The 48,279-nt window shown below is 63.0% G+C and carries 45 protein-coding genes and 5 pseudogenes; 18 read left to right on the forward strand and 32 right to left on the reverse strand.

The window, feature by feature from the left end; genetic code table 11:
- Nucleotides 1-430: 430 nt before the first annotated feature.
- Complete coding sequence (locus tag ACGGKE_RS18265; RefSeq protein ID WP_394443275.1) at nt 431-565, reverse strand: poly-beta-hydroxybutyrate polymerase N-terminal domain-containing protein; 135 nt, start codon at nt 563-565, stop codon at nt 431-433.
- 83 nt (nt 566-648) lie between these two features.
- Nucleotides 649-1,224 carry an NAD(P)H-dependent oxidoreductase gene (locus tag ACGGKE_RS18270; RefSeq protein ID WP_394443277.1) on the reverse strand — a complete coding sequence of 192 codons (576 nt, stop codon included), beginning with the start codon at nt 1,222-1,224 and terminating at the stop codon, nt 649-651.
- A gap of 213 nt (nt 1,225-1,437) precedes the next feature.
- On the opposite strand from ACGGKE_RS18270, the gene ACGGKE_RS18275 reads away from it, so the two are divergent.
- Nucleotides 1,438-2,262, forward strand: coding sequence for a universal stress protein (locus tag ACGGKE_RS18275; RefSeq protein WP_394443279.1), 825 nt, complete (start codon nt 1,438-1,440; stop codon nt 2,260-2,262).
- Between the two features lie 24 nt (nt 2,263-2,286).
- Here ACGGKE_RS18275 and ACGGKE_RS18280 read toward each other — a convergent pair whose 3' ends face one another.
- Entirely contained in the window at nt 2,287-2,586 is a 300-nt protein-coding gene (locus ACGGKE_RS18280; RefSeq protein ID WP_394443281.1) for a hypothetical protein, read from the reverse strand.
- 21 nt (nt 2,587-2,607) lie between these two features.
- On the opposite strand from ACGGKE_RS18280, the gene ACGGKE_RS18285 reads away from it, so the two are divergent.
- The 3 genes from ACGGKE_RS18285 to ACGGKE_RS18295 all read left to right on the forward strand — a co-directional run bounded on the left by ACGGKE_RS18285 (nt 2,608) and on the right by ACGGKE_RS18295 (nt 6,627).
- A protein-coding gene (locus tag ACGGKE_RS18285; protein WP_394443283.1) for an IS5 family transposase occupies nt 2,608-3,389 on the forward strand; the annotation gives its coding sequence in 2 pieces (ribosomal slippage) (nt 2,608-2,932 and nt 2,932-3,389; 783 coding nt in all).
- Nucleotides 3,390-3,580: 191 nt separating this feature from the next.
- Nucleotides 3,581-5,389 (forward strand): hypothetical protein, encoded by a 1,809-nt coding sequence (locus ACGGKE_RS18290; protein ID WP_394443285.1) that lies wholly within the window; start codon nt 3,581-3,583, stop codon nt 5,387-5,389.
- Between the two features lie 575 nt (nt 5,390-5,964).
- Complete coding sequence (locus tag ACGGKE_RS18295) at nt 5,965-6,627, forward strand: hypothetical protein (RefSeq protein WP_394443287.1); 663 nt, start codon at nt 5,965-5,967, stop codon at nt 6,625-6,627.
- A gap of 110 nt (nt 6,628-6,737) precedes the next feature.
- Here the strand turns inward: ACGGKE_RS18295 and istB (ACGGKE_RS18300) are convergent, their stop codons facing one another.
- From istB (ACGGKE_RS18300) to ACGGKE_RS18315, 4 genes and pseudogenes are all read right to left on the reverse strand, one after another.
- Nucleotides 6,738-7,466 carry an IS21-like element helper ATPase IstB gene (gene istB / locus ACGGKE_RS18300; protein ID WP_031304487.1) on the reverse strand — a complete coding sequence of 243 codons (729 nt, stop codon included), beginning with the start codon at nt 7,464-7,466 and terminating at the stop codon, nt 6,738-6,740.
- Nucleotides 7,453-8,715 (reverse strand): annotated as a pseudogene (istA, locus tag ACGGKE_RS18305) (IS21 family transposase); the annotation flags it as partial. The pseudogene istA (ACGGKE_RS18305) and the gene istB (ACGGKE_RS18300), both read right to left, overlap by 14 nt.
- Before the next feature lie 20 nt (nt 8,716-8,735).
- Nucleotides 8,736-9,901 (reverse strand): IS3 family transposase gene (locus ACGGKE_RS18310; RefSeq protein ID WP_394443184.1). Its coding sequence is split into 2 segments (ribosomal slippage): nt 8,736-9,640 and nt 9,640-9,901, totalling 1,167 coding nucleotides; the frame shifts between segments, so codons are not numbered across the junction.
- Nucleotides 9,902-9,965: 64 nt separating this feature from the next.
- Nucleotides 9,966-10,220 (reverse strand): annotated as a pseudogene (locus ACGGKE_RS18315) (IS21 family transposase); the annotation flags it as partial.
- Between the two features lie 234 nt (nt 10,221-10,454).
- Here ACGGKE_RS18315 and ACGGKE_RS18320 point away from each other — a divergent pair.
- Nucleotides 10,455-10,688, forward strand: coding sequence for a hypothetical protein (locus ACGGKE_RS18320; RefSeq protein WP_394443289.1), 234 nt, complete (start codon nt 10,455-10,457; stop codon nt 10,686-10,688).
- A gap of 28 nt (nt 10,689-10,716) precedes the next feature.
- Here ACGGKE_RS18320 and ACGGKE_RS18325 read toward each other — a convergent pair whose 3' ends face one another.
- Genes ACGGKE_RS18325 through ACGGKE_RS18340 form a run of 4 tightly spaced genes read right to left on the reverse strand, consistent with a single transcriptional unit; the run spans nt 10,717 to nt 12,328 of the window.
- Nucleotides 10,717-10,911, reverse strand: a complete 195-nt coding sequence (locus tag ACGGKE_RS18325; protein ID WP_394443291.1) for a DUF6961 family protein — start codon at nt 10,909-10,911, stop codon at nt 10,717-10,719.
- Nucleotides 10,908-11,279: a DUF2513 domain-containing protein gene (locus ACGGKE_RS18330; RefSeq protein ID WP_394443293.1), complete on the reverse strand. Its 372-nt coding sequence runs from the start codon at nt 11,277-11,279 to the stop codon at nt 10,908-10,910. Before ACGGKE_RS18330 ends, ACGGKE_RS18325 begins: the two co-directional genes overlap by 4 nt.
- A gap of 41 nt (nt 11,280-11,320) precedes the next feature.
- On the reverse strand, nt 11,321-11,521 hold the full coding sequence (locus tag ACGGKE_RS18335; RefSeq protein ID WP_394443295.1) for a DUF5818 domain-containing protein: 201 nt from the start codon (nt 11,519-11,521) through the stop codon (nt 11,321-11,323).
- A 3-nt stretch (nt 11,522-11,524) separates the two neighbouring features.
- Nucleotides 11,525-12,328 carry a S1/P1 nuclease gene (locus ACGGKE_RS18340; protein WP_394443297.1) on the reverse strand — a complete coding sequence of 268 codons (804 nt, stop codon included), beginning with the start codon at nt 12,326-12,328 and terminating at the stop codon, nt 11,525-11,527.
- 178 nt (nt 12,329-12,506) lie between these two features.
- On the opposite strand from ACGGKE_RS18340, the gene htpG reads away from it, so the two are divergent.
- Nucleotides 12,507-14,393, forward strand: a complete 1,887-nt coding sequence (gene htpG / locus ACGGKE_RS18345; protein WP_394443299.1) for a molecular chaperone HtpG — start codon at nt 12,507-12,509, stop codon at nt 14,391-14,393.
- A gap of 340 nt (nt 14,394-14,733) precedes the next feature.
- Here the strand turns inward: htpG and ACGGKE_RS18350 are convergent, their stop codons facing one another.
- Nucleotides 14,734-15,807 carry an alkene reductase gene (locus ACGGKE_RS18350; protein ID WP_394443301.1) on the reverse strand — a complete coding sequence of 358 codons (1,074 nt, stop codon included), beginning with the start codon at nt 15,805-15,807 and terminating at the stop codon, nt 14,734-14,736.
- A gap of 32 nt (nt 15,808-15,839) precedes the next feature.
- Nucleotides 15,840-16,312: pseudogene (locus ACGGKE_RS18355) on the reverse strand (SRPBCC family protein).
- Nucleotides 16,313-16,418: 106 nt separating this feature from the next.
- Here ACGGKE_RS18355 and ACGGKE_RS18360 point away from each other — a divergent pair.
- Both ACGGKE_RS18360 and ACGGKE_RS18365 read left to right on the forward strand, forming a co-directional pair.
- Complete coding sequence (locus ACGGKE_RS18360) at nt 16,419-17,312, forward strand: LysR substrate-binding domain-containing protein (protein WP_394443303.1); 894 nt, start codon at nt 16,419-16,421, stop codon at nt 17,310-17,312.
- Between the two features lie 301 nt (nt 17,313-17,613).
- Complete coding sequence (locus ACGGKE_RS18365; RefSeq protein WP_394443305.1) at nt 17,614-17,793, forward strand: hypothetical protein; 180 nt, start codon at nt 17,614-17,616, stop codon at nt 17,791-17,793.
- Between the two features lie 56 nt (nt 17,794-17,849).
- On the opposite strand, the gene ACGGKE_RS18370 is transcribed toward ACGGKE_RS18365, so the two are convergent.
- Nucleotides 17,850-18,401 (reverse strand): opacity protein, encoded by a 552-nt coding sequence (locus tag ACGGKE_RS18370; RefSeq protein WP_394443307.1) that lies wholly within the window; start codon nt 18,399-18,401, stop codon nt 17,850-17,852.
- 695 nt (nt 18,402-19,096) lie between these two features.
- Here ACGGKE_RS18370 and ACGGKE_RS18375 point away from each other — a divergent pair.
- From ACGGKE_RS18375 to ACGGKE_RS18410, 8 genes and pseudogenes are all read left to right on the forward strand, one after another.
- Nucleotides 19,097-19,887, forward strand: a pseudogene (locus tag ACGGKE_RS18375) (IS5 family transposase).
- A 633-nt stretch (nt 19,888-20,520) separates the two neighbouring features.
- Nucleotides 20,521-21,462, forward strand: a complete 942-nt coding sequence (locus tag ACGGKE_RS18380) for a DUF2493 domain-containing protein (RefSeq protein ID WP_394443400.1) — start codon at nt 20,521-20,523, stop codon at nt 21,460-21,462.
- Between the two features lie 111 nt (nt 21,463-21,573).
- A complete protein-coding gene (locus tag ACGGKE_RS18385; RefSeq protein WP_394443309.1) occupies nt 21,574-22,185 on the forward strand; it encodes a hypothetical protein in 612 nt (203 codons plus the stop codon).
- A gap of 115 nt (nt 22,186-22,300) precedes the next feature.
- A protein-coding gene (locus ACGGKE_RS18390) for an IS3 family transposase (RefSeq protein ID WP_394443311.1) occupies nt 22,301-23,478 on the forward strand; the annotation gives its coding sequence in 2 pieces (ribosomal slippage) (nt 22,301-22,565 and nt 22,565-23,478; 1,179 coding nt in all).
- Nucleotides 23,479-23,511: 33 nt separating this feature from the next.
- Nucleotides 23,512-23,832 carry a DUF3768 domain-containing protein gene (locus tag ACGGKE_RS18395; protein ID WP_394443313.1) on the forward strand — a complete coding sequence of 107 codons (321 nt, stop codon included), beginning with the start codon at nt 23,512-23,514 and terminating at the stop codon, nt 23,830-23,832.
- Nucleotides 23,833-24,018: 186 nt separating this feature from the next.
- Nucleotides 24,019-24,195, forward strand: coding sequence for a hypothetical protein (locus ACGGKE_RS18400; RefSeq protein ID WP_020820482.1), 177 nt, complete (start codon nt 24,019-24,021; stop codon nt 24,193-24,195).
- A 12-nt stretch (nt 24,196-24,207) separates the two neighbouring features.
- Entirely contained in the window at nt 24,208-24,972 is a 765-nt protein-coding gene (locus ACGGKE_RS18405) for a ParA family protein (protein ID WP_394443316.1), read from the forward strand.
- Nucleotides 24,972-25,904, forward strand: coding sequence for a ParB/RepB/Spo0J family partition protein (locus ACGGKE_RS18410; protein ID WP_394443318.1), 933 nt, complete (start codon nt 24,972-24,974; stop codon nt 25,902-25,904). The genes ACGGKE_RS18405 and ACGGKE_RS18410 overlap by 1 nt, the downstream gene beginning before the upstream one ends.
- A gap of 157 nt (nt 25,905-26,061) precedes the next feature.
- Here ACGGKE_RS18410 and istB (ACGGKE_RS18415) read toward each other — a convergent pair whose 3' ends face one another.
- Nucleotides 26,062-26,841, reverse strand: a complete 780-nt coding sequence (istB, locus tag ACGGKE_RS18415; protein ID WP_228222948.1) for an IS21-like element helper ATPase IstB — start codon at nt 26,839-26,841, stop codon at nt 26,062-26,064.
- Entirely contained in the window at nt 26,831-28,351 is a 1,521-nt protein-coding gene (gene istA, locus ACGGKE_RS18420; RefSeq protein WP_394443260.1) for an IS21 family transposase, read from the reverse strand. Before istA (ACGGKE_RS18420) ends, istB (ACGGKE_RS18415) begins: the two co-directional genes overlap by 11 nt.
- Before the next feature lie 106 nt (nt 28,352-28,457).
- On the opposite strand from istA (ACGGKE_RS18420), the pseudogene ACGGKE_RS18425 reads away from it, so the two are divergent.
- Nucleotides 28,458-29,393: pseudogene (locus ACGGKE_RS18425) on the forward strand (Tn3 family transposase); the annotation flags it as partial.
- 196 nt (nt 29,394-29,589) lie between these two features.
- Here ACGGKE_RS18425 and ACGGKE_RS18430 read toward each other — a convergent pair.
- The 14 genes from ACGGKE_RS18430 to ACGGKE_RS18495 form a co-directional block, all read right to left on the reverse strand.
- On the reverse strand, nt 29,590-30,339 hold the full coding sequence (locus ACGGKE_RS18430; RefSeq protein WP_004212890.1) for an HAD-IIB family hydrolase: 750 nt from the start codon (nt 30,337-30,339) through the stop codon (nt 29,590-29,592).
- Nucleotides 30,336-32,837, reverse strand: coding sequence for a heavy metal translocating P-type ATPase (locus ACGGKE_RS18435; protein ID WP_004212886.1), 2,502 nt, complete (start codon nt 32,835-32,837; stop codon nt 30,336-30,338). The genes ACGGKE_RS18430 and ACGGKE_RS18435 overlap by 4 nt, the downstream gene beginning before the upstream one ends.
- Nucleotides 32,834-33,442, reverse strand: a complete 609-nt coding sequence (locus ACGGKE_RS18440) for a cation transporter (protein ID WP_004212885.1) — start codon at nt 33,440-33,442, stop codon at nt 32,834-32,836. The genes ACGGKE_RS18435 and ACGGKE_RS18440 overlap by 4 nt, the downstream gene beginning before the upstream one ends.
- Nucleotides 33,439-34,125: a ZIP family metal transporter gene (locus tag ACGGKE_RS18445; RefSeq protein ID WP_004212882.1), complete on the reverse strand. Its 687-nt coding sequence runs from the start codon at nt 34,123-34,125 to the stop codon at nt 33,439-33,441. Before ACGGKE_RS18445 ends, ACGGKE_RS18440 begins: the two co-directional genes overlap by 4 nt.
- A gap of 3 nt (nt 34,126-34,128) precedes the next feature.
- Nucleotides 34,129-34,542 carry a hypothetical protein gene (locus ACGGKE_RS18450; RefSeq protein ID WP_004212881.1) on the reverse strand — a complete coding sequence of 138 codons (414 nt, stop codon included), beginning with the start codon at nt 34,540-34,542 and terminating at the stop codon, nt 34,129-34,131.
- 47 nt (nt 34,543-34,589) lie between these two features.
- Nucleotides 34,590-34,967 carry a hypothetical protein gene (locus tag ACGGKE_RS18455; RefSeq protein WP_009824022.1) on the reverse strand — a complete coding sequence of 126 codons (378 nt, stop codon included), beginning with the start codon at nt 34,965-34,967 and terminating at the stop codon, nt 34,590-34,592.
- Complete coding sequence (locus ACGGKE_RS18460) at nt 34,964-35,452, reverse strand: SRPBCC domain-containing protein (RefSeq protein ID WP_004212879.1); 489 nt, start codon at nt 35,450-35,452, stop codon at nt 34,964-34,966. Before ACGGKE_RS18460 ends, ACGGKE_RS18455 begins: the two co-directional genes overlap by 4 nt.
- A gap of 53 nt (nt 35,453-35,505) precedes the next feature.
- Nucleotides 35,506-38,751, reverse strand: coding sequence for an efflux RND transporter permease subunit (locus ACGGKE_RS18465; RefSeq protein ID WP_394443324.1), 3,246 nt, complete (start codon nt 38,749-38,751; stop codon nt 35,506-35,508).
- 3 nt (nt 38,752-38,754) lie between these two features.
- Nucleotides 38,755-39,933 carry an efflux RND transporter periplasmic adaptor subunit gene (locus ACGGKE_RS18470; protein ID WP_004212877.1) on the reverse strand — a complete coding sequence of 393 codons (1,179 nt, stop codon included), beginning with the start codon at nt 39,931-39,933 and terminating at the stop codon, nt 38,755-38,757.
- Entirely contained in the window at nt 39,933-41,210 is a 1,278-nt protein-coding gene (locus ACGGKE_RS18475; RefSeq protein ID WP_394443326.1) for a TolC family protein, read from the reverse strand. Before ACGGKE_RS18475 ends, ACGGKE_RS18470 begins: the two co-directional genes overlap by 1 nt.
- Before the next feature lie 60 nt (nt 41,211-41,270).
- Nucleotides 41,271-41,567: a hypothetical protein gene (locus ACGGKE_RS18480; RefSeq protein ID WP_007406840.1), complete on the reverse strand. Its 297-nt coding sequence runs from the start codon at nt 41,565-41,567 to the stop codon at nt 41,271-41,273.
- Nucleotides 41,568-41,640: 73 nt separating this feature from the next.
- The gene (locus tag ACGGKE_RS18485; RefSeq protein WP_004212871.1) at nt 41,641-43,608 is read right to left on the reverse strand and encodes a cytochrome c/FTR1 family iron permease; all 1,968 of its coding nucleotides are present in this window, start codon (nt 43,606-43,608) and stop codon (nt 41,641-41,643) included.
- Nucleotides 43,608-44,177, reverse strand: coding sequence for a cation transporter (locus tag ACGGKE_RS18490; protein WP_394443402.1), 570 nt, complete (start codon nt 44,175-44,177; stop codon nt 43,608-43,610). The genes ACGGKE_RS18485 and ACGGKE_RS18490 overlap by 1 nt, the downstream gene beginning before the upstream one ends.
- Before the next feature lie 35 nt (nt 44,178-44,212).
- Nucleotides 44,213-45,384, reverse strand: a protein-coding gene (locus tag ACGGKE_RS18495) for an IS3 family transposase (protein ID WP_394438958.1) whose coding sequence is annotated in 2 segments (ribosomal slippage) — nt 44,213-45,120 and nt 45,120-45,384 — 1,173 coding nt in all. Because the reading frame shifts where the segments join, the coding sequence is not laid out codon by codon here.
- A gap of 226 nt (nt 45,385-45,610) precedes the next feature.
- On the opposite strand from ACGGKE_RS18495, the gene ACGGKE_RS18500 reads away from it, so the two are divergent.
- Nucleotides 45,611-46,030, forward strand: a complete 420-nt coding sequence (locus ACGGKE_RS18500) for a helix-turn-helix domain-containing protein (protein ID WP_007406847.1) — start codon at nt 45,611-45,613, stop codon at nt 46,028-46,030.
- On the opposite strand, the gene ACGGKE_RS18505 is transcribed toward ACGGKE_RS18500, so the two are convergent.
- Nucleotides 46,024-47,226, reverse strand: a complete 1,203-nt coding sequence (locus ACGGKE_RS18505; protein ID WP_013039112.1) for an aspartyl protease family protein — start codon at nt 47,224-47,226, stop codon at nt 46,024-46,026. The genes ACGGKE_RS18500 and ACGGKE_RS18505 overlap by 7 nt on opposite strands.
- 289 nt (nt 47,227-47,515) lie before the next feature.
- Nucleotides 47,516-48,088 (reverse strand): recombinase family protein, encoded by a 573-nt coding sequence (locus tag ACGGKE_RS18510; protein ID WP_009824027.1) that lies wholly within the window; start codon nt 48,086-48,088, stop codon nt 47,516-47,518.
- Nucleotides 48,089-48,279: the final 191 nt, after the last annotated feature.

Consider the following 48,279-nt stretch of genomic DNA (forward strand, 5'->3'; position numbering starts at 1 on the left):
CATAGGCGGGGCGCCCATTGGCGGCGGGTTTACCGCGTCTTCGCGCGCGAGCCAGTCGTCAGGATCGAGCGCCTGGCGGTCCTGCGCCCGTTCGTTGGATGCGGTAGGAACGGTGCGGATGTCCGGGTGCGGTGAGAATCCGGCATTGTGCCCGCCCTGCGTCAGCACGATGACCACGTTCGCGCCGGAGAGCATATAGATCTTGTAGACCGATCGCTATGGCGCGACATGGTCGCGCTCAGTCCCGACCACGATAAGCGGCATGCGCTGATCCTGGGGCAGGGGCTCGATCGAGCGGTCGCAGCCCTCATCGAGCATACGGCGCAGGCCATAGTCGAGCGAAGGGGGCCTGCTTGCGAACAGCCTTCGCGGCGAGATGCATCCTCTTCCCCTGGGAAAGGCCAAGATGTGCGGCCCAGTCGGTGAACGCCTAGACGAGGATGACCGGGGACAAGCCGCCGGTCAGCTGCGCCACGGCGGCGACGGCGGCCCGGTCCATCGTCTCGGCGAGGTCATCGAGCGGATCCGTTACCCCTATATCATCCTCGTAAGCTGATTTGCGCACGCGGCCACCCCTGGAGAGGCGGCGTCATCTGCCCGTGGCCACAAGCGCTGATCGGCGTTCCCCACTGCGCGACCATGTCAACCTCATGCCCCCTGCCGCCCCAGCGCCGCCACGCGCGCGAGCCAGCGCGCTCGCCGCTGGGGATCCTCGACGGCGCCGATGAGCGAATGGCGGACGGGACCGATGCCGGTAAATGCCAGGATGTTGCGCTCGAGGCTCTTGAGGCTGTGGGCGCGATAGACCAGCCTGTAGAAGAGGCCGGGCATTCCCATGGTGACGATCACGCGCGCCGAACGCCCGCGCAGCAGCTTCTCCGGGAATCCATGCTCTCGATAGCGGAAGGCGAAGCGCGGCCGCGCGATTTGCTCCAGAAATGCTTTGAGGAGCGCCGGCATGTCGCCGAGCCACAGCGGATAAAGAACGACGAGATGATCCGCGCGCAGAATGGCTTGCTGCGCATGGTCGATATCGACCGGCAGCGGCCCGTCCTTCCAATCGGCCTGCGAGCGCAGGATGGGAAAGTCGAGTTGGGCAACGGTGATCCGCTCCACCTGATGGCCGGCCTCGGCGGCGGCATCGGCATATGTCTGCGCCAGGGCATGGACGAAGCGCTCGCGGGACGCATCGGGGTGACCGTCAATGACGAGGATATGGGGCATGGCGGACCTGTCGCCCGCCGCTACCGGACTTTCTATCCGTAGCTTTACCAACCCGCCCCCGGGTCCGATCAAGCCGCGAATTCGCAGATCGCCGCAGTCGGCATGTCTTCCTCGAGCGCTGACCGCTTCCGCACCGTAACATTACTGAGTGAAACAGCGCCTGATTGGGTTCATCGATTCAAACCGTGAGCATGATTGCAGATGGAGGCAAGAATGGCACTCAAGGATCTTCTCGCTGTCGTCGACACCGCCGACAAGGACGAGCAATTTGTGCAGGATGTCCTGCGTTTCGCCGAATTTCATGGCGCGCGGCTAACGTTCCTCGTGCTCTCGGTTATCCCGTCGCCCGACTATGTCGGTACCTTCGGACCGCCCTATATCGTGCTGCACGACTATACGCAGGCGGTCGAAGCCAAGCAGAAGCGGCTTGCCGAGCTGACGCATGACGCCAATGTCGAGGTGCGCACGATTTCCGAGCTGCCTGAGACGATCTTCGCGAGCGTGAGCGTCCAGGCCCGCTATGCCGATATGGTGCTGTTCGGCCCGAGCGAGGCCTATGAATATCCGCCGGCCCGTCGGCACAGCATCGAGAACATCCTTTTTGCCTCTGGCCGGCCTGTCCTGATCTTGCCGCACGGTCACGTACCGCACGCGGTCGATCATTTCGCAATCGGCTGGAACGCGACCCGCGAAGCGACGCAGGCGCTGCGCGAGACAATGCTTTTCGCGGCTGCCGGAGCAAAGGCGGATATACTCGTCCTGGATGGCCGGGCGTCGGCGAAGGGGCATGGCTCGGAGCCGGGCGCCGATATCGCGCACCATCTCGCCCGCCATGGATTTGAAACCACGGTACGCCCGCTCACCGTCGATGACGATCTGTGCCAGGGCGACGCATTGGTGCGCGGCGCGCGCCAGCATGGAGCTCGGCTGCTCGCCCTTGGCGCCTATGGCCATTCACGTCTGCGCGAGATGATCCTCGGCGGCGTGACGCGCGATCTTCTCGATGGCGCGCCGCTACCCTTGCTGTTCGCTCACTAGGCGGCGTGGACAAATTCGGGGTTATCAATCGTCCAGCGTGACAAGCAGGCATGCCCGAAAGGCACCGTCCGCTGCGTCCTGTCGGTGCCAGATTTTGACGATGTGATAATAGTGGAAGTAGTCGTCTATATCTCGGGCAAGGTGTTCGCCAACACGCGGCAGGAAGTCGAACTCGGCCACGAACAGCAGCTTTTCCAGATCCTCGCCCTCGAACACTTCAACCAAAGCCATAAAGCCCTCCACGCGAGCGTGATCGCAATATCTGCGGGTTTCGCCAACCACTTGTGTGGAGATGATTGACGTGGAGCGCAGTGCTTGATTCAAGGCTGCTTTTTGGAGGCAGGCTTGAGCCGGGGCGATCTCACCGAAGCTGAATGGCGTATTCTGAAGGACTTGCTACCCATCGAGCCTGAGAACCGTGGCCGAGGCCGCCCGCCCGAGCAGAACCGCTCAATCATCAACGGCATCCTCTGGCGGCTTCGGTGTGGCGCTCCATGGCGCGACGTGCCGCCCAAGTATGGGAGTTGGAACACAATCTATCGCCGGTTCCGACGCTGGAGCGAGGCCGGGGTCTGGGAGACCATGGCAGTGACACTCGCTGAGGTCATGGCAGACAGCGGCCACTACAGCATCGACAGCACCACCGTTCGCGCCCACGTTTCGGCAGCGGGCGGAAAAGGGGGACTCATCGACGCGCTCTTGGCCGCTCGCGGGGCGGGTTCACCAGTAAGCTTCACTGCCTGGCTGATGCCCTTGGACGACCGCTCGCCTTCCACCTGACTGTCGGTGAAGCAGCGGACTGTAAAGCCTATGACGCCCTGATAGACCTGCCTGAGCACGCTCCTGGCGCGTTGCTTGCCGACAAGGGGTACGACGCCGACGCAATCCGTGCTGACCTTGCCAAACGGAAAATCGAGGCTGTCATTCCCGGCCGGTCAAATCGCCGCGTGAAGATCGAGCATGACCGCGCGCTCTACAGGCAGCGCAATCGCATCGAGCGCATGTTCGGCCACCTCAAGGTCAACCGCGCTATCGCCACCCGCTACGATCAGCTTGCCAACAGCTTCCTCGGAATGGTCCATCTCGCCACCGCCAGATATTGGCTCAAATTTGTCCACGCCGCCTAGGGAGCGACCCCGCAGTGGTTGAGAGTGGCAGCTGTCGACCAATCCAAGTCATCTATAGAATGACGCGCGAACGACTGGCTTGGCAAGAACCCGCCATTCAGTCGGGACCTGAGCTGTCTGGTTGCCAGTGGCTCGGCGACGACCCATACATTCATCCTGCGATGGTGCATCGAAAAGGGGGAACGTGGGGAATGACGGAAATGCTCGGTCGGCTGCGCGGCGGCGACCTCTACGCTGTCCTATCGCTCGCGACGAACGAGGAGCTCGAGCCACTGGTGAAGATCATCACCGCGAAGCTCACGAACTTTCTGGAGGTCAAAGACGAATACCAACGCCATCACCCTAACCATCGAAGGTATCATGCCCTGATCGGCGACGAGCTGCGGCTCTACGGTGGCAACTCGCTGATGAACCTCGGTCGTGGTGGCGAAGGACCATCCTACGATGAGATCGTGGCCGATGTCTGCTGGAAGCTGAGTGTTCCTTACGAGAAGGGTCGGACTGTTGAGAACGAGGCAAATCTTCTCGACATCTTTTTGGAGCAGCGGTGGCGCTCGCTCGATCCGGCGGAGCGGGAACTGCTCGCTGGTGCTGCTCGAGAGGCCGCTCTCGGAAAGACCTCCGAGAAGGCATCGTATGCACGGAGTGGGGCGGCCGCTCTCGCGACCACCCTATTTACCGGCCCTGGTTTGGCAGTCCTCGGCATCAGCTTGCTGGACCCAAGCTACAAGGTGACCGTGCCGTGCGCCCTTCACGTCGCGTTCCTTCGCCGCAAGTTCCTCGAGGAAGGGCGAGCGGGCGCGGACGAGGCGAAACGACCGTCTACTGGGGAGATTGGCGTGGCACCGGTCGATAGGCCCGACGAAGCCTCCACAACCTCGCTCGAGCTGCACGACGACGCGGGCGTGCGACTGCTTACGATCCGCGACGTTCCCGACATAGACGGTCGACCATGGAGCAGAATAGGCGACGCGGAAGACGCCGGCGTCAGTCGGCTCAATTCCCTCGTGCAGGCGGTCCCGGCTTTGGGGACCGCTGCGGAGATCGCGGGCGCTACGGGGACGCGATACATGGAAGTCGTCTGCAATGGAGAGCTCATGAAGGCCGCGAAGGGTGGCGGGTACCGCGCGATGTCGAGGAGCGGGACGAAAATTACGGAGCACGCAAACCTGTTCGATGCCGACAAGCTGTCCTTGGTCGCCAACGCGTCCGCGCTGATGAACGTGGCGTCCGTAGCTCTGGCGCAGAAGCATTTGGCTGACATCAGCGAGAAACTCTCGGCACTGAAGAAGGAAGTCGACGGAGTGGCCGACTTCCAGGTCGCCGGGCGGAAGGCGATCCTGACGAGCTCCATTCGCTACTTCGAGCAGATCGCCCCCGCCGTGCTAGCCGGCGAGCACTCGGGCGGCGTAGCCTCCCGGATTGAAGACTGCGAAGCGAAGCTCTTGGAGGTTCAGGACCATCTGGCGCACGACTTTGCCAAGACGAGCCGAGAATTGCAGGACCTGAAGGACATGAGCTGGTTCAGCTCGTCCGAATTCGTGGACGCGATTGAGAGACACCAACGCCAGCTCAACGATCTGTCGGAACAGCAGATACTGTGCGTCAGGGCTCGCGCGCTCGGTTGGCAGCTACTGTGTGAGTTTCCGGACGGCGAGATCACGAAGAAGTGCCGCCGCGATGACATCGTGGCCTCGCTTAACGAGCTGACGGAGTCGGGTGACCGACTTCGCCGGATGGATGCAGCCCTTCGCGAGAAGCTAAGGAAAGCCTCGTCGCTGTGGTCGGCGAGCGCGATGAACAGTCGCAAGCTGGGTATCATGCAAACCGGCGACGAGTTGCTCACAAAACTGGCCGAGGAAAGCGGCCGGATTATGGCCGGAATAAAAGAGAGCGAGGAAGCGCGGTCAGCGTTGCAGCGTCCTTTCAGGATGAGGTTGATGATCGAGGACGGTAGAGTCGCAGCGGTCCAGCCGCTAGAGGAGGCCGCGCCGGCCTGACCAGCTCTTGACGGGGGACGGTCAGGTTCTGAATCGAAAGCTACCCTATAACTAAACGGCCATGAACGGCAGCAAAGTCCCAGAACGCGGCGATCGATTTGAACGAAGTCGAGGGCGCGGCACCACCGGTAGCAGTCGACCACCTATCGTCGTTCGTTAGGGCTGGGGTTAACGTCAGGTAGTGGCCGGAGCAGACGTGCGAGCATTCAAAGGCTGGTTGTGCACCTCCAAGATGGCTGGCGCGTTTTGGCCGCTGGCGCTGAGCGATGACATGAGGGCAAAGCCTGGGCATTGCTCGATCGGGGCGGTTCTGGCCTGAGCGTTCCTGCGGCAGGTCCGTTCATCGTCTCAACAAACGAGCATCGTAGGGACGTTCACTGGACGGTACCGGCAACCGCATAGTTCATGACGGCATACCGATTCCTCTTATCTCGCGCGCCGGTCGTTTTGGGTCGCGAAACTGGAACCTAATGCGCGGGCACAAGCAGGAGGGATGGTGCAGCTCGACCCTTCATTCCTTATTTGCCATGGCTCCTGTATGCGATGCATATCTTTCTTCGTCTGGAGCCCCGTCCATGTTGCGTGAAACACTTCCTGCGGAATCCTTTGACGAAGCAGGACAATTTTCCATGGAGCGTTATCTCGCGCACGCTCGGAAGATGACCGAAATGGCGAACAAAATTGCCCATTCTGCCGACGTAACGCTTGTCAGGCACAAGCTGCTCGTCATCGTCGATCTTCAGGGCATCTATCTTGCCGTGATGGACTGGCTCAAGGCGGCAGGTTTTGGGATTGAGAGCGGGTTGCTCGTCAGCCGCTTTTCCATCTTCCTAATGCAGTCCGTCATGGACACTATCGAGGCGGCGGTCGTGGCGGAGGCAGGCAATGACGCGATGCGCTTCGCGGATCTGGAAAAAGTAATTACCGATGGGAAATTCGAGAATCTCCGGTCGCTCACGCACGTTGTCAAGTTTGAGCCGGCGATCGAGCTTTTCTTCGCTCCGGCGCCTCTCGATGAGATCGACTGGCAGCTCCAGAAGCACGCCCGCTACGGCAGTGTGATGGCTGCGGAGCAACTGGCCGACATCCGCAACGGCATCATAAATCTGCACGGGCGAGAGCGGGATTATCGTTTTTACGAGGATTTCATTCACCACCTCAAACATGACGTGTCAAACGGCGTTCAAAAGGGACCCCCGATCGGCGTCGAAGAGGGACCCCCTTTTCAGATAATATGATGCTGGTTTGTTGAAGATGGCCTTGCGCTGCGTGCGGCGGAGGGCGGGCGTAGCCCGACCGGAGGCGCGCGCAGCGCAAGATAGATTTTTGAAGGCGCCGAAGGTGGCTGTCAGCTGCGGTTTTTGAAGCGCCAGCTGTCGTTGCCCGTCTCGACGATATCGCAGTGGTGGGTGACGCGGTCGAGCAGCGCCGTGGTCATCTTGGGATCGCCGAACACGGTCGGCCATTCGCCGAAGGCGAGGTTCGTGGTGATGATGACGCTGGTCCGCTCATAAAGCTTGCTGATGAGGTGGAACAGCAACTGCCCTCCCGAGCGGGCGAACGGCAGATAACCGAGCTCGTCGAGAACGATCAGGTCGAGCCGCGACAGCTGCGCCGCCAGGGTCCCGCCTTTGCCGATCCGGGTCTCCTCTTCGAGGCGTGTCACCAGATCGACGGTGTTGAAGTAGCGGGCGCGAGCGCCCCTTCGCACGACATTGGCGGTGATCGCGATGGCGAGGTGGGTCTTGCCTGTCCCCGTGCCGCCGACCAGCACGATATTGCGGCGAGGCGGGAGGAAGGAGCCATCGTGAAGGGAGCGGATCATCTCCTCATTGATCGGTGTGCCCTCGAAGCTGAACCGCTCCAGGTCCTTCACCACGGGCAGCCTCGCAGCCGTCATCCGATAGCGGATGGAGGCTGCATCCCGGTGGGTCGCCTCAGCACGGAGCAGGTCGGTCAGTATCTCCATGGTGGTGCGCTTGCGCTGGAGGCCGGTGGTGACCGCCTCGTCGAACGCCGCCGCCATGCCCTTGAGTCCGAGGCCGCGCATCGTGTCGATCATATCATGCCGCTGCATCATAGCCTCGCAGCAGATCATAGCGGGCACAGTCGGCGAGCGGAGGATGCTGCAGCATCCGGTCTTCCGAAGTGACGATGCTGTGGGGTGTCGCCGGCTCGCGGCGCCGGGAGAGGATGTTGAGGATCAGCTCGTCGCTGGCCGTTCCGTTCGCCAACGCTTCGCGCACGGCAGCCTCTACCGGCTCCAGGCCATCGGTGAGCACCGCCGAGAGGACCCGCACGAACCTGCGATCGGCCTCGTCCCCGGTGCCGAGCCTTCGCCGTAATCGGTGCAGGGCGGGCGGCAGATCCCAGTCCTGGAACGGTGCGCCGTTACGCAGCGCGCCGGGCTTGTGCGCGAGGACCGGCAGATAATGCCAGGGATCGTATATCGTGCGGTTCCGACCGAAGTGGCGCTCATGCTCCCCGACGATCGCATCGCCGCAGCGTATGACGATGCGATCGGCATAGGAGCGCACCTGAACGGTCCGGCGTGCGGCCGTCGACATGACCGAGTAGCGGTTGCGATCGAAGCTGATGAGGCAGGTGCCGGTGACGGCATGCTCGCTCTCATGGAAGCCGTCGAACGGTGCCAGGATCGGCTGCAGGGCCGGTCGCTCCATATCCAGCGCCTCGGCGACGGTAATATCCCCGCGTTCGGGATGGGCATGATGCTCGGCCCAGCGCCGGCACTCGGCCTCCAGCCACCCGTTGAGCTCGGCCAGGCTGGCGAACCGGAGCCGCGGCTGGAAGAAGCGGCCTCGGATTGTCTGGACCTGCTGCTCGACCTGGCCCTTCTCCCATCCCGCCGCCGGCGAGCAGGCGGTCGGCTCGACCATGTAATGATCGGTCATGATCAGGAAGCGGCGGTTGAACACACGCTCCTTGCCGGTGAACACGGCCGTCACCGCCGTCTTCATATTATCGTAGATACCGCGTCGCGGCACACCGCCGAAGAACGCGAACGCCCGGGCATGGGCATCGAACAGCATCTCCTGGCCCTCGCGCGGATAGGCCCGGACATAGGGTGCGCGCGAGTCGCAGAGACGCATATGCGCCACCTTCACCCGCATCGGCTTGCCGGCGATCTCCACATCCTCGTGGCTCCAGTCGAACTGGTAGGCCTCACCCGGCTGGAAGGTCATCGGGATGAACGCCGGTGCGCCTTCGCCAGCATCCTTCCGCCGCGCAGCACGCCAGCGCGCCGCATAGCGGCGCACCGCATCATAGGATCCATCGAACCCCTCGCGCACCAGCAGGTCATGGATACTGACGTGACCCCGGTCTTTCATCCAGCGGCAACCAGAGACCGACCAAGGTTTTCGCGCATGAGCGCAGGTGAAGCAACGGGCGGGGTTAACCCCGCCCGTTGCTGTTCGAGCCCGGCAGCGAAGGCTGCCGGAGTAGTGTAGCCGAGCGACGAGTGCGGCCGCTCGGTGTTGTAGTCGTCGACCCAGCGCGACAGGATCGAGCGGGCCTGACCGATAGTGAAGAACAGCGTCTCGTTGAGCAGCTCGTCGCGCATGCGACCGTTGAAGCTCTCGACAAAGCCATTCTGCGTCGGCTTGCCAGGCGCGATGTAGTGCCACTCGACGCCGACATCTCCCGACCAGACGAGCACCGCGTTCGACGTCAGTTCAGTCCCGTTGTCGCTGACGATCATCTTCGGCTTGCCGCGCTCGGCGATCAGATCGGCCAGTTCGCGCACGACCCGCCGGCCCGAGATTGACGTGTCCACTACCGCCCGGAGGCATTCGCGCGTGACGTCGTCGACGATGTTGAGCACGCGGAACCGTCGGCCGGTAACGAGCTGGTCGTGCACGAAGTCCAGGCTCCAGCGCTGATTGGGAAGTGCCAGCACCGGCGCGGGCGCCCGCGCGCCGACGGCGCGCTTTCGTCCCTTCCGGCGCCTGACAGTCAGCCCTTCCTCACGATAGAGCCGCTGGGTCTTCTTGCGGTTGATCGTGATGCCGTCCCGGCGAAGCAGGATGTGCAGACGCCGATAGCCGAACCGCCGACGCTGCTGCGCCAGCTCACGCAAACGCGACCGCAGGTCGCCATCATCTGCCCGGCACGAGCGATACCGCATGCTCGTGCGGTCTGCCCCAACAACCATGCACGCCCGCCGCTCGCTCATCCCTAACGTCGCCTGGAGATGCGCGACCGCTTGCCGCTTCGCGGCGGGCGTCACCACTTTTTTGACAGCAGGTCTTTCAACCCCGCGTTGTCGAGCATCGTGTCCGCCAATAGCCGTTTGAGCCGGGCGTTCTCCTCTTCGAGCGACCGCAGGCGCTTTGCGTCAGACACCTCCAGGCCGCCGAACTTCGCCTTCCACGCATAGTAGGTCGCGCTCGACATCCCGTGCTTGCGGCACAGCTCCGTCACCACCGCCCCCGCCTCGGCCTCCTTCAGGATGCCGATGATCTGCTCTTCCGAAAACTGCTTCCGCTTCATTCCGTCCGTCCCTTCGAGGGGCCGGTCTCTAGTTCCAGATGGATGAAGAAACGGGGGTCACGTCAATACGCGTCATCCGTAGCCGATCGCGGCGGCCGCGACCTTCGTTCTCCTCAAGCAGCGCATCGAGACGATCCTGATAAGGACCGATCCGCGGCAGCGGCTGGACTTTGCGCTGATAGTTGAACGCCGCCTCCGGCGACCGGATCGCTTTGCGGACGACCTTCCGCGACAAACGAAGGTCACGAGCGATCGCCTTGATCGCCTTACCCGCTGCATGCTCACGCCGAATCCGAACCACTGTCTCCACGATCAACATCCCGTTCTCGCCAACTGATCAAAACCAGTCGGCCGACTAAATCCCCGGGATGAAGGGGTCCTTTTTGCACGCCGATCACCCCACGAAGGGGGTGCCTATTGCACGCTGATCCTCACTCTGGTCGCTCCTGTTCCTTCTGGGATCGGCGCCGGACCTTGAAACCGCCTTTAAGAATGCAGCCGACCGTGAGGCTGCGCGCAACTTCATGGCCATGATGGACCAAGCGAAGCCATCATGACGGCCGACCAGCTGATCGACGTGCTCGTTGCAAGCCTCGTCCGTGATAAGGGCGGGACCAAGCATCAGTGGCGAAAGCGCATTGGGCCGGTGCAGCTGTACAGCCTTGCTACGCATCCGCATTGCAATTGGGCAGTGAATCCCGTCGGCACCAGAACGGAGACTGAAGCCATTGAGCGCCTGATCGATGATCTCCGGATCAGCCATCCGATCATTGCCACCGAACGATAGTTCCGCAGGCAGATGACTGGCTGACCCGTCACTGAATGCGCCCGGCACGCAGAATATCGTCCATATGGCGGGCAATGTTCTGCCAAAGGGCTATGCCAACCTCATCCCCTTCCAGAGCCAGCTCTCCGATTCGGTTTGCGAGCACGAGCGGTGCGCGATCACCGTAGCGCCTGAGGAGCATCATCGCCGCGCCAAGCCGGACCTGCTGGTCCGTAAGGTTCATGCCGACGCTCCCATTCCCATGGCCTCAAGCTTTGCCAGGACAGCGGTCCTGGCGATAATACCCATCGTCTCCAATGACCAGATGCCGGCTCGGGTCAGGGCAAGCTTGGTGTAGCGCCACGATTGCGGATCGCGGATCTTGTCGAGATAATCGTGACCTGCCCAGGTCAACCGTACCGCGACCCAGCGACCACCGCCCGGTGCGCTGTACCCTGCGGCGGCGAAACCTCCTTCGAGCAGAAGGCGGAAGTGATGGTCCACCTGATGCCGCTCATAGGGATCAAGCTTCGGCAGTTTAAGAAGTTCAGCGCCCTCTGCTGCCTCAAGGGCCAGCATGAGGTCGCGAATCAGATCGGGATCACGCTTCATACAGGGGGGAGAACAAAAGGTGTTCGAATAGGACAGGCCTTTTACGCCGGACCGATTTTCTCTACCGCCAGCAGATCGAAATTCTCGCGTTTCCCCACGACGCGCACTCGCTGCCCCATAAGATGCCGATAGCGTTGGCTCATTTCCAGCCGCCATTCGCCGCCATCCTGCACGCGGATGACTGGATAGAAGCCACCGCCCAACAGCACCCCGGTAAGTTCGTGGCGTGTGCCTCTGGGCATTTTCTATTTTCGTCCGGCTTGGGTGATGTGGGGATCGAACAGCCAGTTCAGATAGGCCGCGATCCGGATGCCCGCGCGTTTCAGCCGATCATCAACTGCTACGCGATGCTTGTAGGCATAGTCCCAGGATAGAACGGGATCTGCAGGATAAATGGTCTTTCGAAGCGCTGTACTCTCCCGTACCCAGACCGCCGGGTTGGGATCGCTCCAGGCGATGACCTGGCCCGGTTCGATCGAACGGGAAAGCCAGTCTGCATATTCGGAATAGGAGAGGGAGCGCTGCTCGATCAGCCCTGAATCCCAGACCGAATGCAGATTGGTGGATTTGCCGAACCACGTCACCTTGAAGTCGTTCCCGCCCCGATCATCGCCGCCGCCAGCATGCAGCGGCTGATGGAGGTCGCCGATGATATGCACGATGAAACGCAGCGCTAGCCGCTTATCGTCTACCGAAGCCTCGGGATCGCGCAGGGTGGTGGTGAACTTCGTCAATGCAGTCATCGCGTCGCCTTCGGGCGGGGCGTCGGAGGCCTTATAATCGGCTCCCTCCCGGACGGTGACATAATGCCAGGGGCTTGCGGTCTTCTGCCAGAACTCGGCGGGATCGGAGCGCATGTCGTCGGGCCAGGTGGCGTCTTGCGCAAGATCCTCCGCCCCCAGGAGGATGCGAACATGCGCTCTCGCTGCGCCGCTCAGATTCTGATCGGCAATCGCGCCCGTGATCCGGTGGCCTATCGGCCCCCAGGCATAGGCGGGTGCGGTGAAGAGCAGGGATAGGGAAAGCGGAAGGAGCAGAAGGTGACGCATAGGCCGCTTGTGGCTGTCTTTTCCGCCGGGGGAAAGCCCCGTCGGAAGGCAGTCGCATTTACTTCACCGCGTGATGACGACGTCCTGCACCACAAAGGATGCAAATCGATCTCTTGAACGGAAGCGACGTGTCATCCATTTGCTTCCCGCAATCTAAAACTCGAGAGCCCAAGAGACGATGACAACGGACACTGTTACCGCCCCTGAAACCCGCGCCTTCGAGGCAGATGTTTCCAAGCTCCTGCACATGATGGTCCACTCGGTCTATTCCGACCGAGACGTGTTCCTGCGTGAACTTATCTCCAACGCGGCCGATGCCTGCGAAAAGCTGCGCTACGAGGCGATCTCGAATCCGGCGCTGCTGAGCGATGATCCGCAATCGCGCATCAGCCTTACATTGGACAAACAAGCCGGCAGGTTGGTCATCGAGGATAACGGCATCGGAATGACCGCCGCCGACATGGCCGAAACGCTCGGTACTATCGCGCGGTCTGGCACCAAAGCGTTCATGGACAAGCTCGCCGCCGACAAGAATGGCGAAGGGCAACAGCTCATCGGTCAGTTTGGCGTCGGCTTCTATTCAGCATTCATGGTTGCGGGCAAGGTAGAAGTCGTTTCCCGCCGCGCGGGCGAGGCCGATGCAGCCGCCTGGTCCTCCGACGGCTTGGGTACCTATACAATTGCACCCGCCGTTCCCGAGGCGGCGCCCGCGCGAGGCACGCGCGTCACGCTTGATCTTCTCGACGACGCCAAACCATATGCCGAGCTCTACACCGTGGAGCGTATCGTCAAGGCGCAATCGGGCCATGTCCCCGTCCCCATCCTTATCCACGAGGCCGGAAGCACGGATGAACCACGGCAGGTAGCCGATGGCGTAGCGCTATGGACCAAGGCGAGGTCCGACATCAGCGAGGACGATTATGCCGACTTCTACCGCAGCGTGGCGGGACAGTTCGATAAGCCGGCGCTGACACTGCACTACCGGGCGGAGGGACGTCACGAATATTCCGTCCTGACCTTTATCCCCGAAACCAAGCCTTTCGATCTGTTCGACCCTGACCGCAAGGGCCGCATCAAGCTCTATGTGCGCCGTGTGTTCATCACGGACGAGGCAGAGATTCTGCCGCGCTATCTGCGTTTCGTGCGCGGCCTTGTGGATACCGCCGACCTTCCGCTCAACATGTCGCGCGAGATGATCCAGGACAGCCCTGTTTTGTCGGCCATTCAAAAGGGAGTCAGCAACCGCATCCTCTCCGAATTGGGCAAGCTCGCCACAAATGACCCGGAACGCTATGCCGCCATCTGGGAGAATTTCGGGGCGGTGATAAAGGAAGGGCTCTACGAGGATTATGAGCGGCGTGACCAACTGCTGGGCCTCGCCCGGTTCAAGAGCACGGCATCCAATGGCATGTGGCGTTCGCTGAAGGACTATGTGGGCTCCTTGAAGGAAAACCAGACAGCGATCTACTACGCCACCGGCAATGATCTGGATCGGATCGCGCAGTCCCCGCAGATCGAGGGGTTCAAGGCGCGTGGCATCGAGGTCCTGCTGCTCCCCGATCAGGTCGACAGCTTCTGGACGACCATGGGCGTCGACTACGAGGGCAAGCCTTTCAAGTCCGTCACGCAAGGCGCGGCAGATCTGAGTCTCATACCCTTGGCTGACGAGAACAGCGGTGCGGCAGCGCCGAGTGAAGAGACCAGCAGCTTCATTGCCTTTGCCAAGGAAGCGTTGGCGAACCAAGTGTCCGATGTCCGGATTTCGGATCGCTTGACGAGCAGCGCCGTCTGCATTGTTGCGGTCGAGAACGCCATGGACCTGCAGTTGGAGAAGATGCTGGCCTCGGCCGGTCGCGCACCGGAACGGGCCAAGCCGGTACTGGAGGTGAACGCCGGTCACGCTCTCATCGCGAGGTTAAGTCAGGTCAGTGACGATGACGACAGTCGACGCGACATTGCATTCCTGCTGCTTGACGAGGCCCGCATAGCCGAAGGCGACCCTCCGGCCGATCCGCGCGCCTTCGCCGAGCGCTTGGAGCGGTTGATGACGAGGGCCTTGGGATGATGTCCATGGGAGCCTACCGGCTCCCATGGATCGGCTCGCCGGAGATGCTTCTTGAATCGACCCATTCTTGCCGTTTAGCTGCTATGAACCGATGCCTAGGTGCGATCCGTCCGCTATTTCTGCAGCTGGTGACCAACTCACCTCGCTCTCGGGCGGACGCTGCAACATGTGCTGACGCTGAAACCGCTCATTCATGGGGACAACAGCGGCCTTGGCGGTTGCGTGCCTCATAGTCGGTCATCACGGCGGATGATGCCGGCTTGCAAAAGCATCCGCGGACACCTGATTGCTTGAGGCTCATTGTGCAATCGTCGAGTCATGTGCGGATGATAGAGGTCTGTTATTCAAGTGCAGCCACAGTCTGGTAATCAGTATATCCTTGGGCACCCTCGCCAGCATAGAATAGCGACGGACGAACGTCGTTGAGTGGCGCATCGGTCTTGAGCCGCTGCACCAAATCAGGATTGGCGAGCGCCATCACGCCCAAGGCTTCAATGTCGGCCAGTCCTGCCGCCACGTCCTTTCCAATGTGGTCGCGCTGCCGGCCTGGCCGATTGAGTATCAGCGTGCCGTGGAAGGTCTGGCGCAGTTCTGCCAGGAACGGGTCATGGCCGCGGGCGAACAGGATGTGGAGATAGGCCAGTTTCATCCCGTCGAATTGCGCCGCAAGATAGCGGTAGAGATCATCATTGAGCGCCCCTTCCGCGATACCGCCTGTGGGAACGCCGGGCGACAGCCGGATCGCGGTACGTTCGGGTCCTATCGCTTCGGCAACGGCGCGTACCGTTTCGAGGGCGAAACGCGCGCGGTTTTCCATCGATCCGCCATAGCCGTCGGTGCGGCGGTTGGCGTCCGGCGTCAGGAACTGATGAACCAGATAGCCATTGGCGCCATGAATCTCGACCCCATCGGCACCCGCCTCGATTGCGCGTTTCGCCGCATGAGCGAAGTCGGCTACGGATTGCTGAACCTCGTTGGTGGACAGGGCGCGCGGCACCGGGACCGGCTGCATGCCCGTCATTGTAAACATGTCCTCGCCCGGCGCGATGGCCGAAGGAGCGACCGGCTGGCGATGATGCGGGGTGTTCCCGGGATGCGCGCGCCGCCCGACATGCATCAGCTGGATGAATAGCCGGCCACCCGCCTCGTGTACGGCGTCGGTCACCGCGCGCCAGCCCGCGACATGCGCATCGGTATAGATGCCCGGCGTTGCGACATAGCCCTGGCCATCGGCAGAGGGCTGGGTGCCCTCTGTGATCAGCAGACCAAGGGAAGCGCGCTGCGCGTAATAAAGCGGGGCGAGGTCGCCCGGCGTGCCATCGGGCATGGCGCGGCTACGGGTCATCGGCGCCATCGCCAGCCGGTGGGGAAGTTCAACGGCGCCGATGGTGGTCGGGGTCCAAATGTTGATCATGTCGGTTCTCCTGGAAAGGCATGGAAGCAGGGTCAGAGCCGGGCTTCCGCCAGCAGTTCGCGCGTGCGCTTGAGTGTCGAGACTAAGGCGGCCTTGTACCCCCGCTCGCTGTCGAACTGCGCCTGCTCGGCCTGTTCCTCGGGTCCGCCCGGGACCTTATCGCGTAGACCGAGATAGCAGTAGAAGCGCAGGTACAGCGCACCGGATTGATCTTCGAACAGTTCGTTGATGATCGCACCTTCGCGCGGACCACTGGCCTGGAAGAAGGTAATCTTACTCTGCGGCTCGAGCACGATGATCTCACGCAGGTCGGCGCCGCCAATGGTTGCTTCGCGAACGAAGTGGGTGCGGTTTTTTCGACCACTTCGCAGCGGCTGCACAGTCCTTCAGGAAGGAACAAGCGGGCGTCGCGCGCCTTCGCTTCAAGGCCCTTCCAGACCTGATCGCGGGTGAGAGGGATTTCGTCGCCGGGGTTAACGGGAATGGTAGCGGTGGAATAGATCATGGCGGTGGTCCTTTGGCTGGCCGTTATCGGCTGACCCTGGAAATAATGATCCTCAGCTGCGCCAAAAGCCGCTATATTTGAACGTGCCGTCTCATAGGTGGAACATATGGATTTGCTGGCGCTGGCCGATTTCAACCTCGTTGCCCGTCATGGCGGTTTCGGAAAAGCAGCGCGTGCGGCGGCTCGCCCCAAGGCGACGCTGTCCCGGCGGGTTGGGGAACTGGAGGCATCTTTGAACCTGCGCCTGTTCGAGCGCGGCGCTCGGGCGCTGAAACTCACCGAGGAGGGGCGTGCCCTATTTGAGCGATCCGGCCAGTTGCTGACGGAATTGGAAGAGACGGTTGCTTCCATCGCCTCGGGGGGCCAGCGACCTCGGGGAAAGTTGCGGATCAGTGCGCCTTTGCTGTTTGCCCAGGCGGCAATGGGCAAAATCGGCGCGGCCTTTGCCATGGCATATCCCGAGGTGCGGTTGGAGGTCGTCGTCGAGGATCGTGCTGTCGACATGATCGAGGAAGCCTATGATCTGGTCATCCGCGTCAATCCGCAACCGGACGCAAATCTGGTTGGGCGGCCATTCCTGCGGGATCAGCAGGTGGTTGTGGCGTCGCCGAAACTCGCACGACCAGGGCTGAGGGAGCCTGTGCCTGCTCTGGTCCGCGGCGTGCTCGTTGAGGTCGATACCTGGCAGCTGACCACGCCCCAAGGGCCGGTTGCGCTGCCGGTTATGCCGGTACTAGCCATGTCCTCCAACATGATGCTGCGCGATGCCGCGCGAACTGGCGTTGGCATTGCACGGTTGCCGCTTTCACTCGTCAACCGCGATATCGAGAGCGGACAATTGGTCCAATGGGGAGAACTGACGGGGGCGGAAGTAACGCTCTGGGCGCTCTATCCTTCGCGTCGGCTGCTCAGCGCCCGCATTTCGGCATTCCTCACCTTTCTCAAGGCGTCTTTTCCCCACGGGACTCCGGAGGAGTTGGCAGCTTTTCTTGAGGACTGACCATCCGGACACGCTAAGCTCGCCTCAGTCAGCTTAAGGCCTCGCGCGCATCGGTTCACTAATCTTTAAAATCCCCCTTTGGACGACCGACAGGGGCGCGTTTGGGCCTACATTCGCCGTGACGCAGTGCAGCGTCGCGCCGACCCCGTGCAGATCGGTGCGCCCATCACATTCCGCCAGCCCATAACTTTTTTGGCAAGTCGCTGGACGAGTTGCAGATTCGTGAAGGATCGTTCGAGTTCAAACGGAACATGCTCACGCCTTGCCGGTTGGCTGAGTTCACGGATGATAGGAGAAAGCCATGTTCCCCGAACAGATTCCAGGCGAGAATGATCAGGCTGACATGCAGGGTACGTCGATGGCCGATCTGCCCGGCACCGACGACGGGACCAAAGACGAGGTTGACGTAGACGCCGAGGAGCTTGAAGAAGCCCAACTGGATGCCGCAGAAAAGCGTGAGCAGGAAGGCGGCTATCAATAGACATAGTGGCCCCGTCAGCGATGGTCGCTGACGGGGCCACTATGTCACACCATATTTTAGAAGTGGAAAATCACGCCAGCCATGGGACGAAAGCTGTCCCAGTCATAGGTGTCGACCTGCACGCGCAGGCGCACGCCGCTGTTGCCGGTGATGCCGCCAAGACCGATCTCCTTGGGGCCTACCTCCACGCCAGCGCCGTACATCCAGTCCTTGCGGTCGGGCCAGCCGCCCTTACCATTCACCCACTGATAGCCAGCCGACGCATAGATCAGGCCGCTTTCGCCAGCACGAGCGCCGAAGCGACCCTTGACACCATATTCCCAGTCGATGTCGCTAAAGCCCTTGGTGGCGTTGCCTTCCACGCCGACAAAAACGGGACCAAGCGGGACGTTTACGCCTGCAATACCGCTGATCAGCGCGCCATTCATAATGGTTTCGCCCGGGATGGCGCCCAATTCGGAACCACGATCAAAGGTATGATAGCCGCCAAGTACACCGACATAGGGCTCAGCGCCAAAAGCGTCGGTGCCATCAGGCGCTGTTTCCTGCGCGGAAGCGATTGCGGGCACGGCAGCGAGAATGGCTGCGGCAGCGAGAAACTTCTTCATACGAACCCCTGATTGTCTCGATTAGGTGGATCGCAGAACATGCCGGCTCGCCACGAGTTTCACAGGATTGTCATTAAATCGGGACCGTTGCCTACATGCAACAGCCGTTTGGGCGGAACCATAGCGATTGGGCTTCGTATTGTGGGAGCAAGCGGCGCCCCCTCCCTTGCAGTCTTCATCACCTGCCCGCCTCCGCCTGCCGGGGGCGGGTTTTTGATAAACCGGCTGTGAGTAACTAAGATTTCACGTTCTGCCGGCAGCCAGGGAGCAGACGAAGTACTGTTGCGAAGGGCTGCACCTTGATGAGCTTTGTCCAACCCGACAGTCGATTGCCAGCGCATGCGCTTCGGATAGCAACCCCGCAGCGGCTCGCCCGGCCCTTCAGCGAACGCCAATCGGTGAAAGCTGCCTTACCGTTCCGATCGGCGGCACGCCTTAGCCGAGAGGCCGATTGGAATGCTGACGTATGAAGACCGCAGGATCGACATCATGCCAGCAGCACGCCACACTTTTCGCCATCGGCCCAGATGATCGACGCACAAAGTTCTACCTGATCGACGGCGAGGGTCACCATCCCGATTGGCAAAAGTTCAGATCCCTCCAGCTGCGCGCCGTAGATCGCCCACTTCGCGCTAGGTTTCGTGGACAAAGGTTGACAGCAGGATCGGGCGTTGATTCAAGGCTGCCTTTTGGAGGTGGCGTTGGGCGAGCGTATTGGGCTGACGGAGGACGAGTGGGGGATCATCGGCACATTACTGCCATCTGAGCGTGGTCGTGGCTGTCGTCCAGCACAGGACAACCGGCTGTATTTCGAAGGCATGATGTGGATCGCCCGCACAGGTTCGCAATGGCGCCACTTGCCGGATGAATATGGCAAGTGGAACAGCGTTTTCCGCCGCTACCGGCGCTGGGTTACGACCGGGGTGTTCGAGGCGATGCTCGAGACACTGGGCGAAATGGTGGCTCGTGATGCCACTGCGGACATGATCGACAGCACCGTGGTCCGAGCACATCATTGTGCCGTCGGCATAAAAAAGGGACTCAGGAAACCGAGGCGCTTGGCCGATCGCGAGGCGGATTCAGCACAAAGCTCCACGCCCGCTGCGATGCCAAAGGCCGACCGCTCGGCTTTGTCCTGACCCCGGGCCAGAGCCACGATATCCAAGGCTTTGGCCCGCTGTTCCGTTTGATTGCTCATAAGATCGAGGCATTGTTGGCGGACAAGGGCTACGATGCAGATGCCATCCGCGAGGAATTGGCCAATGCTGACGTTGAGGCTGTCATTCCCGCCAAAAGCAATCGGCGCGATCCAATCCCACACGATCGCGAAAAATACCGTTGGCGCAATCTTGTCGAACGCCTCTTCAACAAACTCAAGAACTGGCGGCGTATCGCAACTCGATACGACAAAACCAAAGAGTCCTACCTCGGCTTCGTCAATCTCGTCTCAGCCCTGCAATGGATACCCTTTGTCCACGAAACCTAGCTGAAAGAGTGACCGAGAAAGCCCATCTAAGGACGCTATCCGTCCAGGCTTCCGCGGCCGCAAGTTCGGTCGCCTGAACGGCGCCGAGGGAGGAACCGTTCATTTAATTGATTAATATCGTCTCCTGTGGCCAGCGAGCGACCGCCCGGTTCGGAGTCGCATTGCCCAAAGAGCTTACGCTCACGAAGGGGCGGCTTCTGTGTAAACCAGTTGTACTCCACCGCGGGTATGTTTGGCAGAACTGCGCGCCCATGCCGAATATTTCATGCAATACAGTCCGGTTCTGGCGGCGCAGATCAAATCGCCCCTCGGGAACACGGTCTCCTACCATGATGCCACGAGATCTAGCGTCCGAGAATTGACACGATCGGTGGAAAGTCGCTGCTACCTTATTTCATGAGGCTTCAGCCCCTCGCCAGAGGATGCGCATGCTTGGACCATCGCGCTGGCAGCCGCAACCCTGGGCTAATTCGGCCGTGTTGGCGCTTGCGCGCCTGCCCGCACCACCCGGCATTATCCCGGGTTTCCCTTGGGCTTTGCCCGGCGGTGCTGCCGCCGCTTCCTTCGATGGTCCGGAGGCTGCGCATCCGGCGGATGGGCCGCCGGCCCCAAGTGGAACGAAAGGCAAAGCTCATGACCAGCACTCTCTCGGCGATACTCTCCGCCCTCGAACTCGGTCATCTTGATCACACTGGCGACCTGCGCACCCTAGAGGCGCCGCCACCCGCCGAAGCGATGGAACAAACCGTCAGCGCTGTCTGGAGCGATCTTTTCGCGCTTTTCCCCTTTAGCGCGCTCGAGCGCGACATCGAGGATCTGGGCTGGGGCCTGGTCAATCTCTTCCACCGCGCCGCCGCCAAGAAGTACCAGATGATCGACCGGCTGACGGACGAGATTCGGCTTCTGCTCGCCGAGCAGGATGGCTCGGAGGTCGCGACCGCCGACCTTGAGGACAAGATCGACCTTGCCCGCAAGATCGAGCAGTCGGCGCAGGCCTATGAGACCATGCGCGACACGGCAGCCCGCCATTACCTCCATGAGACGGGCCGTTCCTGGGTGCCGGCGTCGGGCAACCGCATTTCGCTCGGCACGAGCGCGGCGATCGTCGATGGACGGTCCTATCTCCAGGCGCGGCGAGAACGGGTGCGCGATGCCAATATGGTCCATGGCACGCCCGTGATCTTCGCCGGCGGGCGGCTGCGTTTCGCCAGCGACAACGAGGCCAAGCAATTCGCGGATAATCTGTTGCGGACTCTCAATGCCGTCCGCGAGCGGGTGGGCGACATGTATCTCGTCCATGGCGGTGACATGAAAGGCATTGAGCGCCTGGCCGCGTCCTGGGCCGAGCAGAACGGTATCCAGCAGCTCCGGTTCGGACTCGATCGCAAGTTCGGCGATCGCGCCGGGTTCCGCCGCAATGAACAGATGCTTTCGGTCAAGCCACGCTACGTCATCGCCTTCCAAGGCAATGGTGTCACCGAAAGGCTGGTGATCGAGGCCAAGGCGCGCGGCATCCACGTCGTCGATCGCCGCGGACCGCTTGGCACGCCGCCAGCGTCGCGACCTTGCGGCTGATCGGCCGCGCCGGCCGCTTAGGCGGCCGGCTTTCCCCGTTTCGAAATGCTGCGAATGCCGGAGGGGAGGAGGGCAGGGCGGCTGCCCCCCGTTTTCGTGGAGGTTTGCATCATGTTCATGCCCGATCGCCTTACGGTGCGCGCGCTCCTTGCCTTTCGCGCGGCGCATGGCCGCTGCTGGAAAGCGAAGCTGCTGTTCTTGTGGTCGACCGGCCGCGAGGTCGAAGAGGCCGATGGCGACTGCCCGCGCCAGAGGCGCAACCAGGCCGGCCCGGCATGGCTCAGCCAGTTGTCGCCATACCGCTGGCGCGCGATCGGGAGATTGGCAGAGCCCGGCGATCGGCAAACCGCCTTGAGGTTCCTTGATCGCGCACGCGAGTTTCACGAAGGGGCACGCCTCGGTGCTGCCGTCGCCCTTGCCCCGGCGCTGCACCTGCTGGCGATATCTTCCGAGCTGGGGCTCGAAGCCTATTTTATGAGCCGGGGCTGGTCGCACGATGAGGTCGCCCGGGATATTCGTCACGACCTCCTCGTCGCCTTCGACGAAGCGCGGCGGCTGGGCCTCCCGTCCCCGGGCCGTGTTCTTGTCGATTTGCTTGCAAGCCTCGGTCCCGCCTATGCCGCACATCGTATCGACGCGCTGGTGGTGGATGGTTATGTTTGCGATTTCGCGGCCACGCTGCGCGCGATGGCTCGCTCCTCGATGCCGTGGCGGCCGGACTGAGCCTGCCGATGCCGACGCCGTAACTGCGCCTTTTTGCCCGTCCCCTAGCATGTGATCTGCCCCCCACTGAGTGGCCCAGAGACTATGATAGTCTGGACCACGAAAGGGATGACGAATGCCAAGCAAGAAGCACAAGCCGGAAGAGATTATCGGGAAGCTGCGTGAAGTTGAGATCGTGCTGGCCCAGGGGGCCTCGACGGCGGAGGCGTGTCGCCGGATCGCAGTCAGCGAACAGACTTACTATCGCTGGCGCAAGGAGTATGGCGGCCTAAAGACTGACCAGGCGCGGCGGATGAAGGATCTGGAGAAAGAGAACCAGCGGCTTCGCCGGGCGATCTCGGACCTGACGCTGGACAAGCTGATATTGCAGGAAGCTGCACGGGGAAACTTCTGAGCCCCGCGCGGCGACGGCGCTGCATCGATCATATACGACGGGATCTGCCAGTCCGGCTATCCGAGCGACGGATATGCCGGGTTCTGGGGCAGCATCGATCGACACAGCGTAAAGTGCCGCGTGGGGCGGATGACGAACAGGCGCTGACGGAGGACATCATCGCCTTGGCAAAGCAATATGGTCGTTACGGCTACCGCCGGGTCACGGCGTTGCTGCGCCATGCGGGGTGGACGGTGAACCATAAACGGGTCGAGCGGATATGGCGGCGCGAAGGGCTCAAGGTGCCGCAGCGCCAGCCCAAACGGGGGCGTCTATGGCTCAACGACGGATCATGCATCCGCCTGCGGCCTGAGTATCCTGGGCATGTGTGGGCCTACGACTTCGTCGAGGGGCGCACGCATGACGGCCGCAAGTTCCGCATCCTGACGATCATCGACGAGGCCAGCAGGGAATGTCTGGCGCTTATCGTTGCGCGACAGCTCAAACATGAGGATGTGCTGGCGGCCTTGGCGGACCTGTTCATCTCGCGCGGCCCGCCTGCACATATACGGTCAGATAATGGCGCCGAATTTATCGCCAATGCCGTCCAACAATGGCTGCGGCAGATCGGCGTGAAGACGCTCTACATCGCGCCGGGATCGCCATGGGAGAATGGCTATAATGAAAGCTTCAATGGGTCGCTGCGCGACGAACTGCTCAATGGTGAAATCTTCTACAGCCTCGCCGAGGCCAGGGTGCTGATCGAAGCCTGGCGGCGGCATTACAACACCGTCCGCCCGCACAGCAGTCTTGGCTATCGGCCACCGGCACCAGAAACGGCGACACCGCCATATCCGGCCTCCGGTTCCGCTTCGCTCCACCTCCGTCCGGATATGGCGGCGATGAGCTTAATCCACTAACAAACCAATCGGTCCACTCGGTGGGGGCAGATCATGCGGAGATCCATTTGCAGCCCTGGCAGAGACCAGATCGTCATGACGGCGGGCGTTGCCGCGCTGGTTGGGGATGTGTCCCTCTTCCGCGGATTTCGCAGGCGCGCCGAGATCCTATGCACGGTGCAAAACTATGACAGCTTCAATTCCGACAACGATCCATTGGGTGAGCATGATTTTAGCCGCTTCGAATATGACAGCGCCATTCTCTACTGGAAGATCGACTATCATGATCTCGAGCTTGCCTGGGGCTCACCCGATCCGGCCAACCCCGACGTCACCACTCGGGTTCTGACGATCCTACTCGCCGAGGAATATTGAATGCACGGCCATCCCCCTGACCGGGGGGATGGCCGTGAAAAGTCTGCTTGAGCAGACTGCGCGCAAAGGATGTCTACACGTCGAGCGCGCTCGGGGAGGGGAGGGCGCACCGGAGCATCGCCCCCGTGCGGCAGGTGCAAAGCTGTGAACCAGACACGGGATCAGACCATTTGAGGAGCTATCGTCATGTCCGCCTATTTCGCCGCGCATCCCGATCACGCGATCCTCTTTGCGTTCGGCTGTTTCGCGCTCACCGTCTATCTCTTCCGCTATGTCGGTCCCGGCATTGGCGGTGGAGGCGACTGGTCATCGCGTGACCATTATGAGCGCAATCTGCGCGACGGGCCGGACGACTATTGCTGAGCTGGCGTACCAATGAGAACGATCGCCGTGAGCCTTCTCAAGGGCGGGGTAGGCAAGACTTTCCTCGCCACGCATCTCGCCTGGTATCTGGCCGAAACGGCAGGACGCCGGGTCGTGTTCGTCGATCTAGACCCGCAAGGCAGTTCGTCGCGCCGTCTAGCCGGTGAGCGGCCGGGTGGTTTCGCGGCCGATCTCTTCGATCCATCGGCGGCGTTTGCCGCCGATGGCCAGGTCGGACTGACGTTGCTCGCCGCCGACCAGCGCCTGCAGATGGTCAAGGCGGCGCAGGATGTGCGTGACTTTCTCGGCCGCTTTCCTGCGCTTGCACCCCACTTCGACCTGTGCGTGATCGATACCGGTCCCAAATGGGATGAGCTGACCCTGAGCGCTCTCGCGGTCGCTGATGCGGTGATCGCGCCCGTCCAGGTCGCCGAAGATTCGGTCGAGTGCGCCAAGATGCTGCTGACCGCGCTGCGCAAGGCCGAGGCGGCGAGGGCAGGGCGCAAGATCGATTTCCTCGGATTGCTGCCATCGATGGTCAACCCGTTCGACCGGCGCGAAATAGACAATGCCGTCAAGCTCGCCCACGCGGTCGGCGAGCGGCTGATGTTCCCAGCCTTCATCAAGGCGCGACCGACCTACAAGCATGCCGCGGAAAATCATCGGCCGGTCTGGATGGAGGGTGGTGGCGGCGCCAAGGCGGCGGCCGAAGAAATTCGGCCGATCCTCGCCGAGATCGAACGGCGGCTCGGTTCAGCGCCAGCGGCCGCCGCCTGATGGGTAAGTTCGACGAGCGCATCGAAGAGTTCGGCCTGCTCGTCGGCGCGCATGAAACGGCGCGCCGGGTTGAGGATATTCCTTTGGATCGGGTCATCCCCGACCCCGGCAATCCCCGGCGCAGTTTCGACGATGACGCCCTGGCTGAGCTTGCGGCCTCCATAGCGGCGCGGGGCGTCTTGCAGCCGATCACGGTTGCTCCCGCCGACGCCGCTGGCCTGTATCGCATCCGGTTGGGCGAGCGGCGCTTTCGTGCCTCCCAGCTCGCGGGCCGGGTGGCGATCCCGGCGATTATCGTGGCCGAGGGCGAGGGAACCCATCTGCTCGCCGATCAGATCGTTGAAAACGATCAGCGTGCGAACCTTTCTTCGGTCGAGCTCGCTGATGCGATTGCCCGGATGCTCGAGGGCGGCATGAGCCAGGTCGAAATCGCCACTGCGCTGGGCCGCTCCAAGCAGTTCGTTTCGCTCTACGCAGCCTATGGTAACATGCCTGCCTATCTCAAGGAAGCGCTCCCGCGCGCGCCGATCCGGCTGCTCTATGACCTGCATCGCACAGCCAGGGATTATCCTGCAGAAGTCGAGGCCTATGTCGGTGCCTGGGACGAGAAGGGCGCGACATTGGCGGACGGCGTGCGGTTTATTGCCGGGCTGAAGGGTAAGACGGACGTTCCCAGCATCGAGGCAGCGCCGGTGCAGGCCGCGGCGGCGACCGTCGCCCGTCCCGAACCGCGGGCAGGGACTGAGCCAGTCGCGCGACCCGAGGAGCAAACGCCAGAGCCCAGCCTTGCCGTTGAAGTCGATGGCCGTCCCGCGCGTCTTGTGCTTGGCCCGCGTGTTGTCGTGATCTTCGGCGATGGTTCCCGGCAAGAGATCGCGGCCGAACGGCTTTGCGCTGTGTCTGAGAGTCGTCCCGACGCCGCGATGCTTTGACCCTCTTCCTCCGCGTTCGCATATCCTATTCGCGTGTATGTTGGCCGCGCCCCTTTTTGGGGTGCGGCTGTTGATTGCTACTGAGATGTGACCCGGGGTTTCCATTGAGAAGTGACCCTGGTGGGTACGGGTTATGTGCTGCCGATGACCGGCAGGTTCAAGATGCTGGCTTCTCCTTTCTGGTTTTGGGCGCAGCGGTGCTGGCGCGGAAGCGGAAGCTATCGTTTCCGGTCTCCAGGATGTGGCAGTGGTGGGTAAGCCGATCGAGCAGCGCGGTTGTCATCTTGGCATCGCCGAACACGCCGGACCATTCGCTGAAGCTCAGATTGGTGGTGATGACGACGCTGGTGCGCTCGTACAGCTTGCTGAGCAGGTGGAAGAGCATGGCGCCGCCTGATGGGCTGAAGGGCAGGTAGCCCAGCTCATCGAGGATGAGCAGGTCGAGGCGTAGCAGGCGTTCTGCCAGTTGGCCGGACCGGTTCAAGGTCTTTTCCTGCTCAAGCGCATTGACGAGATCGACCGTGGAGAAGAAGCGGGCCTTCTTGCGGTGATGTTCGACAGCCTGGACGCCCAGCGCCGTTGCGATATGGCTTTTGCCGGTTCCGGGCCCGCCGATCAGCACGACGTTGTCGGCGTTTTCCATGAAGTCGCCCTGGTGAAGCTGACGCACTAGTGCTTCATTGATCTCGCTGGCGGCAAAATCAAAGCCAGCCAGATCCTTGTAGGCCGGGAAGCGGGCCGCCTTGATCTGATAGGCGATGGACCTGACCTCCCGCTCGGCCATTTCTGCTTTCAGGAGCCCAGCCAACATCGGCAAGGCAGCATCGAAGGCAGGCGCGCCCTGCTGGATCAGTTCGTCGGCGGCCTGAGCCATGCCGAACATCTTGAGGCTGCGCAGCATGACGATGACCGCAGCGCTGGCAGGGTCATGACGCATGGCGGATCTCCCTCAGCCTGTCATAGCGAACGACATTGGCCTCGGGCTCCTGCGTCAGACGCAGTGCCTGAGGCGCATCGATCGGCGCTGCTGGAGGCGCCTTGCCATCGATCAGTCGGTGCAACACGTTGAGAACGTGGGTCTTGGTGGCGACACCAGCTTCCAGGGCTAACTCAACCGCCCTCAGGACAGCCTGCTCGTCGTGATGAAGAACCAGGGACAGGATCTCGACCATCTCTCGGTCGCCGCCTGGGCGCTTGAGCAGATGGCCCTGTAACTCCCGAAAGGCCTCGGGCATCTCGAGAAAGGGTGCACCATTGCGCAGGGCGCCGGGCTTGCGCTGGATCACCGCCAGATAATGCCGCCAGTCATAGATTGTGCGTCCCGGCTTGTTATGAGAACGATCGATAAGCCGGGCATGTTCGCATACGATCTGGCCTTCGGCCGCTATGACAAGACGATCCGGGTAAATCCTCAGGCTGACCGGACGGTTCGCGAACGAAGCAGGCACCGAATAGCGGTTGCGGTCGAAGGCGATAAGACAAGTTGGCGATACGCGCTTGATCTGCTCGACAAAGCCATCGAAGGGCCGGCCCAGCGGCATCAGGCAGGGCGCTTCCTCGGCATGCACATCGGCCACAGTGCCGGGCATGGCGCCATGCTGGATCTCGCTCCATTGGGCGATGCATTGAGCTTCCAGCCAAGCGTTCAGTTCAGCCAGACCAGGGAAGCTGGGCATCGGTTGCCACAACCGGCGCCGGGCATCCTGGACATTCTTCTCGACCTGACCCTTCTCCCAGCCAGAAGCCGGATTGCAGAAATCCGTCTCGAAAAGATAATGGCTGGCCATTGCAGCGAACCTGGCATTGACCTGCCGCGCCTTCCCCGTCCCGATCTTGTCGACAGCGGTCCTCATGTTGTCGAAGATGCCGCGCTGCGGCACACCACCCAGCACCCGGAATGCCTGCGTCAGCGCGTCGAACAGCATCTCATGGGTTTGAAGCAGATAGGCTCGCACGATGAAGGCGCGACTATGCGCGAGTTTGGTATGAGCGACCTGCAGTTTCGTCACTTTGCCGTCCAGCACGGCATAATCCTCGCTCCAGTCGAACTGGAAGGCCTCGCCAGGCTGGAAAGCCAAAGGAACGAACGTCCCGCGTCCGCTGGTCTGCTGTTCATACTGAAGCTCGGTCCGCCATCGGCGGGCAAAGGCGGCCACCCGGTTATAGGAGCCATCGTAACCCAGCTCCACCAGATCCACATAGAGTTGCTTGGCGGTCCGCTTCTGCTTGCGGGATTTCTTGGATTCCACCCGCAGCCAAGCCGACAGCTTGTCCGCGAAGGGATCGAGTTTGCTGGGGCGCACCGGAACCCTGAAACTGGGCTCCACCGCATCGGAACGCAGGTATTTGCGAATGGTATTGCGCGATAGGCCGGTCCGTCGCTTGATCTCCCGAATGGAAATCTCCTGCCGGAAATGCCATCGGCGGATCACACTGAGTAAGTCCATGTTGATCACTCCGAGACCCTCCGACTGACAGCCGGAGGGGAGGGAAACATGGGTCAATTCTCAGTGGAAACTTATAGCGCCCCCGGGTCACATCTCAGTGGCAATCAACACCCTGCCCATGGCCGCCTTCTGGGGACAAGGGCAATCGGCATCCAGCGACGGGCAGTTCTTCCTTGCTACCGAGCAGGGCGAGGCGATGAATCTGATCAACGCGAAATATGGCAACGTCCCGGGCCTCAAGGGATACAGCCATGTGTCCGATCAATATGCGCCGTTCGCAACCCAGGTGATCCCGGCAACGGTCAGCGAGGCTCCCTATATCCTGGACGGGCTGCTCATGAATGACGCGGGCCGCCGCGTTCGCCAGCATTTTGCCGACACGGGCGGCTTCACCGATCATGTGTTCGCCGCCTGCGCCTTGCTCGGCTACAGGTTCGCCCCCCGTATCCGCGATCTCCCTCAGAAAAGACTCTATGCCTTCACGCCCAACGCGACGCCGGCCAATGTGCGAGCGCTGGTCGGAGGTAAGATCAATGAACCGCTCATCGAGCGCAACTGGCCCGACATCCTGCGCATCATGGCGACGATCGCAGCGGGGATCGTCGCCCCCAGCCAGATTCTTCGCAAGCTCGCCTCTTACCCGCGCCAGAATGAGCTGGCCCTCGCATTGCGAGAGGTGGGCCGCATCGAGCGAACCCTGTTCATGATCGACTGGATTCTTGATGCCGGCCTCCAGCGCCAGGCTCAGATCGGCCTCAACAAGGGTGAGGCCCACCACGCCCTAAAGCGCGCCATCAGCTTCCACCGCCGAGGTGAAATCCGGGATCGATCCGGCGAAGGCCAGCACTATCGCATCGCCGGAATGAACCTGCTCGCCGCCATCATCATATTCTGGAACACCATGAAGCTCGGCGAGGTCGTCAATACCCGGGCCGCCAGCGGTACCCATATCGCGCCTGATCTACTCGCCCACGTCTCGCCGTTGGGATGGGAACACATCAATCTAACCGGGGAATATCGCTGGCCCAAATCCTTAGCGTAGGATTCCGCCCCCTCCCGCAAACGCCCCCTACGATTGAGAAGCGCGGCGGAATCTCTTAGATTGATCGCTGGAGGCTTTGTTCGCGGAGACGCGCACATTGCCTTCTTTTCGTTTTAGGAAGCGCTGCCCTAAGCGACAGAAGCCAGAGCTTTGACAATGCGGCATTCCGCGATGGAGCCGACCATGTATCTTGATCCTATCGGTGCAGACACGCGATGATGGCGGTCACGACGGCGGTGGTTTCCGCGACGTCGCGCACCCTCACTGTGTCGAGGCCGATTTCAGCAGCGGGATAGTCATTCCCACCGGGGAATATCGCATCCCCAATGAACAGCATCCCGTCGAGCGGGACACCGCTCTCGGCACTCAGGCGCTTCAGGCCATAGCCCTTGTCGATCCCTGCTCTGGTCACGTCGATCGATGTCGTGCCACCGAGATTGATCGAGAGCTCCGGCAGCTTCGCGCGCAACGTGGCCTGCAACGCGGTCCTCTTCTTTCGGTCAGGATCCCACGCTTCCTTTTCCTTCAGCGGCGCTGCCTGCCCCAGGCCCGAAAAGGTGATCTGGCTGCCCCGGTCCTCGATCCGTTCGCCCCAGATACGTTCGTCGGCGAGACCGGCATCGGTCAGCGCCTGATCGAAGGCCGTGCGGATCTTCGCCTTCTCCGCGTCGTCGAACAGTTCGGCATAGACCGCGCGCCAAGCGCCATTGATGAACCGATAGAGTTTCGTGCCTGTGGTCGGCATCAACCAGAGACGGTCGAGCGCGACGCCGGCAGGAAGGCGCGAGGCGATCTGCTTTTCGAACTGCGGCCAGTCCCCGCCCGAGATCACCGCCACATCCGTGATGGCGAGCAATCGGGCGAGGATTGCGGCCATATCCTCCGATAACGGCCGCTTGCTCTCGGCAAGCGTGCCGTCGAGGTCGAAGGCGATCAGCCACTTCATGCCGCCTTCCCTGCCGGATCGCGGTAGGCGAGCAGCCTGAGCGCATTGATGACGACGAGCAGCGTCGATCCCTCATGAACCGCCACCGCTGGCCCAATGCCGAGGCCGAGGATGGTAGCAGGCACCAGGAAAGCGACGACACCCAGGCTGACGAAGACGTTCTGCCGGATGATTCCACGGGTATGGCGGCTAAGACCGACTGCGAATGGCAGGTGCGCCAGATCGTCGGCCATCAGCGCCACGTCGGCTGTCTCCAGCGCAACGTCCGACCCCGCCGCGCCCATCGCGATGCCGACCGTGGCGCTTGCCATCGCCGGCGCATCGTTCACGCCGTCGCCCACCATCGCGACCTTGTCTTCGCCGGCGAGCTTCTTGATCGCGGCAACCTTGTCTTCGGGCATGAGGTCGCCCCACGCTTCGTCGATCCCGACTTCGTCGGCGATCGCTTCGGCGACTTTCTGGTGATCGCCGGAGATCATTATCATCCGGGACACGCCCATCTCGTGCAGCCGACGCAACGCGGTCTTGGCAGCTTCGCGAGGCGTGTCCATCAGGCCGATCGCGCCCAGGTCGCGGTCCCCCTTGCGGACCACCATTGTCGTGCGGCCGTTCTCGCGCAGCTTCGCGATTGCGTCCTGCGCGCCCTGCCCCAGCGCCGGAATGCCCTCACTTCCGAACATCTCGGCCTTGCCGATCCACACCGTCTCGCCATCCACGCTCGCGGTGACGCCCCGACCGGTCAGGCTCTTGAGGTCGCCGGCAGTCGGCACGGCACGATCGTTCAGACGTTCGCGGCCGTCCTTGACGATCGCTTGGGCCAGGGGATGGTCGCTCAACGCTTCGACGGCGACAGCCAGCGCCAGCAACTCGCCTTCATCGGCGCCATCGACGGGCACGACATCAGTGATGCGCGGACGACCTTCGGTCAGCGTGCCCGTCTTGTCGAAAGCGATCGCTTTGAGCGACCCGAGGTTTTCGAGCGGTGCACCGCCCTTCACGAGCACGCCGCCCCGCGCTGCACGGGCAACGCCCGACAGGACCGCGCTCGGCGTTGCGATCGCGAGCGCGCACGGGCTTGCCGCCACCAGCACCGCCATCGCGCGATAGAAGCTGTCGCGGAACGGCTCGTCGACGACCACCCATGCGAACAGCAGTAGCACTGACAGGACCAGGACGGCGGGCACGAAGATCCGTTCGAACCGGTCGGTGAAGCGCTGCGTCGGCGACTTCTGCGTCTCCGCTTCGCTCACCATCTTCACGACCTTGGCAAGCGCGCTTTCATTGGAACGGCGTGTCACCTCGATCTCGATCGCGCCGCCGCCGTTGATCGTACCAGCAAAAACCCGGCTTTCCGCGTCGACTGCATCGGGCTTGGCGCGTGCCGCTGCGGCATCTGCGACCGGCACCTTGTCGACCGGGATGCTTTCACCCGTGACCGGGGCCTGGTTGATCGCGCTGGTGCCCTTGATGACGAAGCCGTCGGCAGGCAGGCGCTCGTTCGGGCGGACGATGGCAATGTCCCCGACGACCATCTGCTCGACCGGGATTTCGCTGGTCTGCCCGCCGCGTCGCACGGTCGCGGTTTCGGGCGCGAGCTTCGCCAGCGCCTCGATCGCCTTCTTGGCGCGGCCCATTGCATAATGCTCAAGCGCATGGCCGAGGCTGAACAGGAACAGCAGCAGCGCACCTTCGGCCCATGCGCCCAGCGCAGCGGCGCCGGCCGCAGCGACCAACATCAGCGTGTCGATCTCGAACTTCTTCATCCGGAGGTTGTCGATCGCCTCGCGCAGCGTGAAGAATCCGCCGAAGAAATAGGCTGCGATATAGCAGGCGGTCGGCAGCCATTCGGGCGCGCCAGCGACCAGCCTCTCGATCGCGTAGCCGATCCCCAGCAGCGCGCCACAGGCGAGCGCGAAGATCAGCTCGGTATTGGGGCCGAGAAATTCGGCGTGGCTATGGTCGTGGCCATCGCCGGGGCCGTGCTTCTCTTCGCCCGCGCCGTGGCCCCCGGGGCCGTGGTCGTGGCCGGCATGTTCATCGGCAGCGACCCGCTTGCCCACCCTCACCTTCAGCTTGCGAAGCGCAGCGCGCACCTCCTCTTCGGTGGTTTCGCGGCGATCATATTCGACCCGGACAGACCCGCTGGTGCTGGCGCTTGCCTGGACCACGCCGGGCAAGGCGCACAGCGCATCGCTGACCGTGCGCGCCCGACGTTCGTGGTTGATCCCCGTCACCTGCCAGATCGCATGGCCGTAGCGCTCGGTGATTTCGGCACCTGCGGCGCGCACCATTTCGCGCAACCGTGGCAGCGGCAGCTTGGCGGCATCGAAATGGATGCACAGCGCCGCTGGCGTGTTGCCGTCGAGACAGATCACATGCGCCCGCTCGACACCTTCGCGCTTTGACAGGGTTGATACGAGACGGTCCAGGCAGGCATCGGCCGCGTCAGGAAGGTCCGGCAACAACACTGGAATGTCGAGTTCGAGCTTGTCGTTCATGACGACCTCCTTTCGCTTTTCTTGGTTTCGGCGCGCGCGTCGCGCAGGATTTCGACACCGCCCTTGATGGCGATGATGGCGGTGGCGAAGCCGACCAGCAGGTCCGGCCAATTGGTACCCAACCACAGCACCAGCACGCCGGCGATCAGGATGCCGCCGTTGGAAATGAAGTCGTTGAAGCTGAAGGTGGTTGCGGCCCGGAGATTGACGTCCGGATCCTTGAGGCGCTGGAGCAGCCGCAGGCAGAGGTAATTCACGACGCCGGCGATCGCGGACATGACCATCATGGTAGGTCCGATGGGCTCGCTGCCCTGCACGTAGCGCCGTCCGACATCGATCAAGATGCCGCCCGCGAAGATCAGCAGCATGACGCCCGAAGCGACCGCGGCGCGTGTCTTCCATGTCTGGCCCCGGGTGAGCGCCACAAGGCTCAGCGCATACACAGCCGTATCGGACAGGTTGTCGACGCCGTTGGCGATCAGCGCGCTCGAGTCCGCGAAGAAGCCGGAAACGAAGAAGCCCGCAGCGATCGCCGCGTTCAGCAGCAGGACGATCCACAGTGTGCGGCGCTCCTGCCCGCCATTGTTGTCGTTGCCCGGGATCATCCCATCATCTCCTCAAGTGTCAGCAGGGCCAGGAAGCCGACGAAAAACATCGAGCTGATGAGCGGGGTGTCGGGTTTCTCGTGCGCCTCGACCAGCAACTCCTCCGTGACGAGGTAGAGCAGCGCCATCAGCCCGAAGCTGAGGAAGCCGGCGATCATCACCGGCGACAGCGCGGCGACCGGCACGGCAGCGAGCGCGCCGATCGGCAGCAGCAGGGCCAATGCCGAGACGATCACGATGATGCGCAAGCGCGAGCGATAGGTTTCCGCCAGCTCGTCGGTCAGCGTCAGTCCCAGAAATAACACTTCCAGAGTGAGCGCGATCGTCAGCAGGAGACCTGCCTTCTCGCCCGCCACGAAAGCGAGGCCGAGCACCAGGCCGTCGACCAGAATGTCGATGCCGATCGCGGCGAGTAGCGCCATCGGCCCCTTGAAGCGGGCCTCAAGAGCCTTGAGCCCCAGCATGGTCGCGACGCCCGCCGCCCCGCCGATCAACGTCGCGCTGGGCGATGCCTCATGCTTGACCTGCGGCAGGATTTCGGTCGCTGCCGCCGCGAACACGACGCCGGCAGCGAGATGCTGTAGGCCCGCCACGAGGCCAGGTTTCAACTTGGTGCGGCTCGCGACAATCGCGCCGAGCACGACCGCCAGCACAGGCGCAAGCGTATAGAGCAGTGCCTGCATTTCCTAGGACTCCTCCGGGGTTCGGTGGCAGACGCGGATCTTCCCGCGTCGCGTGAACGCGATCGATCCGCCCGCCACGACAGCCCGCGAATGGTCGCCGCGAAACTCGTCACCGGTTCGCTGCGCGCGCAGGATCTCGGTCCTGCCCTTCGGCAGCCAGGTGACGGCCATTTTCAAGCCGTCATCGATGAAGTCGACATCGGCGCGTGTGCCGTCGTCGCAGTACATGATGCGCTGCGCGATTAGTTTCGACGTCAGATGCTTTTCATGCGCCGGCTCGGTAGGCTGGGTCGGCGCTGGATTACACGCCCCTATAACCGCCCCGGAGACGAGAACGACGCCGAGGCGCGCGATCGCCAGACCGGCCCGATTCAGGCCGCACAAGGTTGTCACATTTGAAATCGACGTGTCAGACATCGGTCTCTTCCGACGAAGCGCCCTGTGGCGTTCGAAGGCAGGGCAGTTCATCGCGTGCCTTCCTGCTCGCAGATCCGGGTACGGCCATCGCCTTCCACGATGGTGAGCTGCGACCCCTTGAAGGTCGCGGTGGCTGTTTCGCCGACATATTGCAGGCCCTGCGCTGGCGCGGTCAGCATCATCGGCGGTCCCCCGTTGGAGCGCCGCAAATCGATCTGCAGGCCGTTGTCCTTGTAATCGACGAACAGCGGTTCCCCGTCGGAACAGCGATATCTATGCCGCCCCATTTCCCCGGTCGCCACGGCGCTGTCGGACGAATGGATCTGCTGCTCCGTTGGCGGGGCTGGCGGCTTTCTTTCCGAGCACGCCGCGAGCCCGACAACGAGGATGACGGCGGGCAGCACCCGCTTACAGTGCATCATCATCGCGCCTTCCTCCTGTAGCGGAAGGGGACGCGCTGACGATTGATAGCCCGGGCAGGCTGACCTACCCGCCAGCGGAGATAGGTTGCGAGGCGATCGTCAGATTCGACCATCAGGGATCGCAGGCGGCGCAACATCATCGCCGCGAACGGCAGGGAGAGCGCCCCGCGCAGCGTGCAGCTATGCGTTAGCCTGGTGCCGCCATCGTCCCCCGCCAGCTCGTACCGCTCTTCGAGCGTGAACAGATAGGGGATGCCGCAGGACCAAGCGAAGGCGTGCGGTTTATCGAATCGATCAATCCGTGCTGGCGTCCGAATTGGCCGGGTGATGCCCTGGATCGCAAAGGTGCATTCTGTGTCGCCGAGCCGGGACGGATCATCGAGAAATACGAGCGGACTCCACGCCCGGCGATGATCCGGATCGGTGAGTGCCGACCAGATGCGCAGTGGCCCGCCGTGAAGCATCGAGCTGGTTATGGTGCGAGGCATATCCCCATCTCCCAGAGATGGGCGGGGCGATCGCGGATCGCCCCGCCCATCCATCAGGCCAAGTTGTTCACGAAGGTCTGACCGTGGTCGTCCCCTTCATGCTCCTCATTGTAGTGCTCGGGTTTCTCGATCACTTTCTGCCCGAACCGGGCATAGAGTGTCGGCAGCACGAACAGCGTAAGAAGCGTCGCCGAGATCAGACCGCCGATGACGACCGTCGCCAAAGGCTTTTGAACCTCTGCGCCGGCGCCTTCGCCCAGCGCCATCGGCACGAAGCCGAGGCTGGCGACTAGCGCGGTCATGATGACGGGTCGCAGACGCTGCATCGCGCCAACATGCGCGGCTTCCTCGCGGCTCATCCCTGATCGGATCAGATCTTGGATCGAGCTGACCATGACGAGGCCGTTGAGGACCGCGATGCCCGAGAGGGCGATGAAGCCCACTGCCGCCGAGATCGAGAAGTCCATGCCCCGCAGGAACAGCAACAGGACGCCGCCCACCAGCGCGAAAGGCACGCCGGTGAACACGATCGCGGCGTCGCGGACCGATCCCAACGCCCCGTAGAGGAGCAGCAGGATCAAGATGAAGCAAGCCGGAATGACCAGCTTCAGCCGTTCGCTTGCCGATTGGAGGTTCTCGAACTGGCCGCCCCATTCGAGATAGGTGCCGGCAGGCAGCCGGAGTTGGCTGCCGATCGCCGCCTGCGCATCCGCCACGACGGATCCGACGTCGCGGCCACGCACGTTGGCTTGCACCACCACGCGCCGCTTGCCGTTCTCGCGGCTGATCTGGTTCGGACCATCGACCACCTTGATCTCGGCGACGCTGGACAGCGGTACATAGCCGCCGCCTGCCACCGGCACCTGCACCTGTTGGAGCAGGCCGATGTCGGCACGCTGCGCCTCCGACAGGCGGATCACCACGGGGAAGCGACGGTCGCCCTCGAAGATCTGGCCCGATGTTCGCCCGCCGATCGTCGCAGTCACGGTGTCCTGCACATCCTGAGCCGTAACGCCCAACCGCGCCATCGCGTCGCGGTTGACGCGAATGTCGAGCATGGGAAGACCGGTCGTCTGCTCCACCTTCACGTCCGCTGCGCCTTGCGTTCTGCGCAGCACCGCCGCGATTTGCTCGGCCGTCCGGTTCATCTGGTTGAAGTCGTCCCCGAACACCTTCACCGCGATGTCGCCGCGCACGCCGGCGATCAGCTCGTTGAAGCGCATCTGGATGGGCTGGGTGATCTCGTAGGCATTTCCCGGAATCTTCGCGAGATTACCCTCGATCCGGCTGACCAGCTCCTCCTTGGGAAGCTCAGGATCCGGCCAATTCTTGCGCGGCTTCAGGATGACGAACATGTCGGTCGCGTTCGGCGGCATCGGGTCGGCCGCCAGCTCGGCGGTGCCCGTCTTGGAATAGACGAATTGCACCTCCGGCTGCTTCGACATCATCCGCTCGATCGGCACCTGCATCGCCTGGCTCTGCTGGACCGACGTTGCCGGAATGCGGAGCGACTGGATCAGCAAATCGCCTTCGTCGAGCTGCGGCAGGAACACCGAGCCGAGCGTAGTGAAAGCAAGCGCCGCCACCACAAGGCTTCCCACACCCGCACCGATCGTCAGCGTCGGGCGCTTCATGGCCCGGTCGAGACCGGGTTCGTAGCGCTTCTTCAGCCACGTGATGATGCGGCCGTCCTTCTCCTCGACCTTCTTCGACAGCCAGATCGCAATCATCGCCGGCACGAAGGTGAGAGAGAGGATGAAGGCGAAGGCGAGCGCGATGATGACGGTCAGCGCCATCGGTCCGAACGTTTTACCCTCCACGCCGGTCAGCGTGAGCAGCGGTACGTAGACGAGGATGATGATTGCCTGCCCGTACACAGAGGGACGGATCATCTCACGCGCAGCGGCTGCCACGGTCGCGAGCCGTTCCTTGACGCTGAGCAATCGGCCTTCATGATGCTGTTGCTCGGCAAGCCGGCGCAGCGCGTTTTCGACAATGATGACGGCGCCGTCGACGATCAGACCGAAGTCCAAAGCCCCAAGGCTCATCAGATTGGCCGAGACCCCAGCGCGCAGCATACCAAAGCCTGTCAGCATCATGGTGATCGGGATGACCAACGCCGCGATCAGGGCCGCACGGAAGTTGCCGAGCAGCAGGAAGAGCACGACGATGACCAGCACCGCGCCTTCGGACAGGTTTTTCGCGACCGTCTTGATCGTCGAATTGACCAGCTCGGTGCGGTTCAGCACCGGCTGAATTACGACGTCAGGAGGCAGCGAAGCGTTGATCGTCTTCAGTTTCTCAGCGACCGCGGTCGACACGATGCGGCTGTTCTCGCCGATCCGCATGATCGCCGTGCCGACGACGACTTCGGTACCGTTCTCCGATGCCGAACCCATGCGGATCGCCTGACCCGTCTTCACAGTCGCAACTTGTTCGACCGTGATCGGCACGCCGTTACGTGTCGCGATCACGGTCCTGGCCAACTCGCTGGCATTGCGAACGAGCGCATCCGAGCGAACAGCCAGACCTTCGCCATTGCGATTGACGAAGCCACCGCCGACGCTGGTGTTATTGCGCTCCAGCGCATTTCCCAGGTCCGTCAGCGTGATGCCGAGCGAGGCCAGCTTCTGCACGTCGGGCACGACGAGGAACTGCTTGGCGTAACCGCCAATCGAGTCGACACCGGCGAGGCCCGGTGTGGTCTTCAGAAGCGGCGTCACGATCCAGTCCTGCGCGGTGCGCAGGTAGGTCGCCTTGTCCTCTTCGGTCGTCAGTCGCTCGCCCTCTGGCGTGATGTAGCTGCCATCGGGCTGTTGGCCCGGTTCACCGGGCTTGTGCTTGTCGTCCTCGCGATGATCGAGACGAACGGTGTACATGTACACCTCGCCCAGGCCTGTCGCGATCGGACCCATTTCAGGGTTCACGCCGTCGGGCAGATTCTCTTGCACGCCCCGCAGACGCTCGCCCACCTGCTGGCGGGCGAAATAGATGTCCGTCGCGTCCGAAAAGACCGCCGTGATCTGCGCGAAGCCGTTGCGGCTCAACGAGCGCGTATATTCCAGGCCGGGGGTGCCGGCGAGCGCGGTTTCGATTGGAAACGACACCTGCTTCTCGACCAGCTCGGGCGAGAGGGCAGGCGCGCGGACGTTGATCTGGACCTGATTGTTGGTGATGTCCGGCACCGCGTCGATCGGTAGCCGGTAGAGGGAAAAGGCGCCGATGGCGGCGACGATGACGGTGAGGAGCAGGACTAGCCAGCGCTTCTCGACCGCCCAGGTTACGATACGGGCGATCATGGCTTAATCCTCGTGGCTCGCTTCGCCCTTGCCGATCTCGGCCTTGAGCGTGAAACTTCCGGTGGTGGCGATCTGTTCGTTGCCGGTCAGGCCCGACCGGACGATCACCGTGTCGCCCGACGCATCGCCGAGCTGGACCGGGGTCGCCTTGAAGCCGGTGGGCGTGCGCACGAACACGACCGACTTGCCCTCGAAACTCTGGACCGCCGTCGTCGGCACGCGGACCGCCCCGCTCCCGCCGCTGCCCGTGAGCTGCACGGCTGCCGTCACAGGCTCGCCGACCCGCCATTCGCCACCGCGATTGTCGAGGGTGGCGAGCGCAGGCACGAGCCGCGTCTGCGGATCAAGCGCCGGCGACACGAAGGTCACGCGGGCGGTCGCCTGACGGCCTGCCGCCTTCACCAGCACCGTATTGCCGGGACGCACCCGGCCCGCATCCTCGGGCTTGAGATTAAGCGCGATCGACACCTGGCTCAGGTTGGCGATGCGATAGAGTTCGGCATCCGCCGCGACCGTTTGTCCCAGCGTCACGGGGCGCGCAATGATCTGGCCCGAGATCGGCGCGGCAATGCCGAGCCGGTTGAGCCCGCCGCCGCCGACACCCGCCGCCGAAACCATGCTCTGCGCCTGCGTCAGGGCGATCCGCGCCTCCGTCGCCGCTGTGCGGGCGGCGATCAGATCCTGTTCAGGGGAGACTCTCTGCGCGAACAGCCGCTGTTCGCGCGCGAGGTTCGAATTAGCGAGCTGAAGCCGCGCCCGCGCCGCCTCGACCTCGCCCTTGATCTGCGCCGCCTCGCGGCTTTCGATGACCGCAATGGTCTGGCCGCGTCCGACCGATTGGCCGAGGTTACGGGTGAGCGCGACCACGCGTCCCGCAATTGCGGCCGAGACGACCTGCGTTCCCTGTGGGTCGCCCTCGATGATCGCGGGCAGCTCGATCGTCCCGGCCCCGCCGATGATCGGCCGTCCGACCTGGACGCCCGCTGTGGCGATCTGGTCGGCACCCAATGTGACGACGCCTTCACCGGCATGACCGCCTTCAGCACCGCCCTTTTCCGTGCCCGCTGCCGTCTCATTGGCAGCTGCGCCTTCGGCAGTTGCCTCGTTTCCGCCATCCTTGCCGCCGCAGGCAGCCAAGAGCAGGGCGAGCGACGCCGCGCCCGCGAGATAAAAGCTCTTCATCACTGATTCCCCCCATTGGGCGCACGAGCGGTCAGTCGCTCCACTTGCGCGCGGGCATTCTGGTAATTGGCAAGCGCGTCGATCGCGGCGACCCGCGTTTCGGCGAGCGTGCGTTCAGCATCGAGCAATTCGAGCTGGCCGAACTTGCCCTCGCGATAGCCGATCCGCGCGATGCGGGCGGCCTCCTGTGCAGCCGCCAGCGCCGGCCCCGACGCCGCACGAGCCGTCGTTGCGGCATTGGCCGCCTGCGCCTGCGCGTCCGTGATCGCCTGTTCGATGTCGAGCGCGGTCACGCGGCGCTGCGCATCCGCCTGGGTCCGCTGCGCGGTCGCCTGCGCAATCGCGGCGCGACCATTGTTGAACACCGGGATCGGGATCGACACGCTGAACACCGCCGCCATGTCGTTGGTCGCTTCCAGGCGGCGGATCGACGGCCCGACGTTCAGGTCAGGCACGCGATTGGCGCGCGCGAGCCGCACGCCGGCTTCGGCAATGGAGAAATCCGCGTTGGCTGCCGCCAGCGCGAGTGTGCCGGTCGTGTTGACCGGTGCCAACGGCCCATAGACGTTCACATCGGGAAGGCGATCGAGCAGCGTGTCATCGAGCAGGCCGTCGATCGGCCGTCCGATCCGACGCGCCAGATTGGCGCGGGCCGCCTCGGCCAAGCGAAGCTGCCGCTCCACATTGGCGTCGGCATTGATACGCGCGACATCCGCGCGCTGTTGCTCGAGTGGCGATGCCCGCCCTGCCTGCACGCGAACGCTCGCGGCCCGCAGCGCATCGCTGGCGATCCGGGCCTGATCGCGGGCTGTCATTACCCGGCGATCGGCCGCGACCGCTTCGACATAGAGCTGCGTTACCTGAAGCCGGACATCCGCCGCGATGATCGCGGCCTGGATCTCGGCCCGGGACAATTGCGCATTGGCGACCGCGACGCGGACGCCGCGCTTGCCGCCTAGCTCGATCGGGATCGCAAAGCCGACCGTGGTTTCCGCGCTGCGGACCCCCCGATACGGCCCGGAGCCGATGACATTCTCGACTTGGCCTTGAACCACCGGATTGGGCCGCAAGCCGGCGACTGTGCGACCTGCACGGGCCGCGTCGATTCCAGCTGTCGCCGCTTCCGCAGCAGGGGCCGAACCGCCCGCTGCACTGACCGCTTGGTCAAGCGTGTAGACCGGCGCATCCTGCGCAACAGGCGCGGACGGTCCGACCTGCGCCTGCGCCATCGTGGCGCAAGACGCTGCGGCCAGCATGGCCGCGAGGATACGATTCATGAAAATAGGACTCCTGACGATGATCGACAGGGGCGCGCCAACGCACGCCCAAATCGGACGTCAGGCTTGGGGGGGCCTCAAATGGACCATGCCGGTGCGGCCGTCGAGCGACGCAGAGGCGGAGATTGTCGGCTTGGGCACTGTGAGGACGGGGGTATATTCCATCGTCGTGCGCGCAGGCGCGCCGACGTCGTGTCCGTGACAATAATTGTGATGATGCGGGACATTCTTGTCCGAGTCCGATGGCACCTGATCGATGTCACCGGCGGTATGGACCGTGAACTCAACGCCCGCGATGCTTCCCCCCGCCAGATCGGCGGCATGGGCCATGCCGGAGAAGCTGGTCAGGACCAGCATCAGGCATGTCAGGAAAGGCAAAAAGGCTCGCACTAGCTTGCCTCTATCACGGAAGGGTTTTCATGTCATTGCACTAATTCGAACCAAGGGTCACTGAGCCGGAACCCGAGCGGGATCGGTCGCGCCCGTTCCAGGCGAACCCGACCGCAATGGCGACCGCCATCAGGAGTTGCGCCAGCACCGATTGCCAAGTGGGAAACACGCCGAGCATCGACAGCCGTGGCACGTCCGCGAGCGGTGCGATGTTGATAAGGCCGGCTTCCTGGAGCGCGGCGACGCCTTTACCCGCCAGCACGACGGTCAGGACCGCCATGAGCCAGGAGCTATAGCGGAAGAACTGCGCGATCGGCAGCTTGCGACTGTAGCGAAGCATGGCCCAAGCGATCAGGCTGAGCAGTCCAATCGCCGACCCGGCCCCCGCGAGAAGCATCCCGTTGTCACCTTGCGCCGAAAGCGCGGCATAGAACAGGATCGTCTCGAAGACCTCGCGATAAACTACGACGAACGCCAGCCCGAACAGGAACCAGCCCGACCCGCCCGAGAGCGCCCGCGACATCTTCTCGCGAATATAGCGCTGCCACTGATCGGCCTGCGCCTTGCCGTGCATCCAAATCCCGACCGAGAGCAGCACGACCGCGGCGAACAGCGAGCCAAACCCTTCCGTCAGCTCCCGGCTCGCACCGCTGATCCCGATCGCATAGGTGGCGACCGCCCAGGTGATCCCGCCCGCGATGATCGCGCTGACCCAGCCGCCATGCACGTACCGCAGCGCCTCGCCGCGCTCGGCTTTACGCAGGAACGCGATCATGGCGACAACGATGAGCAGGGCTTCGAGCCCTTCACGCAGCAGGATCGTGAACGCGCCCAGGAACGTGGACGCTTCGGTGGCGGCATCAGGCGCGAGCGCCGCTTCCGCATCGTCGAAAAGGCCGCCCAGTACTGCGACCTTCTCCGCGAGATCATCGGGCGACGCGCCCCGGTCGATCGAGGCGCGGAACTCCCCCATCGCGCCCTCGATTCGACCCATCAGCGTCGCGTCGCGCGCGGTGAGTGTTGGCTCGATCGGCTCGAACCCATCGAGATAGGCCGACAGCGCCAGCTCTTTCGCCATGCGCGCATCGCCGCGCCGCGCAGCCGCCACGCTTTCGGCGAGTTTGGCGCGGGCGACCGCGAGCGAGCCGGGAGCCTGTTGTATCACCTGTTCGGGATGACGACGCAGGAACGCGAGCACTGGGTCAGCCTTGGCGTCGCCGATCGCCGCGCCGAGCGCGGCCGGGGTGAGCGCGACCAGGGTTTTCAGGTCCGGAATGCGCCGGCGAAGGGTCGGGTCGGATTTCCAAAGCCGCTCGCCTTCGCGCGCCTGCGCATCCGTGAAGGCGAAGCTCCCGGCTCGGAATGCTAACGCCCAGCGCTGATCGTTGGGCAGATCGGCGAAGCTCTGCATCGCGGTCCCGTCGATGCCTTGCGTCACCACCTGATAGAGCGCGAACACGCTGCGCTGGCGCGCGCGCTCGGCATCGGTGAAAGCAATCGGGGGCGTAGCGAGCTTGGCGGCGTCAGGGCCACGGCCGTTGCCCGTCATCCCGTGGCAGGACGCGCAGGATTGTCGGAACAGTGCATCGCTGGAGACGAGGTTCGGAGCCTTATCGGGCGCGAGCGGCACCGGGTAGGCGCGCAACAGATCGGCCGCGAGCCCGTGCGCCAATGTTGCCACCTGTTCAGTCGGTCCCTTTTCCGCGATCACCGCCTGGAGGTTGGCAGCCCGCTGGATGAGGGCTTGACGCTCCGGCTTCGCCGGCAGGCCCTGAAGCCGTGTCGAGACCGACGCGGCGAACTCCGTCATCTCGGCATATTCCGACGTGCTCTTGATCCGACCGTTGGCGACCGCGCCGCCATAATCGACGGCCATATAGTCGAGCAGCCGCCATGCGGTTTGCACGTCGCCGGGTTCGGCGATTGCCGCAGCAGGGATCAGCAGCGCCGCGAGCGCGGAGAGCAGCCGCAACGAGAGCATTGCCCGGATCAACGCGAGCAGACGCACTACCGCTCTCCCAATTCGCGCCGAGCGCCAGTGACGATTTCATAAGCGGAGTGGAGGAACAGGAGGGCGATGAGGCCGGCGACGGCGAGGTCCGGCCAGGCGCTTCCTGTCCACGCCACCAGACCGGCCGCGGCGATCACCGCCACGTTGGCGAGCGCGTCGTTGCGGCTGAACAGCCAGATCGCGCGAACATTGGCGTCCCCTTCCCGGAAACGCGCAAGCACCAAGGCGGACACGACATTGATCGCGAGCGCGACAACGCCGATTGTGCCCATCAGTTCGGCATCGGGCGCGGTTGCGTTCAGGGCGCGCCAAATCGCGAAACCGATTACGCCCACGCCAAGCGCACCGAGAAACAACCCCTGCGTCAGCGCGACCTTTGCCCTCGCCCGTGCGGACCAGGCAAGCGCGAGAAGACCGATAAGGCTGATCGCCCCGTCCCCGAGAAAATCGAGGGAATCCGCTTTCAGCGCTTGGCTATCGGCGATGAACCCGCCGAACAGCTCGGCGACTCCGAAGCCGAGGTTGAGCACCACGACGGTCTGAGGTGGTCCCGCCTTCTTGGACAGTTTGGCGGCTGAGTTAAGCTAATCCCGGTTGTCGTTCATGCCGCCTGTTTGATCATCAGATCATGGGGGGCATGCCCCCCATGATCTGATTGCCCGATCCGTCGATAGGCCTCGAGCGGGGTTCTCCCGGCCAGGCCCGAGTGTGGGCGCTGGGTGTTGTAATAGGTGATCCACCGGCCAAGGCCAGCCCGCAGCTCGGAGCCGGTTTCGAAGGCATGGAGATAGACACACTCGTACTTCAGAGACCGCCAAAGCCGCTCGATGAAGACGTTGTCCATCCACCGCCCCCGGCCATCCATGCTGATGCGGATCTCGGCGTCGCGCAGCACGCTGGTAAAGCCTAGCGAAGTAAACTGGCTGCCTTGGTCAGTGTTGAAGATCTCGGGCTTGCCGAATCGGGCCAAGGCTTCTTCCAAGGCGGCGACGCAGAAGCCCGCGTCCATCGTGTTCGACAGCCGCCACGCCAGCACCTTGCGGCTCGCCCAGTCCATGATCGCCACCAGGTAAAGGAAGCCGCGGCGCATCGGGATGTACGTCACGTCGGCGCACCAGACATGGTTGGGTCGCTCGATCGCCAGCTTGCGCAGCAGGTATGGATAGACCCGGTGCTGCGGGTGCGGATCGCTCGTGCGCGGCCGCTGGTAGATCGGCGACAGGCCCATCTTCGCCATCAGGCGCCGCACCCGTCGCCGCCCAACCTCATGGCCAGCGCGCCGAAGGTGTCGCGCCATCTGACGGCTGCCGTACCATGGACACTCCATGAACGTCTCGTCGATCACCGTCATCAGCGCCAGCGTCTCGTCCGTTTCCGGCACCGGCGCGTAGTAATACGACGAGCGGCTGATACGCAGCAGGCGGCACTGTGCCGAGATCGATAGGCGATGGTCAGCAGGTTCGACCATCGCCCGCCTCCGGTCCACGCTCATCGACCGAAGGCTTTCGCTAAAAAATCCCGCTCCACGACCAGTTGCCCGATCTTCGCATGCAGCTTTTCCACCTCGCTCTCGCTGGCGGCCTTGGCCGCATCCCCGCCTCCGGAGAAGGTGTTCGCCATCCCCTCGATGGCCTGGCGCTTCCACGACGCGATCATCGTGTGGTGCACGCCGTGCTTCGTGGCCAGTTCAGCCAGCGTCAGCTCGCCCCGGATCGCCTCCAATGCCACCTTCGCCTTGAAATCCGCGCTGTAACGCTTCCTCGTCGTCTTCATTCCCGTACCAATCCATCAGGTCGGGACCAGCTTAACACCCTGTCCGAATTTCCGGCACCACCTCAGTCAGCAGCGCACGGCGATAGGCCGGATCGGTTTGCGCGCGCGCGGGCTCCCCGTGGCACCCGCAGCTTTCGGTAGAAGCATTCATGCGGCCTTCCTTACCACCTCCAGTCGCTGTAGAAGCAAGCGAAATGTGCGACACGTTCGCATAAGCAAGGATGGCATGATGAAGCCGGTGATGATTGGGCAGCTCGCCAGCGAGACCTCGACGAAGGTGACGACGATCCGCTTTTATGAGTCGATCGGGTTGCTCCGATCCGCCCCTCGCACGGCGTCGGGTCGCAGAACCTACGATGCCAGTGACATTGAGCGTTTGCACTTCATCCGCAACGGTCGCCGGCTTGGCTTCTCCGTCGACGAGATCCGTTCGTTGATGGGGCTGGCGCAGAACCCGGACCAGGATTGTGGTGCCGCCTCAGCTATCGCTGCTCAGCACCTCAAGGATGTGGAGGAGAGACTGGCGCAACTCGCGGTGTTGCGGGATGAGTTGGCAATGCTCAGCCAGAGCTGCACCAAGGCGCGCATGGCCGATTGTCGGATCATGAAGGCGATCGGCAAAGGCCACCCTCAAGCCGATCAATAATAATCGGCCAGCCTGAGCTCGCGCACATCACCCGAGGCCATCGTCAGCTTTACGAGGGTGCCAGCAGGCCGGGAGCGCACTTGCCAGAGCTCCCCACGCGTATAGTTCGCATCGATCGAATGGCCGTTCACCGCCACGATCCGGTCGCCGACCGCCCAGCCAGCCTTTTCCGCGGGACTGTTCGCCGCCACATGAACAACGGTGAGCGCCGTTGGTGAGGCTGCGAGGCCAAGGCCGCTACGGTCCTTCAGCATCGGCAGGCGACGACGAGGACCGAGTGGCCGGAGCCACACGAATCCGGCGGTCACGTCGAACACCACGTCGAATTGAGCGATCAGCGGTAGGCCGACATTGCCAACCGTGCTGGTGGAGAGCCAAGCTCTCATCCCGAGTGTGGGGACGTTCGAGACGCCAAGCCCTTCGATGTTGATGTTCTGGATCGTGAAAGCATCGTTGATACGCACACCATCGACGCCGCCGATCGCCGCGGTCGAGACGAGCTTCCCGTTCAACAGCCCTTGATCGCGGGCATAGGCCGACGAGAGCATCAGCGCGGCCGAGCTGCCAAGATCGATCATCAAGGGCACGGGAGGCAAACCCGAGACGGAAGCTCGAATGAACAGCTCCTGCTTGGCACCGCGCCCGAGCGCGACAGCGCGCCAGTCGGGACCGGCGAGAAACGTGCCTGACTTGACGACCGCCATACGCCTTTTCGCGAAATCGAGCGCGATGCAGCTACCCGTGAACATATCGGCACCGAGGAGGATATCGATCGGTCGTCCGAAGGCCGCCGACACTGAACTCAGATCACCAACGACGGCAAAGGGTAAGCGACGGGTTTCGCGGGCGAGCTGTACGTCGATGTCGCGGACCAGCAGCACCGGGGCCTTGGCGCTCAGCCCGCTAATCATGCGCCGCTCACCATCGTTCAAGCCGAGCTTCGCCGCGAGCGCCGTGCTCATGATCGACGCGCCGCTGCCACTGTCGAGCACCGCCCGCACCGGCACTCCGCGCACTTGTGCCGAAACAAGGAGGGTATCACCCGTGCCGACTTCCAGCGGCTCCCATTCGAGGTGAGCCGCACCGAAGTTCCACGAGCCCGCAGACCGGGAAGTCTGTCGCGCGAGCGTTGGAGAACCGAGCACCAAGCCGGTTCCACAGGCCACCAGCCGCGCCACTAATGAGCGTCGAGACATACCGATTGCTTCAACACGGGCCGTCAAAAAGCCACCTCCAGCCCCCCGTCCGCAGGAGAGCAAATTGCGGTTACATGCTCCAGCCACTGGAGGAGCAAGTGCTTTTGGTGCGCCCGAAAATCCTCAGAAGCGCTTGGAGAACTTTAGATGAAGGATGGTGCAGACCGCTTAGATGCCTTCCCGATAACGAACGGTTCCGGGGGACGCTGGGCCGATCGGGACCGCGAACGGTGTAAACGCTCGCGCTAAGTGGCGGCATTCTGATCGCGCTATTTGTCGGCGAGCGTCGCTACGCGGCTACCGGCTTGGTCTCGGCCGATCGCACATAGGCGTAGAGTTTTGGCTTGGAGATGCCGAGCATCGAGCAAATCTTGGCGATCGGCATCGTGTTCTCGTGGTAGAGCCTGACGGGCAGGTCGCGCTTGTCCTTGCCGAGTGCGGCCGGCCGGCCACCCTTCTTGCCGCGAGCGCGGGCTGCGGTGAGACCGGCCTGGGTCCGCTCGCGGATCAGGTTGCGCTCGAACTCCGCCAATGCCCCGAACAGGTGGAAGGTAAGCTTGCCCGACGTGGTGGTCGTGTCGATCGCCTCGTGCAGGCTCAGCAGCCCGACCTTTTCCTCGTCGAGGTAGGTCATCCATCCGATCAGATCACGGAGCGAGCGGCCGAGCCTGTCGAGGCGCCAGACCACCAGTGTGTCGCCGGCGCGAAGCAGCTCCTTCACCTTTTCCAATCCAGGGCGAGCGGCAGTCGCCCCGGAGGCCTTGTCGGTGATGACCTTCTCGCAGCCGGCAGCCTTCAGCGCATCACGCTGGAGGTCCAGGTTCTGCTCGGCGGTCGATACGCGGGCGTAACCGATTTTCATGCGTAGGGCCGGTGGCGCCCCGATCGGGCGCGGTTTGGGAAGAAAGTCGTCATCGGCAGGTCTATGTTGCCCTAGTTTTCTTTACCGGGTAGATTTACGTCGAACAGGCCGGTTTGGCAACGCGAGCGGACTCGCATGGCGATGGGCAGGCAAATCTCCGTTTTCCTTACCTGCGACACGGACCGTCGGCG

Origin of the sequence: Sphingobium naphthae (genome assembly GCF_043589935.1) — a bacterium.
GTDB lineage: Bacteria > Pseudomonadota > Alphaproteobacteria > Sphingomonadales > Sphingomonadaceae > Sphingobium > Sphingobium naphthae_A.

Excerpts from the sequence above, each read along its gene's own strand:
- ACGGKE_RS18270 (WP_394443277.1), bottom strand. The coding sequence starts at position 1,224 with ATGCCCCATATCCTCGTCATTGACGGTCACCCCGATGCGTCCCGCGAG.
- ACGGKE_RS18275 (WP_394443279.1), top strand. The coding sequence starts at position 1,438 with ATGGCACTCAAGGATCTTCTCGCTGTCGTCGACACCGCCGACAAGGAC.
- ACGGKE_RS18290 (WP_394443285.1), top strand. The coding sequence starts at position 3,581 with ATGACGGAAATGCTCGGTCGGCTGCGCGGCGGCGACCTCTACGCTGTC.
- ACGGKE_RS18295 (WP_394443287.1), top strand. The coding sequence starts at position 5,965 with ATGTTGCGTGAAACACTTCCTGCGGAATCCTTTGACGAAGCAGGACAA.
- istB (WP_031304487.1), bottom strand. The coding sequence starts at position 7,466 with ATGCAGCGGCATGATATGATCGACACGATGCGCGGCCTCGGACTCAAG.
- ACGGKE_RS18320 (WP_394443289.1), top strand. The coding sequence starts at position 10,455 with ATGACGGCCGACCAGCTGATCGACGTGCTCGTTGCAAGCCTCGTCCGT.
- ACGGKE_RS18325 (WP_394443291.1), bottom strand. The coding sequence starts at position 10,911 with ATGAACCTTACGGACCAGCAGGTCCGGCTTGGCGCGGCGATGATGCTC.
- ACGGKE_RS18330 (WP_394443293.1), bottom strand. The coding sequence starts at position 11,279 with ATGAAGCGTGATCCCGATCTGATTCGCGACCTCATGCTGGCCCTTGAG.
- ACGGKE_RS18335 (WP_394443295.1), bottom strand. The coding sequence starts at position 11,521 with ATGCCCAGAGGCACACGCCACGAACTTACCGGGGTGCTGTTGGGCGGT.
- ACGGKE_RS18340 (WP_394443297.1), bottom strand. The coding sequence starts at position 12,328 with ATGCGTCACCTTCTGCTCCTTCCGCTTTCCCTATCCCTGCTCTTCACC.
- htpG (WP_394443299.1), top strand. The coding sequence starts at position 12,507 with ATGACAACGGACACTGTTACCGCCCCTGAAACCCGCGCCTTCGAGGCA.
- ACGGKE_RS18350 (WP_394443301.1), bottom strand. The coding sequence starts at position 15,807 with ATGATCAACATTTGGACCCCGACCACCATCGGCGCCGTTGAACTTCCC.
- ACGGKE_RS18360 (WP_394443303.1), top strand. The coding sequence starts at position 16,419 with ATGGATTTGCTGGCGCTGGCCGATTTCAACCTCGTTGCCCGTCATGGC.
- ACGGKE_RS18365 (WP_394443305.1), top strand. The coding sequence starts at position 17,614 with ATGTTCCCCGAACAGATTCCAGGCGAGAATGATCAGGCTGACATGCAG.
- ACGGKE_RS18370 (WP_394443307.1), bottom strand. The coding sequence starts at position 18,401 with ATGAAGAAGTTTCTCGCTGCCGCAGCCATTCTCGCTGCCGTGCCCGCA.
- ACGGKE_RS18380 (WP_394443400.1), top strand. The coding sequence starts at position 20,521 with ATGACCAGCACTCTCTCGGCGATACTCTCCGCCCTCGAACTCGGTCAT.
- ACGGKE_RS18385 (WP_394443309.1), top strand. The coding sequence starts at position 21,574 with ATGTTCATGCCCGATCGCCTTACGGTGCGCGCGCTCCTTGCCTTTCGC.
- ACGGKE_RS18395 (WP_394443313.1), top strand. The coding sequence starts at position 23,512 with ATGCGGAGATCCATTTGCAGCCCTGGCAGAGACCAGATCGTCATGACG.
- ACGGKE_RS18400 (WP_020820482.1), top strand. The coding sequence starts at position 24,019 with ATGTCCGCCTATTTCGCCGCGCATCCCGATCACGCGATCCTCTTTGCG.
- ACGGKE_RS18405 (WP_394443316.1), top strand. The coding sequence starts at position 24,208 with ATGAGAACGATCGCCGTGAGCCTTCTCAAGGGCGGGGTAGGCAAGACT.
- ACGGKE_RS18410 (WP_394443318.1), top strand. The coding sequence starts at position 24,972 with ATGGGTAAGTTCGACGAGCGCATCGAAGAGTTCGGCCTGCTCGTCGGC.
- istB (WP_228222948.1), bottom strand. The coding sequence starts at position 26,841 with ATGCGTCATGACCCTGCCAGCGCTGCGGTCATCGTCATGCTGCGCAGC.
- istA (WP_394443260.1), bottom strand. The coding sequence starts at position 28,351 with ATGGACTTACTCAGTGTGATCCGCCGATGGCATTTCCGGCAGGAGATT.
- ACGGKE_RS18430 (WP_004212890.1), bottom strand. The coding sequence starts at position 30,339 with ATGAAGTGGCTGATCGCCTTCGACCTCGACGGCACGCTTGCCGAGAGC.
- ACGGKE_RS18435 (WP_004212886.1), bottom strand. The coding sequence starts at position 32,837 with ATGAACGACAAGCTCGAACTCGACATTCCAGTGTTGTTGCCGGACCTT.
- ACGGKE_RS18440 (WP_004212885.1), bottom strand. The coding sequence starts at position 33,442 with ATGATCCCGGGCAACGACAACAATGGCGGGCAGGAGCGCCGCACACTG.
- ACGGKE_RS18445 (WP_004212882.1), bottom strand. The coding sequence starts at position 34,125 with ATGCAGGCACTGCTCTATACGCTTGCGCCTGTGCTGGCGGTCGTGCTC.
- ACGGKE_RS18450 (WP_004212881.1), bottom strand. The coding sequence starts at position 34,542 with ATGTCTGACACGTCGATTTCAAATGTGACAACCTTGTGCGGCCTGAAT.
- ACGGKE_RS18455 (WP_009824022.1), bottom strand. The coding sequence starts at position 34,967 with ATGATGATGCACTGTAAGCGGGTGCTGCCCGCCGTCATCCTCGTTGTC.
- ACGGKE_RS18460 (WP_004212879.1), bottom strand. The coding sequence starts at position 35,452 with ATGCCTCGCACCATAACCAGCTCGATGCTTCACGGCGGGCCACTGCGC.
- ACGGKE_RS18465 (WP_394443324.1), bottom strand. The coding sequence starts at position 38,751 with ATGATCGCCCGTATCGTAACCTGGGCGGTCGAGAAGCGCTGGCTAGTC.
- ACGGKE_RS18470 (WP_004212877.1), bottom strand. The coding sequence starts at position 39,933 with ATGAAGAGCTTTTATCTCGCGGGCGCGGCGTCGCTCGCCCTGCTCTTG.
- ACGGKE_RS18475 (WP_394443326.1), bottom strand. The coding sequence starts at position 41,210 with ATGAATCGTATCCTCGCGGCCATGCTGGCCGCAGCGTCTTGCGCCACG.
- ACGGKE_RS18480 (WP_007406840.1), bottom strand. The coding sequence starts at position 41,567 with ATGCTGGTCCTGACCAGCTTCTCCGGCATGGCCCATGCCGCCGATCTG.
- ACGGKE_RS18500 (WP_007406847.1), top strand. The coding sequence starts at position 45,611 with ATGATGAAGCCGGTGATGATTGGGCAGCTCGCCAGCGAGACCTCGACG.
- ACGGKE_RS18505 (WP_013039112.1), bottom strand. The coding sequence starts at position 47,226 with ATGTCTCGACGCTCATTAGTGGCGCGGCTGGTGGCCTGTGGAACCGGC.
- ACGGKE_RS18510 (WP_009824027.1), bottom strand. The coding sequence starts at position 48,088 with ATGAAAATCGGTTACGCCCGCGTATCGACCGCCGAGCAGAACCTGGAC.